At 28.1% G+C, this 57,671-nt stretch carries 58 protein-coding genes and 3 tRNA genes (2 of these 61 running past the window's edge); 42 read left to right on the top strand and 19 right to left on the bottom strand.

The genetic code is table 11. From position 1 onward, the window contains the following. Nucleotides 1-538, top strand: partial view of a methyl-accepting chemotaxis protein gene (locus QML81_RS00875; RefSeq protein ID WP_281951307.1) — the 3' portion only. The gene continues 557 nt to the left of window position 1, outside the view; 538 of the gene's 1,095 nt are visible here — the last part of the coding sequence; its start codon lies beyond the left edge, outside the window; it ends in the stop codon at nt 536-538. Between the two features lies 1 nt (nt 539). Continuing rightward, complete coding sequence (locus QML81_RS00870; protein ID WP_281951306.1) at nt 540-1,073, top strand: lipid-binding SYLF domain-containing protein; 534 nt, start codon at nt 540-542, stop codon at nt 1,071-1,073. 73 nt (nt 1,074-1,146) lie between these two features. Here QML81_RS00870 and QML81_RS00865 read toward each other — a convergent pair whose 3' ends face one another. Genes QML81_RS00865 through QML81_RS00855 form a run of 3 tightly spaced genes read right to left on the bottom strand, consistent with a single transcriptional unit; the run spans nt 1,147 to nt 2,840 of the window. After that, nucleotides 1,147-1,524, bottom strand: a complete 378-nt coding sequence (locus tag QML81_RS00865) for an HIT family protein (RefSeq protein WP_281951305.1) — start codon at nt 1,522-1,524, stop codon at nt 1,147-1,149. Then, complete coding sequence (locus QML81_RS00860; RefSeq protein WP_281951304.1) at nt 1,512-2,651, bottom strand: HNH endonuclease domain-containing protein; 1,140 nt, start codon at nt 2,649-2,651, stop codon at nt 1,512-1,514. The genes QML81_RS00865 and QML81_RS00860 overlap by 13 nt, the downstream gene beginning before the upstream one ends. A 27-nt stretch (nt 2,652-2,678) precedes the next feature. Next, nucleotides 2,679-2,840, bottom strand: coding sequence for a hypothetical protein (locus QML81_RS00855; RefSeq protein WP_281951303.1), 162 nt, complete (start codon nt 2,838-2,840; stop codon nt 2,679-2,681). 460 nt (nt 2,841-3,300) lie between these two features. On the opposite strand from QML81_RS00855, the gene QML81_RS00850 reads away from it, so the two are divergent. From QML81_RS00850 to QML81_RS00815, 8 genes are all read left to right on the top strand, one after another. Further along, nucleotides 3,301-5,166 carry a DNA/RNA helicase domain-containing protein gene (locus QML81_RS00850; protein ID WP_281951302.1) on the top strand — a complete coding sequence of 622 codons (1,866 nt, stop codon included), beginning with the start codon at nt 3,301-3,303 and terminating at the stop codon, nt 5,164-5,166. Then, nucleotides 5,163-6,743, top strand: coding sequence for a DNA/RNA helicase domain-containing protein (locus QML81_RS00845; RefSeq protein ID WP_281951301.1), 1,581 nt, complete (start codon nt 5,163-5,165; stop codon nt 6,741-6,743). The genes QML81_RS00850 and QML81_RS00845 overlap by 4 nt, the downstream gene beginning before the upstream one ends. Before the next feature lie 255 nt (nt 6,744-6,998). Continuing rightward, nucleotides 6,999-7,871 carry a hypothetical protein gene (locus QML81_RS00840; protein ID WP_281951300.1) on the top strand — a complete coding sequence of 291 codons (873 nt, stop codon included), beginning with the start codon at nt 6,999-7,001 and terminating at the stop codon, nt 7,869-7,871. After that, entirely contained in the window at nt 7,868-8,890 is a 1,023-nt protein-coding gene (locus QML81_RS00835; protein ID WP_281951299.1) for a hypothetical protein, read from the top strand. Before QML81_RS00840 ends, QML81_RS00835 begins: the two co-directional genes overlap by 4 nt. Nucleotides 8,891-8,982: 92 nt before the next feature. Further along, on the top strand, nt 8,983-9,240 hold the full coding sequence (locus tag QML81_RS00830; protein WP_281951298.1) for a hypothetical protein: 258 nt from the start codon (nt 8,983-8,985) through the stop codon (nt 9,238-9,240). A 196-nt stretch (nt 9,241-9,436) separates the two neighbouring features. After that, nucleotides 9,437-10,786 carry a hypothetical protein gene (locus tag QML81_RS00825; protein ID WP_281951297.1) on the top strand — a complete coding sequence of 450 codons (1,350 nt, stop codon included), beginning with the start codon at nt 9,437-9,439 and terminating at the stop codon, nt 10,784-10,786. A gap of 9 nt (nt 10,787-10,795) precedes the next feature. Beyond that, on the top strand, nt 10,796-11,122 hold the full coding sequence (locus tag QML81_RS00820; protein ID WP_281951296.1) for a helix-turn-helix domain-containing protein: 327 nt from the start codon (nt 10,796-10,798) through the stop codon (nt 11,120-11,122). Then, nucleotides 11,058-12,107: a tyrosine-type recombinase/integrase gene (locus tag QML81_RS00815; RefSeq protein ID WP_281951295.1), complete on the top strand. Its 1,050-nt coding sequence runs from the start codon at nt 11,058-11,060 to the stop codon at nt 12,105-12,107. The genes QML81_RS00820 and QML81_RS00815 overlap by 65 nt, the downstream gene beginning before the upstream one ends. Nucleotides 12,108-12,185: 78 nt before the next feature. Here QML81_RS00815 and QML81_RS00810 read toward each other — a convergent pair. The 6 genes from QML81_RS00810 to gyrA form a co-directional block, all read right to left on the bottom strand. Beyond that, nucleotides 12,186-12,260, bottom strand: a tRNA-Asn gene (locus QML81_RS00810). A 50-nt stretch (nt 12,261-12,310) separates the two neighbouring features. Then, nucleotides 12,311-13,231 (bottom strand): radical SAM protein, encoded by a 921-nt coding sequence (locus QML81_RS00805; protein ID WP_281951294.1) that lies wholly within the window; start codon nt 13,229-13,231, stop codon nt 12,311-12,313. Continuing rightward, on the bottom strand, nt 13,228-14,250 hold the full coding sequence (gene hemE, locus QML81_RS00800) for a uroporphyrinogen decarboxylase (RefSeq protein ID WP_281951293.1): 1,023 nt from the start codon (nt 14,248-14,250) through the stop codon (nt 13,228-13,230). The genes QML81_RS00805 and hemE overlap by 4 nt, the downstream gene beginning before the upstream one ends. Nucleotides 14,251-14,259: 9 nt before the next feature. Beyond that, nucleotides 14,260-14,778, bottom strand: coding sequence for a YqhA family protein (locus QML81_RS00795; protein WP_281951292.1), 519 nt, complete (start codon nt 14,776-14,778; stop codon nt 14,260-14,262). Further along, nucleotides 14,775-15,803 carry an aspartate-semialdehyde dehydrogenase gene (locus QML81_RS00790; protein WP_281951291.1) on the bottom strand — a complete coding sequence of 343 codons (1,029 nt, stop codon included), beginning with the start codon at nt 15,801-15,803 and terminating at the stop codon, nt 14,775-14,777. The genes QML81_RS00795 and QML81_RS00790 overlap by 4 nt, the downstream gene beginning before the upstream one ends. Then, nucleotides 15,790-18,261: a DNA gyrase subunit A gene (gyrA, locus tag QML81_RS00785; protein ID WP_281951290.1), complete on the bottom strand. Its 2,472-nt coding sequence runs from the start codon at nt 18,259-18,261 to the stop codon at nt 15,790-15,792. Before gyrA ends, QML81_RS00790 begins: the two co-directional genes overlap by 14 nt. Nucleotides 18,262-18,323: 62 nt before the next feature. On the opposite strand from gyrA, the gene QML81_RS00780 reads away from it, so the two are divergent. From QML81_RS00780 to QML81_RS00695, 18 genes are all read left to right on the top strand, one after another. Then, nucleotides 18,324-18,548, top strand: a complete 225-nt coding sequence (locus QML81_RS00780) for a hypothetical protein (RefSeq protein ID WP_281951289.1) — start codon at nt 18,324-18,326, stop codon at nt 18,546-18,548. Between the two features lie 218 nt (nt 18,549-18,766). Then, the gene (locus QML81_RS00775) at nt 18,767-20,014 is read left to right on the top strand and encodes an OprD family outer membrane porin (RefSeq protein ID WP_281951288.1); all 1,248 of its coding nucleotides are present in this window, start codon (nt 18,767-18,769) and stop codon (nt 20,012-20,014) included. Between the two features lie 9 nt (nt 20,015-20,023). Then, on the top strand, nt 20,024-21,307 hold the full coding sequence (locus tag QML81_RS00770) for an ammonium transporter (RefSeq protein ID WP_281951287.1): 1,284 nt from the start codon (nt 20,024-20,026) through the stop codon (nt 21,305-21,307). Between the two features lie 199 nt (nt 21,308-21,506). Beyond that, nucleotides 21,507-21,845, top strand: a complete 339-nt coding sequence (locus tag QML81_RS00765; RefSeq protein ID WP_281951286.1) for a P-II family nitrogen regulator — start codon at nt 21,507-21,509, stop codon at nt 21,843-21,845. Between the two features lie 79 nt (nt 21,846-21,924). Then, complete coding sequence (locus QML81_RS00760) at nt 21,925-23,151, top strand: ammonium transporter (protein ID WP_281951285.1); 1,227 nt, start codon at nt 21,925-21,927, stop codon at nt 23,149-23,151. A gap of 90 nt (nt 23,152-23,241) precedes the next feature. Beyond that, nucleotides 23,242-24,609 (top strand): phosphomannomutase/phosphoglucomutase, encoded by a 1,368-nt coding sequence (locus QML81_RS00755; protein WP_281951284.1) that lies wholly within the window; start codon nt 23,242-23,244, stop codon nt 24,607-24,609. Nucleotides 24,610-24,720: 111 nt separating this feature from the next. Continuing rightward, nucleotides 24,721-25,728 carry a dihydroorotase gene (pyrC, locus tag QML81_RS00750; protein WP_281951283.1) on the top strand — a complete coding sequence of 336 codons (1,008 nt, stop codon included), beginning with the start codon at nt 24,721-24,723 and terminating at the stop codon, nt 25,726-25,728. Continuing rightward, nucleotides 25,718-26,374, top strand: coding sequence for a response regulator transcription factor (locus tag QML81_RS00745; protein ID WP_281951282.1), 657 nt, complete (start codon nt 25,718-25,720; stop codon nt 26,372-26,374). Before pyrC ends, QML81_RS00745 begins: the two co-directional genes overlap by 11 nt. After that, nucleotides 26,364-27,209: a sensor histidine kinase gene (locus tag QML81_RS00740; protein WP_281951281.1), complete on the top strand. Its 846-nt coding sequence runs from the start codon at nt 26,364-26,366 to the stop codon at nt 27,207-27,209. Before QML81_RS00745 ends, QML81_RS00740 begins: the two co-directional genes overlap by 11 nt. Nucleotides 27,210-27,259: 50 nt before the next feature. After that, nucleotides 27,260-27,685 carry a TonB-system energizer ExbB gene (exbB, locus tag QML81_RS00735; RefSeq protein ID WP_281951280.1) on the top strand — a complete coding sequence of 142 codons (426 nt, stop codon included), beginning with the start codon at nt 27,260-27,262 and terminating at the stop codon, nt 27,683-27,685. Further along, entirely contained in the window at nt 27,675-28,049 is a 375-nt protein-coding gene (gene exbD / locus QML81_RS00730; RefSeq protein ID WP_281951279.1) for a TonB system transport protein ExbD, read from the top strand. Before exbB ends, exbD begins: the two co-directional genes overlap by 11 nt. After that, nucleotides 28,049-28,834, top strand: coding sequence for an energy transducer TonB (locus QML81_RS00725; protein ID WP_281951278.1), 786 nt, complete (start codon nt 28,049-28,051; stop codon nt 28,832-28,834). Before exbD ends, QML81_RS00725 begins: the two co-directional genes overlap by 1 nt. 45 nt (nt 28,835-28,879) lie before the next feature. After that, nucleotides 28,880-29,992 carry a nitrous oxide reductase accessory protein NosL gene (locus tag QML81_RS00720; RefSeq protein WP_281951277.1) on the top strand — a complete coding sequence of 371 codons (1,113 nt, stop codon included), beginning with the start codon at nt 28,880-28,882 and terminating at the stop codon, nt 29,990-29,992. After that, entirely contained in the window at nt 29,985-30,290 is a 306-nt protein-coding gene (locus QML81_RS00715; protein WP_281951276.1) for a hypothetical protein, read from the top strand. The genes QML81_RS00720 and QML81_RS00715 overlap by 8 nt, the downstream gene beginning before the upstream one ends. Beyond that, nucleotides 30,280-31,449, top strand: a complete 1,170-nt coding sequence (locus tag QML81_RS00710; protein WP_281951275.1) for an ABC transporter permease — start codon at nt 30,280-30,282, stop codon at nt 31,447-31,449. Before QML81_RS00715 ends, QML81_RS00710 begins: the two co-directional genes overlap by 11 nt. A gap of 72 nt (nt 31,450-31,521) precedes the next feature. After that, entirely contained in the window at nt 31,522-32,229 is a 708-nt protein-coding gene (locus QML81_RS00705) for an ABC transporter ATP-binding protein (protein ID WP_345741181.1), read from the top strand. Further along, nucleotides 32,229-33,191, top strand: a complete 963-nt coding sequence (locus tag QML81_RS00700) for a hypothetical protein (RefSeq protein ID WP_281951273.1) — start codon at nt 32,229-32,231, stop codon at nt 33,189-33,191. The genes QML81_RS00705 and QML81_RS00700 overlap by 1 nt, the downstream gene beginning before the upstream one ends. A 21-nt stretch (nt 33,192-33,212) precedes the next feature. Continuing rightward, on the top strand, nt 33,213-33,686 hold the full coding sequence (locus tag QML81_RS00695; protein ID WP_281951272.1) for a hypothetical protein: 474 nt from the start codon (nt 33,213-33,215) through the stop codon (nt 33,684-33,686). Nucleotides 33,687-33,688: 2 nt separating this feature from the next. On the opposite strand, the gene groL is transcribed toward QML81_RS00695, so the two are convergent. Both groL and groES read right to left on the bottom strand, forming a co-directional pair. After that, complete coding sequence (groL, locus tag QML81_RS00690; protein WP_281951271.1) at nt 33,689-35,329, bottom strand: chaperonin GroEL; 1,641 nt, start codon at nt 35,327-35,329, stop codon at nt 33,689-33,691. Nucleotides 35,330-35,342: 13 nt separating this feature from the next. Then, nucleotides 35,343-35,612, bottom strand: coding sequence for a co-chaperone GroES (gene groES / locus QML81_RS00685; protein ID WP_281951270.1), 270 nt, complete (start codon nt 35,610-35,612; stop codon nt 35,343-35,345). A 436-nt stretch (nt 35,613-36,048) separates the two neighbouring features. On the opposite strand from groES, the gene QML81_RS00680 reads away from it, so the two are divergent. From QML81_RS00680 to QML81_RS00670, 3 genes are all read left to right on the top strand, one after another. Further along, nucleotides 36,049-38,064 carry an AsmA family protein gene (locus QML81_RS00680; RefSeq protein WP_281951269.1) on the top strand — a complete coding sequence of 672 codons (2,016 nt, stop codon included), beginning with the start codon at nt 36,049-36,051 and terminating at the stop codon, nt 38,062-38,064. Between the two features lie 75 nt (nt 38,065-38,139). Then, a complete protein-coding gene (locus QML81_RS00675) occupies nt 38,140-38,799 on the top strand; it encodes a response regulator (protein WP_281951268.1) in 660 nt (219 codons plus the stop codon). A gap of 72 nt (nt 38,800-38,871) precedes the next feature. After that, nucleotides 38,872-39,579, top strand: a complete 708-nt coding sequence (locus QML81_RS00670) for a tetratricopeptide repeat protein (RefSeq protein ID WP_281951267.1) — start codon at nt 38,872-38,874, stop codon at nt 39,577-39,579. A gap of 15 nt (nt 39,580-39,594) precedes the next feature. Here QML81_RS00670 and QML81_RS00665 read toward each other — a convergent pair whose 3' ends face one another. Further along, nucleotides 39,595-41,430, bottom strand: a complete 1,836-nt coding sequence (locus QML81_RS00665; protein WP_281951266.1) for a 7TM diverse intracellular signaling domain-containing protein — start codon at nt 41,428-41,430, stop codon at nt 39,595-39,597. Nucleotides 41,431-41,524: 94 nt separating this feature from the next. Between QML81_RS00665 and QML81_RS00660 the strand changes: the two genes are divergently transcribed. Then, nucleotides 41,525-41,601: transfer RNA gene (locus tag QML81_RS00660), tRNA-Met, on the top strand. 387 nt (nt 41,602-41,988) lie between these two features. Then, nucleotides 41,989-42,486, top strand: coding sequence for a tetratricopeptide repeat protein (locus QML81_RS00655; RefSeq protein WP_281951265.1), 498 nt, complete (start codon nt 41,989-41,991; stop codon nt 42,484-42,486). 917 nt (nt 42,487-43,403) lie between these two features. Here the strand turns inward: QML81_RS00655 and QML81_RS00650 are convergent. Beyond that, a complete protein-coding gene (locus tag QML81_RS00650; RefSeq protein ID WP_281951264.1) occupies nt 43,404-43,616 on the bottom strand; it encodes a hypothetical protein in 213 nt (70 codons plus the stop codon). A gap of 136 nt (nt 43,617-43,752) precedes the next feature. On the opposite strand from QML81_RS00650, the gene QML81_RS00645 reads away from it, so the two are divergent. From QML81_RS00645 to QML81_RS00635, 3 genes are all read left to right on the top strand, one after another. Continuing rightward, nucleotides 43,753-44,007 (top strand): sigma factor-like helix-turn-helix DNA-binding protein, encoded by a 255-nt coding sequence (locus QML81_RS00645; RefSeq protein ID WP_281951263.1) that lies wholly within the window; start codon nt 43,753-43,755, stop codon nt 44,005-44,007. Nucleotides 44,008-44,176: 169 nt separating this feature from the next. Further along, complete coding sequence (locus tag QML81_RS00640) at nt 44,177-44,986, top strand: SIR2 family NAD-dependent protein deacylase (RefSeq protein WP_281951262.1); 810 nt, start codon at nt 44,177-44,179, stop codon at nt 44,984-44,986. Beyond that, nucleotides 44,983-46,566: a sensor domain-containing diguanylate cyclase gene (locus QML81_RS00635; RefSeq protein WP_281951261.1), complete on the top strand. Its 1,584-nt coding sequence runs from the start codon at nt 44,983-44,985 to the stop codon at nt 46,564-46,566. The genes QML81_RS00640 and QML81_RS00635 overlap by 4 nt, the downstream gene beginning before the upstream one ends. Here QML81_RS00635 and QML81_RS00630 read toward each other — a convergent pair. From QML81_RS00630 to pyrF, 3 genes are all read right to left on the bottom strand, one after another. Next, nucleotides 46,563-46,709 (bottom strand): hypothetical protein, encoded by a 147-nt coding sequence (locus QML81_RS00630; protein ID WP_281951260.1) that lies wholly within the window; start codon nt 46,707-46,709, stop codon nt 46,563-46,565. The genes QML81_RS00635 and QML81_RS00630 overlap by 4 nt on opposite strands. 21 nt (nt 46,710-46,730) lie before the next feature. Next, nucleotides 46,731-46,821 (bottom strand) — tRNA-Ser (locus tag QML81_RS00625). A gap of 28 nt (nt 46,822-46,849) precedes the next feature. Continuing rightward, a complete protein-coding gene (pyrF, locus tag QML81_RS00620) occupies nt 46,850-47,533 on the bottom strand; it encodes an orotidine-5'-phosphate decarboxylase (protein WP_281951259.1) in 684 nt (227 codons plus the stop codon). Between the two features lie 89 nt (nt 47,534-47,622). On the opposite strand from pyrF, the gene QML81_RS00615 reads away from it, so the two are divergent. The 3 genes from QML81_RS00615 to QML81_RS00605 all read left to right on the top strand — a co-directional run bounded on the left by QML81_RS00615 (nt 47,623) and on the right by QML81_RS00605 (nt 51,247). Continuing rightward, nucleotides 47,623-50,541 (top strand): MutS-related protein, encoded by a 2,919-nt coding sequence (locus tag QML81_RS00615; protein WP_345741180.1) that lies wholly within the window; start codon nt 47,623-47,625, stop codon nt 50,539-50,541. Beyond that, nucleotides 50,538-50,795, top strand: a complete 258-nt coding sequence (locus QML81_RS00610; RefSeq protein ID WP_281951257.1) for a tetratricopeptide repeat protein — start codon at nt 50,538-50,540, stop codon at nt 50,793-50,795. Before QML81_RS00615 ends, QML81_RS00610 begins: the two co-directional genes overlap by 4 nt. Before the next feature lie 185 nt (nt 50,796-50,980). Further along, a complete protein-coding gene (locus QML81_RS00605; RefSeq protein ID WP_281951256.1) occupies nt 50,981-51,247 on the top strand; it encodes a hypothetical protein in 267 nt (88 codons plus the stop codon). Here the strand turns inward: QML81_RS00605 and acs are convergent, their stop codons facing one another. After that, nucleotides 51,248-53,200 carry an acetate--CoA ligase gene (gene acs, locus QML81_RS00600; protein ID WP_281951255.1) on the bottom strand — a complete coding sequence of 651 codons (1,953 nt, stop codon included), beginning with the start codon at nt 53,198-53,200 and terminating at the stop codon, nt 51,248-51,250. A gap of 68 nt (nt 53,201-53,268) precedes the next feature. Next, nucleotides 53,269-53,673, bottom strand: a complete 405-nt coding sequence (locus QML81_RS00595; RefSeq protein WP_281951254.1) for a thioredoxin family protein — start codon at nt 53,671-53,673, stop codon at nt 53,269-53,271. A gap of 62 nt (nt 53,674-53,735) precedes the next feature. Between QML81_RS00595 and QML81_RS00590 the strand changes: the two genes are divergently transcribed. Genes QML81_RS00590 through QML81_RS00580 form a run of 3 tightly spaced genes read left to right on the top strand, consistent with a single transcriptional unit; the run spans nt 53,736 to nt 57,299 of the window. Beyond that, entirely contained in the window at nt 53,736-54,104 is a 369-nt protein-coding gene (locus QML81_RS00590; RefSeq protein WP_281951253.1) for an HIT family protein, read from the top strand. Continuing rightward, nucleotides 54,101-56,065: a M3 family metallopeptidase gene (locus QML81_RS00585; RefSeq protein ID WP_281951252.1), complete on the top strand. Its 1,965-nt coding sequence runs from the start codon at nt 54,101-54,103 to the stop codon at nt 56,063-56,065. The genes QML81_RS00590 and QML81_RS00585 overlap by 4 nt, the downstream gene beginning before the upstream one ends. Nucleotides 56,066-56,078: 13 nt before the next feature. Then, nucleotides 56,079-57,299 carry an EAL and HDOD domain-containing protein gene (locus tag QML81_RS00580; RefSeq protein ID WP_281951251.1) on the top strand — a complete coding sequence of 407 codons (1,221 nt, stop codon included), beginning with the start codon at nt 56,079-56,081 and terminating at the stop codon, nt 57,297-57,299. On the opposite strand, the gene QML81_RS00575 is transcribed toward QML81_RS00580, so the two are convergent. Next, on the bottom strand, nt 57,285-57,671 hold the 3' portion of the coding sequence (locus QML81_RS00575; protein ID WP_281951250.1) for a ketopantoate reductase family protein. The gene runs 453 nt beyond the window's last position; the window shows 387 of its 840 coding nt (coding positions 454-840); its start codon lies off the right edge, out of view — the gene reads right to left on this strand; the stop codon is at nt 57,285-57,287. The genes QML81_RS00580 and QML81_RS00575 overlap by 15 nt on opposite strands.

Raw genomic sequence — 57,671 nt, 5'->3', positions numbered from 1 at the left:
AGAGGTTGATAATATTTTAAAATCTATGAAAGAAGAGATTGACGATGTTGGGAAAAAAGCAACTGATGTTAGTGAAAAAATTGAAATAATTGATAAAAAGATAGATGGATTTAAAAATGAACTTTATATTATGAATCAAAAAGTAAGTGATACATTTGAAAAAATATTAAAAGTTGCAAATAGAGTATTTATGGGTCTTGCAAAATTAGACCATGTAATATGGAAAGTTAATACTTATTTGTCTATAGCAAAACATAAAGAGATGTTTAAATATGTAGATTATCATGATTGTAGACTTGGAAAATGGTATTATGAAGGAGAAGGGAAAAAATATTTTTCTAATACTCCAAGTTTTATCTCTTTAGAATCTCCACATGCAACTGTTCATGAAGGTACAAAAAAGATATTTAATCTATTAAAAGTTGAAAAAATAGATTTAGAAAATTTAATGAGTGCTGTAAAAGAAATGGAAGAAGGAAGTAAAAAAGTTTTTGAAATATTAGATAAGATACTTGTTGAAAAAGATGAAGAGAGTTAAAATGAAAAAGATTATATTTTTATTTTTTACTTTACTTTTTTTTCTCTCACCATTATATTCTGCATCAAAATATGAGTTAAATGTTGAAATCAAAGAGACTATAAAAGAGTTTAAAAAGCAAGTAAAAGGTTCCAATGAGCTTCTTAAAAAAGCAAAAGGAGTACTAGTTTTTCCAAATGTATATAAAGCTGGCTTTGGAATTGGTGGAGAGTATGGAGAAGGAGCTCTTCTTATAAATAAAAAAATTGTTGATTATTATAATATTGTAAGTGCATCTATAGGCTTTCAACTTGGTGTTCAGAAAAAAAGTATTGTTATTTTATTTATGAATAATAAAGTATTAAAAGATTTTAGAAACTCTGATGGATGGAAAGTAGGGGTAGATGGCTCAGTCGCTATTGTAAAATGGGGTGTTGGTGAAGATGTTAATACTTTAGATATAAAAGATCCAGTTATTGGATTTATATTTAACAATAAAGGTTTAATGTACAACTTAACTCTTGAAGGAAGCAAGATAAGTAAGATAAAAAAATGATTTTATATATTATTTCAATAAACAATATATCCAATAGATAATACTAAATGAATTTTACTCATACCATCAGCTTCTAATAAATTCTTTTTTCAGGAATAACTCCTCTAACTCCGCCTCTTGGATTCTCAATATCTCCTTTATATCTTGGAATTAAATGAATATGAACGTGCATTATGGTTTGTCCTGAAGTATATCCTACATTCACACCTATATTATAGCCATCTGGTTTATATTCATTATCTAAAAAATTTTTTGCATTGTCAATTAGATTTATAATTGCTATTTTTTCTTCTTTTGTTGCATCAAAATAATTATCAAAATGTCTAAAAGGGATTATTAAAAGATGTCCATTACTTACTGGATATTTGTCAAACCTTGCATAGCAAAGCTCATTTTTCATAACTATATCTTCTTTTGATGGATTGCAAAAAGGACAATCTATATGTTCCATTCTTCATACCCCCTAATTTCTATTAAATATTTTGCTTTTGATTTTAATTGTATTATCCCATTTTCTAAAATTTCTTTTATATTACTTTCATTTTTAACTTTTTCAAACCCTATTAAATCTGTTACTATTTCTTTTCTAAATTTATTTTTGTATTCCTTTTCCAATATTTCCCAGTAATATTTTATTATTTCCTCTCTTTTTGTAATTAACATTGGAGAAGGTATCTTATCCTTTTTCTTTTGGTTTATATCTTTATGAGTAGGAAGTAGGTTCCATAAATCATTATTTTTCCATATTGAAAAAGGTATTGCATGATCTACATTAAGTAAATGTTCATTTGCTATTGCCTTTCCGCTCCATACGCATTCTATCTTCCTATTTTTGTGTATTAGATTTTTATAAATATGTTGTGCAAATAAAACATCCCTTTCATCTTCTGGAGATATTAAAAGTTTATCTAATACTTTTTCAATTGTAAAATTTCCCTTCTGATCGGCTTTTACTGAAAACTCAGCCCATTTGTATAATATTGATTCTGTTCCATTTATAAATGAACCTAAATAAAGGAAAACTATATATATCTCTTTTGAGATTGAAAATGTTCCAAATTTTTCTATAAAAAATTGTTGGTCTATTTTATCTTGTGATGTGATTCTTTTGCTGTCTTGATTATATTGAAATATAGAGTATTCTTTTTCAAAATAGGATTTTCCTAGATATTTCATAGGCATGTTTATTATCGTTTCTTTTAACTTTTTTAAAAGATTTAAAAAATCCACCTTTATTTCTGTTGGAATAGTTCCTCTTTTAATATCTGAATAAAGTGCATTTATTCCACCTTTATCCTTGTAATAATCAATTACCCTTATGAAAAATTTTTGAAAAGCAAGATTTCTTTTTCCATGTTTTTGTGGTATTCCATTTTCTAATAAAGGATAATAATACAAAATCCATTTTTGAATAAGTATTCCAAGTGGAAATAAAACTTTATTATTTATTTCTTTTTTTAGATGTTCAAATTCTTGGACAGACTCTATTGCTGCTCTAAGTAAGGCAAATTTATATGTGGTATCTTTACTATCTCTTTCAATTATAAAGTTTACAGTTTTAAATTTTTCAAAATTCATTTACAAAACTTTTTTGTTAAATTTTTGTCAAACCTTTTGCATTTTATTTTGGGACAGCCATCCTGAAGTAAAATATCCAACTCTTCTTTTATAAAAAATAGAATTTGCAAATGCAGGAGTGAAAAATTCTTTAATGATATCTGATTCGGAAGTATTATATGGAGTTTTAAAATTAATTTTTTTTAACATAATTTTCCATATAAAACAAAATTTAATAAATCTATTATATCTTCAAAATTTAAAAAAAAAACTTATATATGTAGTTATAGTAAATTATAGATTAAAAATTTTTGATTAATATTAAAAGCAGATAATATGAAACAATGATATTAACCTTTGTAGATATTAAATGTGGTAAATTGATTGGAGTCTGTATAGTATTATGATCTTTTAACTAAAGGAATTAAAAAATGAAGTAAATTTTTTAATATTTTTAAAGAGTAATGGTTATGTAAGAAGTGGCTCCGGATGCAGGAGCTAATTTGAAACTTCATAAAAAACTAAAAAAGACCATAAAATCGAACTTTCGCAATTCTGTCAAATCCTTTAATTTAGCTTAATTGTGTCAATTTTGGGCACAATTTGGGCACAGTTTCATAAGTAATTAATAATAAAATAATAAAATAATAAAAAATAAATGGATTATAAAATGATTGTTTATTTAGCAAGTAAAAAAGAATTTTTAGAAGATTTATTTTCTGGCCAAATTGAAACAATTATTTTTGACATTTTTAAAAAAGTTTTAATGAAATCTGTATCTTCTTCAGAAAAATTATCTTGGAGAAATTCTTTAGAAAGAATGTATAAAATTTTATCTGACGAAAAAATTCCGGAAAATGCTTCAATTGCTGTAGAATATCAAATTCCTATGACATCTAAACGCATAGATTTAATAATTGCAGGTAAAAATGAAAAAAAAGAAAATATATTAATAATAGTGGAATTAAAGCAGTGGGAAAAAGTTGAGAAAACAGATAAAGATGCAATTGTTAAGACTTATATTGCAAATGCAATGAGAGAAGTAGTGCATCCATCATATCAAGCATGGTCATACAAGAGTTTATTAGAAGATTTTAATTTATCAATTCGAGTTAAAAATATTCAAGTAAAGCCATGTGTATATTTGCATAATTATTTGCCTGATAATCAAATAAATAATAATTTTTATAATGAATATATTAAAAAAGCTCCACTTTTTTTTAAAAGTGATGCAAAAAAATTAAAAAATTTTATTTTGGAAAATATTGTTTATCCTGATGATGAAAAAATATTAGAAATAATTGAAAATAGTAAGCTAGCTCCTTCAAAAAATTTAGCTGATACTTTAGTTTCATTAATACAAGGCAATCAAGAATTTATCATGATAGACGAACAAAAACTTGTGTATGAGAAAGTAATTAATATTACAAACAAAAATAAAATAGATAATAAAAAAAGCGTTATTATTGTAGAAGGAGGTCCAGGGACAGGGAAATCAGTTGTTGCAATAAATTTATTGGTTAGTACTATTCAAAAAGGATTATTATCCAGATATGTAACAAAAAATGCTGCTCCAAGGGCTGTATATGAAGCTAAACTTTCAGGTACTTTAAAAAAAAGTCAAATTTCAAATCTTTTTACAGGTTCAGGATCATTTGTAAATAATGAAGAAAATGATTATGATTTATTAATTGTTGATGAAGCTCATAGGCTTAATGAGAAGTCCGGTTTGTTTCAAAGCATTGGAGAAAATCAGATTAAAGAAATTATTCATGCTGCAAAAACTACTGTATTTTTTATAGATGAGGATCAAAGAGTAACATTAAAAGATATTGGGACAAAAGATGAAATAAAAAAATGGGCTAATGCATTGAATGCCCAAGTTATAGAAATGGAGCTTGAATCGCAGTTTAGGTGTAATGGTTCAGATGGCTATATAGCATGGTTAGATAATGTTTTACAAATTCGACCAACAGCCAATTATACGTTAGAAGGGATAGATTACGATTTTAAGGTATTTGATAATCCAAATGATTTAAAAGAAGCGATCATTGAAAAAAATACAAAAGGTACTAATGCAAGGATAGTGGCGGGTTATTGCTGGGATTGGATAAGTAAAAGAGCTGATTTAAAAAGTGAATGTGATATTAAAATAGGTGAATTTGAGATGAAATGGAATTTAGCAAAAGATGGAAGTCTTTGGATAATGAAACCCACATCAATAAATGAAGCAGGATGTATTCATACATGTCAAGGATTAGAAATAGAGTATATTGGTGTCATAATAGGGCCGGATTTAATTGTAAGAGATGGTAAAGTTATAACCAGACCGGAAAAAAGAGCCAAAACTGACGCATCACTGAAGGGCTATAAAACTTTATATAAAAAAAATCCTCAACTTGCAAAGGAAACAGCAGATAAAATTATAAAAAATACCTATAAAACTCTCATGAGCCGAGGCAGTAAAGGTTGCTATATTTTTTGTGTCGATGAAGAGACACTTGCATATTTTAAAGATAGAGTTGGTTTGAAATGAAAATAGAAGAGTTTCAAAAATTAAAAGATTTTTCCTTCTTGAAAACCAAAAATACTTCAGATTCAGAATTTCGATCATGGCAAAATTCTTTACCGCATCTTCAAAAAGCTTTAATAGATTTGGATGAGTATGAAATATATTTGGAATATTCTCTTCCAAATTCACCAGAAAGAGTAGATGCAGTTATAGTTGGAGAAAGTATTGTTTTTATTGAATTAAAGCAATGGAGTAGAGAAAAGTGCAGGAATTTAGATTCTCAACTTATAAATGTTCTTGGAGAGGATAAAATAAATCCATCTTTACAGGTTGAAAATTATAAAAAACATTTTCAACTCTTTACAGATTTGCAAAAGAAGATTTATACCGTTGTATTTATGCATAATTTTGAAGGGAAAATAAAAGAATATAATTCCAAAGTTTTTTACAAAGGAGAATATAAAAAGTTTAATAGTTTTTTAAAACAGGTATTAAAACAACCCAATAGCAGTTTTAAATTTGAAATAAAGCCGCAAAAAAAACTTATAGAGGTAATAAAGCAGATTCAAAAAGGAGAGAGTAATTTTATATTATCGACAACTCAAAGAGAAATAGCATATCAAATACTGAAATCCGATAGTAAATCTATTATGATAAAAGGAATGCCCGGAAGCGGCAAAAGCGTACTAGCACTAAATCTACATTTTTTTTGTCTGCAAAAAAATATGCTCTCTTCATATATAACAAAAAATTCGACTCCACGAATTGTTTATGAAAGTATTTTAAATGAAAATCAGTATAATCTTGGATTTAAATCACCAAGATATATAAATGATTGTGATATTGCTATAGTAGATGAAGCCCATAGACTGCAAAAAGATCAACTAGAAAATATATTGCAAAAATCTAAAAAAGTTCTCTTTTTTTATGATGACAAACAAGTTGTGTCATGTGAGGATATTGGTGATGAGATTTATAATTATATAGATCAAATTTTTGAGCTAAATGAACAGTTTCGATGTAATGGCTCTGTAAACTATCTAAATTGGATTGATCATATTCTTTACAATAAAAAATTTAATGGCGTGATTGATTATGATATCGTTATTTGCGAAGATATTGATGAGTTCGTTCAAAATTGTAAAGAAAAAAATGCAAGGATTACTGCCGGCTACTGTTGGGATTGGGTCAGTAAAAATAATAAAAAATTGTTTGATATTGAAATAGGAAAATATAAATGGCAGTGGAATCTTCATGAGCAAAATGATTGGAAAAAACAGTTTAAGTGGTCCATAGATACTCAGCAACAAAATAATGTTGGATGTATTCATACCGTTCAGGGAATGGAGATGGAGTATGTTGGAGTAATCATTGGGAAAGATCTTTATTTTAAGGAAAATATGATAAAAACAGATTCTAAGGCTAGAGCAAGTGATGATAGGACGATAAAAGGGTGTACAGATGATGAAAAAAAAGATCAAATAATAAGAAATACATATAGAGTATTATTATCAAGAGGTCTAAAGGGATGTTATGTTTATTGTATGGATAAAAACTTAACACATTATCTAAAAAAAATAGTAGAAATAACTAAAAAATAAAAATTTTTTTGATAAATAATATAAAAGCAAAAAAATATTTAATAAAGAGATTTATGAATATTTTGATGTAAAGTTTGAAATTATTGCAATTTGGTCGGAATTGCAAACCGATAATATTCAGTTAAAAGTCTATAATAAAATTGCTTGGATACCGATACACAAACTATTAGAAAATGATTTACTAGAAGCAGATATATTAATAGCTAAAAAATTGAAAGCTAATTGTTATAATAAATCATAGAATATAGGATTATTATGAAATTAATACCAATAAAATATCATAATTTAAAATATCCAGTATATATAAAACCTCGAATTATAGAAGTTGCAGCTCATTTTGATATTAATAAATTACCAAGTTATTTAGAAAATAATAATTTTTCTTTACATACTGAGTATTCTGCTAAAAAAAGAAATTTCAATAATCACGTAATCCAAAAATATAAATCTTTAGTAACTGCTCAACCAAATCCAGGAAAGCCAAAATTGTGGGTTTCAAAAAATTGGGCAAGAGAATTTGCATATTTTTTAATAGAACTTTTAGACGGCAAAATACCAAAAATTATTGAAATTCATCCTCCAAATAGTAGATCGACAAATTTGAATGAATTTATTGAATATTTTAAAGTTTTTGAAAACATTTTTTTAAATAAAGATATTCGATGTGAAATATTAATAGAAAATAGGAATGGTTTTAGAATAAGTGGAATAGATGACTTTATAGAGTTATTTAATATCATTGATAAAGAGAAAATTTCATTAAAATTAATAGTAGATTTTCCACAATTATTAAATTATGAAAAAGCAAAAAAAGACCCAAAAGTACTTAATGAGACAATGGAGAAAATCAAGTCAGTTAAGCACAATATTAATGCTATTCATTTATGGGGCCAAAATGGTAGAAATTCACATAGTGGCGATATGTTAGATTATTTTGATCAAAATATAGAATTAAAAAATATATTTTTTAGCAAACTAGGAGAAGTCTTCAATGATTTAGAAAGTGAAATGTATTTCATACCGGAAATAAATGCAGGAGCTAATGGTAAAACGAGAGAACAATGTTTAGAAAATATTGTTCATGATTTAGAACAAACTGGATTTATATTTTATACTAACAATTCATGATAGAACAAATTAATCAGTTACTCCAAGAATTGGATGAATATTACAAATTTGATCTTTTCGTCAAAAATTTTCAATATTGTTTGCAAAAAAACATTCCAAATTCTAAACTTAAAAATGTATATTCAAAAACATTAGAAAAATATATTGCTAATCATCCAGAAATTAATGGTCAAAAAATAAGAAATATTTTGTTACATTGGGAAGTAGATGAAAGTAATCAAACTTTTATTTTTTATGATAACAATATTATTTCACTTGAATTATATAAATCTTTATACTTCATAACTGAAACCATGAAAATCTTGAATATTATAGAAAATTCGAACCTTTATCCTAAAAAGTTCGCAGCTTTTCAATCAGATTTTAAAGAGATTAAAAGTTTTAGATTACATTATAAGAAAAATTTAGTTGGAAGATTTTCTTTGTCAAATAAAAAAGAAGCAAGAATAAAATATTTCCTATCTACAGTATACTACAAAAATAAAGAATTGACGAAATTTTTTTTACATAATTTATTAATAACTGATATATTTAAAATTAGTTTATTATCTAAGGAAACAGAAGAAAATATTGATACTATATTTAATGCATTGGATTTTTTCTTAACACAAAGGACCACGAAAAAAGCAGTGATAAAAAGTTTAGGAATACTTTTGTTTTACCAATTTAAATCTATTATGAAAATACCTGTTAGAAATTCAGAAATATTAACTCAAAATATTATTTATGATATATTTGAAGAAAATATTAATATGTATGAATTTAAAAGACATATTTACATCAAATCTTCTATTAATTGGTTTCCAATTTTTGCAGCTTCAAAGAAGACTTCATTAACTAAAATAGAACAAGAATATATTAAAAATAAATTATTAAATGAAATAAAATTATATGGAATTAAAATTAATGAAAATGTATTTAATAAATTATTTGAAATATATATGAAAAATCCTGTAATACAGTTTTTACAAAAATATCCAGGGGAACTTATTCGAATAAATCCAAAATATTCCTCCTGACAAAAATTCTCCATTTATCTAAACTTTCAATGTAACGTTACAAAAAACCAAAAAAGACTACCGGTAGTCTCCAAAAAATAAAAGGAGACAAAATGCTTATCTTAAAAGGTCATTTATTGCACATATTTACACAGGCAGATTATGTAAATAAAGAAACAGGTGAAGTTGTCAAAGGAAAAACAAAATTACAACTCTTAGTCAAAAAGCCTATGAGAAACGGTGGATATAAAAACGAACTACTGGATATATCTATCCCTAAAGAGAAAATTATCAAATACAAAGGCAAAGAAAACAGCGATGTTGAAGTAGAAGTAGCAACTATCGGTAAATGCCAATTTTATGGCATATAGGCCGTAGCTTTGCGGAGGTCTGACAACGAGCTTGAAATGTTGCTGCAAGATAGATTTGCATTGAGGCGTCAGCTCTGAGAAGTTGCGCAGCATTGGAGAAGAGATGCAGTTCTGCGATGAGACTCCAATGCGGTGCGAAATATAGGGGTATTAGTAACACCCCTATACAAAACACAAAAATAAAAAAGGAGAAAAAATGAATGTACAAAAAAATATCAAACTAATTAACAAACCAAAAACTATTTCTGGTATAGATACTCTATACTATTTCTTAGAAACTAACAAAAGATATGATGATCTATATTTAAATATATTAGATCAAATAGAAACTACAAAAGATAATTTTGAGAATAACTATATAAAAATTAAAAACAAAGATATAATAATAGCCTTAAAAGATTTGACACTTGAATTTCTTGGTAATGCTGAGGGTTTCATTTGGCTTCAAGATACAAATCGTTTTTTTAAAATCGGATTTAAAGATCCTTATACAAATAAAAATCTACACAATATAAGAGTACAGCTTCTGACTGATGGAATATATACTATTGGTATTAAATCTCTTCTTACTCTAATTGATAATATCTTGCAAGATTTTATAAATGGTTATAAAACTGTAACAAGAGCTGATCTAAATATATTCATACAATATGATATGAGTTTTGTAAATAAAGATATGTTTGTAACAAGAAAACAAAAATCAACACTAATCTATAAAGAGCTATATAACTCTAAAAGACTTGAAACAATATATATTGGCAAAAAACCTTTTATGCTTAGAATTTATGATAAAAAAATTGAAATGCTAAACAGTAATAAATCAATATTGATGCAGGAATTTTTTCTAAACAATGCTTTCTCTTTAGAAGAGTCGATATTCAATATTGAATTTGAGATGCATAGGCAGTATCTGAAAAACTATAATATAGACACAATAGAAGATCTTTTAAAAAATGCAGAATCACTTTTTAAAAAAGCAATGGATGAGATAAGGCTTGTTTTGCCTGAAACTATAAAAGAGAAAAATAGATACAGAGCTAAAACGGATCCTCTTTGGCTACATATCAAAAATTCATATGAAATCAAAGAGTTTATGCAGATACAAACACCTCTTGAAAGAATAAAATCAAAAAGTTATCTATTTAATGAAGAAATGTTTATACATGAGCACATAAGACTTGCAAGAAAGGCAAATGCTCACAATATTCTTATAACCAAAGAGCTTTATGAAGAACTTTTTGAGATAGTAGAGAAATCATTAAAGACAAACTGCTATTCAAAAGAGCATTTTTATACACCAATAACACTCCATAAACAAAATGGTGAAACAGAAAATCTAAGATGGTTGCCAAATGGAGAAATAATCAAGCCTTTGAAATTAAGATCTGTAAAAAGACTCAGTAATTATGAATTATTACAAGAGTATCAAAAGATAACAAAAGAGCTAAATGAAAATTCTAATAAAAATGATTTTATCAAGACAAGGTATCAACTGCTTTACAAGGAGATAGTAAAACGAAACCTTGAAGCTGAAATTAACATATAGGGGGAGAGAATGGACATAAAGTTTGAAAATCTTAACAAAATAGAAAAGATTGAAAAAGATATAGAAGCTATTAAAAAAGCATTGACAAACAGCAGTCAAAAAAGGTGGCTTAATGTAAAAGAGCTTAGCCAATATCTTGGATATTCCAAAGACAGGATCTATAAACTAAAAAATGAATATTTCATAGAAAATATTCACTATTTCAAAAAAGCTGGTAAAATTTTATTTGACAGAGTTGCGATTGACGATTGGGTGGTCGGAAAGGACAAAGATGACATTAACCAGTCGCAACGGCAAATTGTACATAACATTTTATCATCAATCAAAAAGATATAGAAAGTCTTTAGGATTAGATGACACCAAAGCCAATCGCAAACTTGCCCAACAAAAAATCATACCAGAATTGCTTTTTAAGCTAAATTCTGGAGAGTTCTTTGAAAACAAAGTGCCAACAGTTTCTGAATATGCAAAAGTAAGTTTTGAATTGCATAAGTTTGAAAGAAGAGAAAGTACGAAAATTGATTACAATATTTCTCTTAAAAAGCATATTGAGCCATATTTTGGAGATAAAAGACTTGATGAGATAAAGCCATCTGATATAGCTATTTGGCAAAATAAGCTTTTAGAGAAGTTAAAACCAAGAAGAGTAAGAAACATAAGGGCTGTATTGCACACTATATTTGAAGATGCTATTAAAGATGAAATAATAGAAAAAAATCCAATATCTAAAGTAAAAGTGCCCAAACTAAATAAAGTTGAGGTGAAATCATTCACTTTGGAAGAGGTTAAAAAAATTTTAAATAAGTCTGAAGGATGGCTTCAATCTTTTTGTGCTTTAGGTTTTTATACTGGTATGAGAAGCGGTGAATTAATTGGTTTGAAATGGGAAGATGTAGATTTTGATAAAAAAGAGATACATATAAGAAGAACAATAAAAATGGGTAGAATAGAGGAGCCTAAAACTGAAAGCAGTATCAGAACAATTGATATTATAGATCCTCTGCTTCCCTACCTAAAATACCAGTTTATTAGAACTGGAAAATATAATAGTTATGTATTTCTTAATAAAAATGGCGAGCACTTTTACGATATTAAGAGAGTAAGAAATACTCATTGGAAAAAGCTTCTTGAAAAGCTTGGTATGAAATATCGTCCAATATATCAGATGAGACATACTTTCGCAACAATAATGATTGAAAATGGCGAAGATATTCTATGGGTTTCAAATATGCTTGGACATACTGATCCATCAATGACTTTAACTAAATATGCAAAATATAGAAAAAGAGAAAAAGTTAAAAGAGCTCAATTTTTGCTATAATAAAAAAGTTGGCACAATTTGGGCACAATCTGATAGAAATGATTAGAAAAGTACCATAAAATGGGAGTTTAAAACAAGTGGCTCCGGATGCAGGATTCGAACCTGCGACCAACCGGTTAACAGCCGGTTGCTCTACCACTGAGCTAATCCGGAATCTCAAAGGCTCTCTTTGAAAGACGAGTAGAATTATAAAAGATTTTTTCTTATTTGTCAATAGTATAGTAAAAAGTTACATTGGAAATTTTTTTCTCACCTATCTTTTTTTCTTTTAAAAGCTTTTCAAATTTTTTAATACTACTTTTTGAAAAAACGGTTTTAATATCATCATGTGTGAAAGGTCTATGTTTAAGGGTGTTTAAAATCTCATCTTCATTTAACTCTTTTTCAAAATTTTTTGAATCTTTTCTTGAAACTATATTGATTGGAATGTTTTGTAAATAGTTTGACAATTCAAAAAGTTTTTCAAAAGACACTGGTTCAACTCTATATGCAGGAGGTCTGTCAATTGTACCTATATCTACTCTATCTGGTTTTATTTTTTGTAAAACATCATTTAATTTTTCAAATTCTTCTTTTTTATCATTTATACCTTTTACTACAAGAATTTCAATAATTAAAGTGCCTTTATAAATTTTTCTAAATTCAATCATTCCATTTATAATTTTTTCTAGATCAATTGATATTGATTTTAGTGGTCTATCAAGCTTTTTAAAGCAGCTTTTTGTTGCGCAATCTAGAGATAGTTTTACTATATCAATTTTTGATAATGTTTTTTGGATATTTTTTTTATATATTAGCGATCCATTTGATAAAATCAGAAGTTTTTTATTATCTTTGATTTTATTTAATTCATCAACCAATTTATCTAAATCTTTATAAAGTGTAGGTTCACCATTGGAAGTTATTGTTATAACATCTATATCTTTATATTTTTTGAGAGCCTCTTTTACCTCTTTTACAATTTCATCAACATTTGGAGGATTTAATATTTTATCTGTAGGTTTTGCAGGTTCTAATTCGCAATACAGACAATCAAAATTGCATATCTTTTGATCTGGGCTTAAATCTATTCCAAGAGAAAGCCCAAATCTTCTTGAGTTTACAGGACCAAAAATATATTTCATCTTCTTGTTAAATCGTGAACTAATTCAACTAAATATTTTGCATTTTCTACTGGCAGGTCTGGAAGCATTCCATGACCAAGATTGAAAATATGACCCTCTTTTGCGCCCATTACTTCTATTATCTTTTCTACTCCCTCTTTTGTTGCATCTTTGCTATAAAGTCTTGTAGGTTCCATATTTCCTTGAAGAACATACTTTTGGCCAAGATGTTTTTTTGCTAAATCCATAGGAGTTGACCAATCAACACCAAATACATCAAATTTTCCATAAATTGAGTCAAGATATCCAGCAATACCTTTTGGAAATAGTATAACAGGTATTCCAGGAAATTTATCTTTTAAAAATTCAGCAATATCAACCATATAATCCCAGCTAAATTCAAAAAATTTATCTTTTTCAAGAGCACTTGCCCAGCTATCAAAAATTTGTACTGCATTTACACCAGATTCAATCTGTTTAACAAGATATGCTTTTACAGCTTCTGTTATTTTGATCATCAGTGCATGCATAAATTCTGGATCAGTATATATAAGTTTTTTTATAGTTGCATATGTTTTAGAGCCGCTTCCCTCTACCATATATGTAGCAAGAGTCCAAGGAGCGCCGCTAAATCCAATAAGAGCTTTGTCTTTTGGAAGTTTTTCTCTAACTAATTTAATCGTATCATAAACATAAGTTAATTTCTCTTCTGGATAATCATAAAGTCTATTTAAATCTTTCATAGTTCTTACAGGATCACTAAAGATTGGGCCCTCACCCTTTTCAAATCTTAGATCCATTCCCATCTCAAGAGGAATAACAAGTATATCACTAAATAAAATAGCTGCATCTACATCTAAAATCTCAACTGGTTGAAGTGTTACTTCTGCTGCCATTTCTGGATTTTTGCAAAGAGTTAAAAAGTCTCCAGCTCTGTTTCTTACTTCCATATATTCAGGCAGATATCTGCCTGCTTGTCTCATCATCCAAATCGGTGTATATGGAGTTTTTTTTCTAAAACATGCATCAATAAAAACCATATTTATCCTTTAATGTTGTTGTGAACCTTTATGTAAAAAGTATAAACCAATTGCTAAAGCAAATATTGATATGGCAAAATATAGCATTTCAAGGGGAGTGTTATATTGCATATTTATAACTCTTTTAAAAAAGCTAACTATTAAAACCATTACGATAACTTTTGCCAGTTTGTCTTTTAATTGGTCTAAATCTTTTATTTTTAATATTCCAGAACTCTCACTCTTTTCTGCTATATCTATTTTTGATATAAAAAGCTCATATAGTCCAAAACTAAATAGAAGCATAACTACTGCAATCAGATACAGATCTACTGCACCTATGATTTCTCCAACTATTTTTTCATGAAAATTTTCTGGATGGGAATGAGAAGTTAAAACATTTATAGTATAAGTTGCAACATGATAAATATCTAAGCTTGCTACAACAAATAAAACAAGTGCTCCAACCATACCAAATATAACAGCTAAAAGGATAAGGAGCCTTCCTTGCCAAAGGGTACTTTCAAAAATTTTTTCTATAAAGTTCATTGTCCTTCCATTTCAAGCCATTTTTGAGCAATTCTTACAGCATTTGTTGCTGCACCAACTCTTAAATTATCTGCTACAACCCACATATGTAAAACATTATCTTTGTATATATCTTTTCTTATTCTTCCAACAAATGTTTCATCCCTATCTACAACAGTTATTGGCATAGGATAGATACTATTTTGAGGTTCATCCATAACTACAATATTTTTTCCATTATATAAAGCTTCTCTTGCAGCTTCAGCAGTTATATCTTTTTCAAGCCATATAGTTACTGATTCACTATGTCCTCTTAGAACTGGAACTCTAACGCAAGTAGCACTTACTTCAATATTTTTATGCATTATTTTTTTGGTTTCATTAACCATTTTCATCTCTTCTTTTGTATATCCGTTATCCATAAATTTATCAATTTGTGGGATAACATTTAGTGCAATCTGGTGAGGAAACTTTTTGTGTTTACTCTCATCAAGTTTAAAATTGAAAAAATCTTTCATCTGCATAACCATCTCTTCCATTGCACTTTTTCCAGCCCCACTTGTTGCTTGATAAGTTGAAACATCAACTCTTTTAATTCCAAAAATATCATCAATCGGCTTTAAAGCTTGTACCATCTGAATTGTTGAACAGTTTGGATTTGCAATGATTCCCTTGGTTTTCCATGCTGCAATATCTTGTGGATTTACTTCAGGAACAACCAATGGAACTTCTGGGTCCATTCTAAAGTGGCTTGTATTATCAATGACAACTGCACCAGCTTCAGCTGCATATGGTGCATAGTGTGCTGATACACTTCCTCCTGCACTAAATAGCGCAATTTCTACTTCTTGTTCTTCAAAAACTGATTCAGTTAATTCTAAAACTGTATACTCTTCATTTTTAAACTCTATTTTATTTCCAGCACTTCTGGCACTTGCAAGAGGTACTAGCTTGTTTATTGGAAAATCAACCTCTTCTAAAACTCTCAGCATCTCCTCACCGACGGCTCCGGTAACACCAACTACTGCTACATTAACTTTCCTCAACTTCTGCTCCTTCTTCTTTTTCTTCTTTTGGACATTTTGCAATACTTACTACTTTATCACCTTTATCAAGTCTTACTATCATTACTCCACTTGTGTTTCTTCCAGCTTTTCTTATTGATTGCATATCTACTCTTATCATTTTGCCAATGCTTGTTAATACCATCAAATCTTTATCTTCATCAACTGTAACAACGCCTACAACATCTCCAGTTTTAGGAGTGAGTTTCATAGCAATCACACCTTTTCCACCACGAGATTGCTCTCTATATTCATTTGCTTCAGTTCTTTTTCCTATTCCTTTTTCACTAACTGTTAATAGCTCTTGTTCTTCATTTTCAATAGTTTCTGCTCCAACAACCATATCTTGAGGATATTTAAATCTTATTCCTGTAACACCTCTAGCGCTTCTGCCCATCTCTCTAACATCTGTTACAGGAAATCTTATGCACATTCCTTTTTTTGTTATTATAAAGAGCCATTTTGTGCTTGGTTTTACTATTTTTGCAGTAATTAACTCATCATTTTCATCTAAAGAAATAGCTCTTATGCCTTTGCTTCTAATATTGCTAAATTCACTTAAATTTGTTCTTTTTACAATACCATTTTTTGTAAAGAATGCTAAAGATTTTTCTTCGCTAAAATCTGTTGTAGGAATAATTGCTTTAATTTTTTCATTTGGCTCAAGATTTAAAAGATTTACAACAGCTTTACCTTTAGCTGTTCTTGAACTCTCTGGAATTTTATAAACTTTTAGCCAATAAAGTTGGCCTTTGTCTGTTACAAACATTAAAGTATCATGAGTATTTGATATAAAGAAATCTTCAATAAAATCATCTTCATATGTTGTAATTGCGGTCTTTCCTTTTCCGCCTCTTTTTTGTTTTTCATATTGTTTTAGAGGAACTCTTTTTATATAGCCTCTATGAGTTATTGTTACAACAACGGGCTCATTTGGTATTAAATCCTCTATATCTATCTCTTCATAACTTTCTACAATTTCAGTTAATCTTGGAGTTGAAAATTTCTCTTTTATTTCAGTTAATTCTTCTTTTATAATCTCATTTAATTTCTCTTCGCTTTTTAAAATGGCTGATAGCCTTTCAATCTCAGCTAAAAGCTCTTTATACTCATTTTCAAGCTTTTCTCTCTCAAGTCCAGTTAAACGCTGCAATTTCATATCTAAAATTGCATTTGCTTGGATTTCACTTAAATCAAATTTTTCTATTAAAGCTGTTCTTGCGCTTGGTGTATCTTCACTTGCTTTAATAGTTTTAATAACCTCATCAATATTTTCAAGCGCTTTTAATAGACCCTCTAAAATATGAGCTCTTTTTTTAGCCTTTTCTAGTTCAAAAATTGTTCTTCTAATAATTATTGTTTTTCTATGATTTAAAAATAGATTTAACAGTTCTATCAGTGTAAAGACTTTTGGTTCTTTATTTACTATTGCTAAAAGGATTATTCCAAATGTTATTTCCATATTTGTTGATTTATATAAATTGTTTAAAACAATATCGCTAAATATATCTTTTTTTAATTCGATTACTACTCTTATTCCTTCTCTATCACTCTCATCTCTTATTTCACTAATTCCTTCAATCTGTTTTTCTTTTACAAGATTTGCAATCTGTTCAATAAGTCTTGCTTTATTTACTTGATAAGGAAGCTCATCTATAACAATAACCTCTCTATTTCCCTTTTTTTCTATATGGGTTTTTGCTCGAACCTTTATTCTTCCACGTCCACTTTTATAGGCATTTAAAATTCCCTGTTTTCCAAATATAATCCCACCAGTTGGAAAATCAGGCCCTTCTATATGTTCCATAACTTCATTAAGTGTTGCATCTGGATTATCAACCAAAAGAAGCAATGCGTCCACAAGTTCATCAAGCCTATGTGGTGGAATATTTGTTGCCATACCAACTGCAATTCCGTTAGAGCCATTGAGTAAAAGGTTTGGAACTCTACTTGGTAGAACATCAGGTTCAGTTAAAGTATCATCATAGTTTGGAACAAAATCAACAGTATCTTTATCAATATCTCTTAAAAGCTCTTCTGCAATAGAGGTCATCCTTGCTTCAGTATATCTCATTGCAGCAGGATTGTCTCCATCGATAGATCCAAAGTTTCCTTGTCCATCAACTAAAGGAATTCTCATTGAAAAAGGTTGAGCCATTCTAACAAGAGCATCATATACAGCAGTATCGCCATGAGGATGGTACTTACCTATAACATCCCCTACGATTCTTGCACTCTTTTTATATGCAGCTCTACTTGTAAGACCTAGCTCATTCATTGCATAAAGTATTCTTCTATGAACTGGTTTTAATCCATCTCTTGCATCTGGTAGAGCCCTACCGATAATAACACTCATAGAATAATCAAGATAACTTGTCTTTACTGACTCTTCTATATCTATCTCTTGAATATCTTGACTTTTTTCAAAAAGATCTGCCATCTCTTTACCTCTAAAAAAAATTTTAGATATTATATCTTTTTTAAAATAACAAAGGGTTTAATATGGATATAAATAAAAAAGTTTTACTTTTGGCTATATTTAAAAAAGAAGAAAACGAGAGTTATAAAGATATTATTTTAATGTTAGAAAACAGTAGAGTTTTTAGTTTAAAAGAGGGAAAGAGACTGCTTAAAGAGCTTAAAAATGAGCAGTTTTTAAATGATAACGGATTGACTATAAAAGGGATGGCAAAAGCAAAAGAGATAGAAGAGGAGTTTAAAATTTAAAAATTATTTTGTTTTGAAAAGTTTCTACATTATTTATAACAATAATAATTCTTCGAGTTGTATTTACTTTTCTATACTTCTTTAATTTAAAAAACCATAAATTTTCATAAATTACTATTAAATAATCGATAAATTGCTTAAAAAATAAGCAATAAAGTTGTTTAAATTGTTCTATTAAATGTTAGAATTTTTTTGATTGAAAATTTAAAGGAGAAAAAATGAAAAAAATAGGAATTAGCTTATCGGTTGTTGCATTATTAGGTAGTGCAACTTTTGCAGCAGATGATTTAACAAGTGCATTCAAAGATGCAAAGTATAGCGGTGAAATTAGAGCTATGTATATAAAAAATAGTGTTAAAGAGGGAGATGATACACGTGGTTTTGCTCTTGGTGGAAATCTTGGATTTGAGAGTGCTCCTCTTTATGGAATAAGTGTAGGAGCAAGATTTTATACAACTCAAGATATGGGCTTAAATGATGATAATCCAAATAAAGTTGACCAGACTCTTTTTGGAAACTCAACTGATGGATACAGTATTTTAGGTCAAGCATATATTAAAGCAACATTTAAAAATACTACATTGGTTTTAGGAAGACAGCAACTTGACACTCCACTTGCAGGAAGTGATGATATAAGAATCATTCCAAATCTATTTGAAGCATATACCTTAATAAATAAAGATTTGCCAGATACTACACTTATCTTATCTCATGTAACAAAAATGAGCGGATGGGATAGTTTAGATAATGCTAAAAAATTTAAACCAATGTCAGATGCCGCTGGAGTAGGTGAGATAGCTCCAGATGAGGCTGTTACTGTAGGAGCAATTATATATGAAGGATTTAAAAATATAACTTTACAAGCATGGGATTATTATGCTCATGAAGTATTAAATGCTGTATATTTACAAGCAGATTTTAACTGGAAATGTTTATTAAGCGAAGATATAGATATGAGTGCGGCACTACAATACTACTCAGAAAAAGATAAAGGAAAAGTAAATGACGCTGGAGTTACTATAGATTATTATGTATATGGAGCGATGATAAATGCTGCCCATAAATCAGGTCTTGGCTTGACTCTAGCTTTTAATAAAGTCAGTGATGATGACAGTGTTCATACATTTGGAGCTTGGGGAGGATATCCAGAGTTTGCTGTAGCAGATGAGACTTGGTACAACTCTCTTGGAAATATGCAAGATGCAAAAAGTTATAAAGTAGCACTAAGTTATGATTTTTCAAGCTCTAATATTGAGGGATTAAGTGCTACTTTAGCATATGTAAATTTTGATCTTGAAGATAAATATAATGCAAATGTAGATGAAGATACAGATGTCTTTGATGTGATTATTGGATATGAAGGAATTAAAAATTTAACTCTTGGTGCAGTATATGAAAATAGAGATTCAGATGATAAAGCTTTAGATAATAAAGTATTTAAAATTTCAGCAAGCTATAGCTTCTAAGGATCAGTTATGAGGAAGTTTATCTATACAATTTTGGTAATATCTTTGCCAAGTCTATTAATGGCTGAAGATAAATTAAATAGCGGTGATACTGCCTGGATGATAGTTGCCTCGTCTTTTGTAATGCTTATGACACCAGCAGGTTTGGCTCTATTTTATGGAGGAATGACAAGAGCAAAAAATGTTTTAAATACATATATGATGGTATTTATAGCCTATGTTATAGGCTCAATTGTTTGGGTACTTTGGGGTTATTCTCTAGCTTTCAATGGAGATGGAGCAGTTATTGGAGATTTGAGTAAAATATTTTTAAAAGGTGTAACTTCTGATAGTTTGAGTGGAAGTTATCCAGAATTTGTTTTTATAGCATTTCAAGGAACATTTGCAGCAATTACTTTGGCAATTGCAAGTGGTTCAGCAATTGAGAGGATGAAATTTTCAACATGGACTATATTTAGTATTCTTTGGGTAACTTTTGTATATGTTCCAATTACTCATATGGTATGGGGTGGAGGATTTTTATATAATGATGGAGCATTAGATTTTGCGGGAGGTACTGTTGTCCATATGAATGGTGGTTTGGCTGGACTTGTTTTAGCTCTATTTCTTGGTAAAAGAAAAGGTTTTCCAAAAGAGCCTATGAAACCATCAAGTATCATTTTAACGGCTCTTGGTGCTGCACTTTTATGGTTTGGATGGTTTGGATTTAATGCAGGAAGTGAATTTGCAGCAGATGGAGTTGCTGGAAGTGCGCTATTAATGACAAATTTTGCTGCTGCTATTGGTGCATTAACTTGGATATTTATCGAGTGGATTATCTATAAAAAGCCAACTTTACTTGGTGCTGCAACTGGAGCAGTTGCAGGTTTAGTTGCTATCACACCAGCAGCTGGTTTTGTTGATGTGTTAGGTGCTTTAATAATTGGAGCTGGCGGAAGTATAGTTGGATATTTTGGAATAATGATAATCAAAAGAAAATTGAAAATTGATGATAGTTTGGATGCTTTTGGTGTTCACTTTACAGCTGGACTTTGGGGAGCATTGGCAACAGGCCTTTTCGCATTGCAAAACCTTGCATGGGATGGAAGTCCACTTAAAGATCATGGAGATAGAATAGCTCAGATGTGGGTTCAACTTGAGTCAGTAATTGTAACAATGATATATACAGCTATAGTTACAGCAATTGTATATTTTATCTCAAGTTTAATAACTGGTGGGGCTAAAGTTGACGAAGAGACTGAAACAATTGGTCTTGATGAAGTGGTACATGGAGAAAGAGGTTTTAATCTATAATTTGGTATTATTCCAAAAATAGGGTGAAGTGAAGAAGGTGATAAGGTGGCAAGGGGAAAAGGGGATAAGGTTAAAGGTAAGTGGTTGAGTGGTTTTATTCTAATACTCAACCATTTTAACCACTAAACCAAATTCCCAATTCCTAATTCCAAATTACTAATTACCAATGTCCAATGTCTAATTTAAAAAAGGAGAAGAGATGAAAAAAATTGAAGCAATTATAAAGCCATTTAAGCTTGAAGATGTGAAAGAGGGACTTGCAGAGATTGGAATAACAGGTATGACTGTAACTGAAGTTAAAGGATATGGTAGACAGCAGGGGCATAGTGAACTTTATAGAGGTGCTGAATATGCAGTTGATTTTTTACCAAAAATAAAAATAGAAGTTGTTGTTAGTGCAGATGAAGTTGATAATGTAATTGAAAAGATTATCGAAAATGCAAGAACAGGAAAAATTGGTGATGGCAAAATATTTGTTACAGATATTGAAAAAGTAGTAAGAATAAGAACAGGTGAAACTGATGAAGAAGCTCTTTAATTTTAAAATTGATTAAATTTTAATCAGCCATATTCCTATCCTTTTGATAAAATAACAAAAAATTATCAAAAGGTGGAATATGGAGAAAATTGTTATTGCAGATAATGTATGGATTTTAGTATCTACTGCATTTGTTCTTCTTATGTCAATGCCAGCTTTGGCAATATTTTATGGTGGGCTTACAAGAAATAGAAGTATTTTAAATACAATTATGATGGTTTCAATTGCCTTTTGTACAGTTAGTTTTATATGGCTTTTATATGGATATTCATTAACTTTTGGTGAAGATATTGGCGGATTTATTGGTAATTTAAAATATATTTTTTTACATGATATTTCATTTAATGATCCTGCTCCATCTGCACAAAATCTTTATCACTATCTTTTTATATTTTTTCAGATGACATTTGCTGCAATTGCTACAGCTTTGATGGCTGGGGCTTTTATTGAAAGAATGAAATTTTCTGCATGGATTTTAATAACTATTTTATGGGCAACTTTTATATATTTTCCGGTAGCACACTGGATCTGGGGAGGAGGATGGCTATCTAATTTTGGAACGGTTGATTTTGCAGGGGGAATAGTTCTTCATGAAACAAGTGGTATTTCAGCATTAATTGGTGCTATACTTCTTGGAAAAAGAAAAGAAGCTATTATGCTTCCATCATCATTGCCACTTGTTGCGATAGGTACAGGACTTTTGTGGTTTGGATGGTTTGGATTTAATGGAGGAAGTGCTCTTGGAATGAATTCTCAAGCAATTAGTGCTGCTTTTGGAACAACAGCAGCTGCATTAGTTGCAGGTCCAATTTGGATGTTTTTAGAGTGGAAAAAGTTTAAAAAACCTACATCTTTGGGTCTATTTACAGGATTCATAGCTGGACTTGCAACAATTACTCCAGCAAGTGGCTATGTCGATATTTTTGGAGCAATGTTGATAGGAGCATTGGGTTCATTAATCTGTTTTTGGGCTGTTGTGTATCTTAAAAAAAGATTTAAATATGATGATAGCTTGGATGTATTTGGAGTTCATGGTGTTGGTGGAATAGTTGGTGCAATTATGATTGGATTTTTAGCAAAAGAAGAAATTGGAGGAGCTAAAAGTCTGTTTTTTGGTGGTGATTTGTCTCAGCTAATATCACAAATAGTAGGATTTATTACTGTAGGGATATATACAACTGTTTTGACAATTATTATTTTTAAAATGGTTGATAAAGTAGTAGGATTAAGAGTTAGCAAAGATGAGGAGATAGAAGGATTGGATGAAGTAATTCATGGCGAAAAAGCATACTTAAAAGAGTATTAAAACATATAGGCGATTTTTCGCCTATTAAATTTCTTTCTTATTCTAGATATAATTTAACTTCAGGTTTACTACTACATAAAAAGGCTAAATATGTTATCTATTTTTAGAGAGTATGATATAAGAGGTATTTTTGAAAAAGAGTTAAGTGAAAATGTGGTTAAAAAAATAGGGTTTTATTTAGGAGAGATTATAAAAAAATATGGAGATTATGTAGCTATTGGATATGATGCAAGAGTTCACTCTCCTATACTTTTTAAGTGGCTTACTTCTGGATTTAATGCTGCTGAAGTTAAAGTTTTAAATATGGGTATGGTCCCGACTCCGGTAAACTATTTTAGTAATTACAGTGAGTTTAATATTCAAGACAAAAAGATAACTCCAAATGCTTCAATAATGATAACAGGCTCACACAATCCTCCAGAGTATAATGGATTTAAAATAACAATAGATAAAAAACCTTTTTTTGGAAAAGATATATATCAATTGGGAGAAAAAGTAATAAGTTCTAATTTAGATATAAAAGATAATGAAAACTATTTTAATATTGATGCAAAAGAAAAATATATCTCTTATATGGTTGAAAATTTTTCTCATTTAAAGGGGTTTGATAAGAAAATAGTTGCAGATTGTGGAAATGGTGTAGCTGGAATAGTTGTTGAGCCAATTTTTAAAGAGTTAGGATTTGATTATAAAGGATTATATTGTAACCCTGATGGAACTTTTCCAAATCACCATCCAGATCCATCTGTAGAGAAAAATTTAAAAGATATAAAAGAGGCATTAAAAGAAGCTGATATAGGATTTGCTTATGATGGAGATGCAGATAGAATAGCAGTTTTAACAAAAAAATATAATATTAAAGGTGATATCCTTGCAATAATTTTTGCAAAATCTATGAAAAATCCTGTAGTTGTTGGAGAAGTTAAATGCTCGCAAGTTATGTATGATGAGATAAATAAAATTGGAAAAGCTATAATGTATAAAACCGGCCATAGTAATTTAAAAGTTAAGATGAAAGAGGTTGGTGCAGATTTAGCAGCTGAAGTTAGCGGACATATCTTTTTTGCAGATAGATATTTTGGCTATGATGATGCTATATATGCAACATTAAGAGTAATAGAACTTATTAAAAATGGAGTTGATTTAGATAAAGAGATAGATAGTCTTCCTAAAGTTTATAGTACTCCAGAAATTAAGATAAATACTACTGATGAAAAAAAATTTGAAATTATAAAAAAATTAAAAGAGGAGTTAAAAAATCCTCCAAATGATTTTCCAAAAATTAAAGATATAATAGATATAGATGGTGTTAGAGTTATTTTTGATGATGGGTGGGCTTTAGTTAGAGCTTCAAATACAACCCCTGTTTTGGTTACAAGATTTGAAGCCAAAGATAAAGAAAAAGCTGAGTTTTATCAGAAAAAGATTTTAGAAATTTTGGATAAAATTGGTTATTAGTATATTAGTAATTGGTATATTGGTTATTAGTTATTGGTTAAAAGTTATATCCAATTTACCAATACACCAATTACCAATGTCCAATGTCTAATTAACAAATAAAGGATTTTTATGGAAATTCGTCTATATTCTCCCCTTGATATGCATCTTCATTTAAGAGATGGTGAAATGTTAAAAACTGTAGCCCCACTAAGTGCAAAAAGTTTTAGTGGAGTATTAATTATGCCAAATTTGGTTCCTCCTGTAACTTCTAAAGAGGATGTGATATCTTATAAAAAGAGGATTTTAAGCGCTATTGGAGATGAAAAATTTACTCCTTATATGACTCTGTTTTTTAAAAGCGATTATAGTTATGAGTTTTTAAATGATATAAAAGATGAAATTTTAGCAATAAAATTATATCCAGCAGGAATTACAACAAATTCTCAAGATGGAGTTACAAATTTTAGTATAGACTCTTTAGCCCCAACACTTGAGGCTATGAGCGAATTAAACATACCTTTATGTGTACATGGTGAAACAAATGGTTTTGTGATGGATAGAGAGGCTGAATTTATACCTATTTATGAGAGCATTGCAAAAAGATTTCCAAAATTAAAAATTATTATGGAGCATATTACAACAAAAGAGGCAGTTCAAGCTCTTGATAGATATGAAAATCTTTATGCAACAATAACTTTGCACCATCTATATATTACTCTTGATGATGTTGCAGGTGATCTTCTTAAACCTCATCTTTTTTGTAAGCCAATTGCAAAAAGGCCAGAAGATAGAATGGCTTTAAGACAAGTTGCTTTTAATGCCCATCCAAAAGTAATGTTTGGAAGTGATAGTGCACCTCATCCAAAAGATAAAAAAGAAGCACCAGGTTGTGCTGCAGGTGTATTTACTGCTCCAATTGCCCTTCAAGCTTTAGCTGAGCTTTTTTATGAAGCAGGAGTAATAGAGAATTTAGAAAAATTTGTTAGTTTTAATGCAAAAAATATATATAATATTGATCCTCCTTTAAAAGAGGTGATTTTAGAAGATAGTGGGTTTGATGTACCATTGAAATACAGTAATGTTGTTCCAATGTTTGCTGGTGAGAGACTTTCTTGGAGAATTAAAGATGTCATATAAGGTTTTACTACTTGAAGATGATGAACTTTTTAGTGAAACTATAAAAGATTTTTTAGAAGAAGAAGAGTTTAAGGTAAGTGTTGTAGAAGATGCTAAAAAAGCTTTAAATAGATGTTATAAAGGAAAATATGACTTATATCTTTTTGATGTTAAAGTTCCATTTATGAGTGGATTTGATCTATTAAAAGAGTTAAGAAGTTCTGGAGATGATACACCTACTATTTTTATAACTTCATATAAAGAAAAAGAGAATTTAACAGAGGGTTTTTTAAGCGGTGCTGATGATTATATCAAAAAGCCTGTTGATTTAGATGAATTACTATTTAGAATAAAAGCTGTTTTAAAAAGAAGTATAGGAGAAGAATTAGTTGATTTTGATGGATTTAGATTTGATATGAAAAGAAAAATTTTATTAAGAGATAACATAGAAGTAGAGTTAAATAAAAAAGAGTCTGAGCTTTTGGCTTTGCTATTAAAAAATAGAAAAAAAATTGTAACAAAAGAGATGATTTATGATAAGCTTTGGGATAATGATGAGATAATAAGTGATGGTGCTTTGAGAGTTTATATAAACAATTTAAAAAAGATTTTTGGAAAAAATAGTATCACAAATATAAGAGGCGTTGGATATAGATTTGAGAAATAAAAGAGAGTATATTAATTTTATTCTTATTTTTATTGCTGTTATATCGGTTTTGCTTATTATTGAATATATACTTTTAAAACTTATCGGTTTTAATGAAAAAAATTTCTTTTTAGTATCTTTGATAATTATTTTAATCTCAATTTTTCTTGGTCTTTTTTTATCAAAATTTTCAATTTCAGTTCTTATTGAAACAAATAAAATGTTAGATAATCTTCTTAAAGAGACACTTCATGAACTAAATATTCCAGTAGCAACGATTTTGGCAAATATAAAGCTTTTAAAGAGAAAAGAGACAGATGAAAAAAGCCAAAAAAGATTAGATAGGATTGAAAAAGCGGCTGGGCAACTTTTAGAGCTTTATAAAGATATGGATTATTATATAAAAAAAGAGATTCAGAAGGTAAATTATGAGGTTTTTAATTTAAAAGAGTTAATAGAAGAGAGAATCTTACTTATAGAAGATATAAAAAATGATATAAAAATATATAAAGATTTAGAAGATATTTATGTAAAAAGTGATAAAAGTGGATTTGTAAAAGTTATAGATAATCTTTTATCTAATGCTATAAAATATAATAAACCAAATGGATATATAAAAATAGTTTTAAAAAATCAAAAATTGATTATTGAAGATAGTGGAAAAGGGATGGATGAGAGTGAGCTTGTTAAGATTTTTGAAAGATACTATAGAGCTGATGATTCTCAAATAGGACATGGAATAGGATTGAATATTGTAAAATCATTTTGTGATGAAGAAAAAATTTCAATATCAATAGAATCAAAAAAAGATATCGGAACAAAAATAATATTAAATTTAAAAAGCATATTAACATAAAATTAACACTTTATGGGTAAAGTAATAAAAATATTTTTATAAGGGAGAAAATGAATAGTTTAAAAATTATTGTTGATTATGGAATTATAGGAGTGTTACTACTTATGAGTTTTGTTGCAATATGGCTATCGATAGAGAGGCTGTTTTTTTATAGAAGTATAGATATAAAAAAATATAAAGATAAAAATGAGTTAGAAGTGGATTTGACAAACAATCTATCTTTAATAGCAACAATTGCTTCTAATGCTCCATATATTGGACTTCTTGGAACTGTTCTTGGAATAATGCTTACATTTTATACTATGGGTCAAAGTGGTATTGTTCATACTAAAGAGATAATGATTGGACTTGCTCTTGCTCTTAAAGCAACTGCTATGGGGCTTGTTGTGGCAATCCCAGCATCGATTTTTTATAACCTTTTAGTTAGAAAAGTTGAAGTAATAATAGCAAAATGGGAAAGTTTACATGAAAATTAAAAAATTTGACTCAATTAATGTAATTCCTTTCATCGATATTATGCTTGTTCTTTTAGTTATTGTGTTAACAACTGCAACATTTATAGCTAAAGGTTCGATTCCTCTTGACCTTCCTAAAGGTGAAAGCTCAAAAAGTTTACCAATAAAAAAAATTGAAATCTCTATAACTAAAGATGGAAAAATTTTTTATAACAACAAAGAGGTTAGTTTAGAAAAGTTAAAAAATCTTTTAAAGAATGTTAATAAAAAAGATAACATTTTAATTAGAACAGATAAAAACTCAAAATTTGAATATTTTGTGAGTGTAATTGATATATTAAAAGCTAAAGGGATTGATAATATTTCTATTGTAACGGTTAAATAATGAAAAAATCTTTTTTTATTTCTTTAATAATTCATACTATTTTATTTTCATCATTTATATTTTTAACTAATAATTTAACACCAAAAGAGAAAATAAGAACAATAAAAATCTCTTCAATAAAAGAAGAGAAAGTTTGTAGATGTAACAAAACTTGCCAATGCACTAAAAAAATAGAAAAAAAAGTTATTAAAAAGAAAAAACCAAAGCCTAAACCTAAACCAAAATCAAAACCAATTATTAAAAAAAAGAAAACCAAAAAGAAAATTTTAAAACTAAAGCCAAAGAAGTCGATTATTAAACCAAAAAAAATTAAAAAAATAGTGCAAAAACCGAAGCCAAAGCCAAAAAAAGTTGTAAAAGAAACAAAGCCATTAAAACCGATAAAAAAAGAAAATATTAATGAAAAAATAGAGTTGCCTAATAAAAAAATTGTAAAAAATGAGATAAAATCTTCTAAAAAAATAGACTCTCACGTGAAAAAAGCCAATTTAAATGAAAAAAAAGATGAACTTGAAAAAATAGTTATAAAAATAAAAAAGGCTATTGAAGAGAATAAAAAATATCCAAGAATTGCGAAAAGATTAAAAAAAGAGGGAATTGTAGAAGTTGAGTTTATATTGTGTACTGATGGCAAAATAAAAGATTTAAAGATTATAAAAAAAGCAAGTTCAATTTTAAATAAAAGTGCAATTAAAACTATAAAAAAAGCCTCTATCTATTTTCCAAAACCTTATAAAAATTTAAAAATAGTTGTTCCAATCGAGTATAAATTAACACAAATTTAACAAAATAGTTATATCATAAAGTAATTTATTTAATAAGGAGAATTTATGAAAAAGATATTAAAAGTTTTATTACCTATTTTATTAATATTTAGTTTTGCTATCTCTTTAAATGCAGCAAAATTTTCTAAAATGGGTCATAATCCGGAACTTATTCAAGAAGGTAAAGAGAAGCCTTGGTGTCATGTTTGCGGTATGAGTTTAAAAATGTTTTATAAAACAAGTCATGCAGTTATATTAAAAGATGGTACAAAAAGGCAGTACTGCTCTATTAGATGTTTAGTGGCTGATTGGCCAAATATAAAAGATAAAGTAAAAGAGATTTTAGTTGTTGATGCAAAAAGTGAGAAATTAATTCCTGCAAAAAAAGCTTATTATGTTGTAGGAAGCAAAGTTAAAGGAACAATGAGTAGAGTTAGTAAAATCGCTTTTGCAAAAAAAGAGGATGCTGAATCTTTTCAAAAAAAATATGGTGGAAAGATAGTAGATTTTGACACTGCATTTAAAATTGCAAAAGAGAATTTAAAAAAAGATATGGCTATGCTTCAAAAAAAGAAGCAAAAAATGATGTATCCAAAAGGAAAAATGATTTATAAAAAAATGTGTAAAAAGGATATTGATAAATCAAAATTTCATTCAATTGGCGAGCTTAAAACTTATATTGTAAAAAGTAAAGTTTGTGGAAATGTAAAAGGCAAAAAACTTCAAGCTTTGGCTCTTTATATTTGGGAAGTCAAAGGAAATGAATCAATGGAATCAAAACTGCATATTGATGTACCAAAAGATGCAAAATGTCCAGTATGTGGTATGTATGTGTATAAATATCCAAGATGGGCTGCTGAGATTATTTTAAAAGATGGGAAAAAGCTATATTTTGATGGTGCAAAAGATTTGTTTAAATTTTTGCTTCATCCATCAAAATATGGATATAAAAATATAAAAATTAAAAATATTTTAGTAAATGATTATTACCATCAAGTTGCAATACCTGCAAAAAAAGCTTATTATGTAATAGGAAGCGATGTTAAAGGGCCTATGGGAGAAGAGTTGATTCCATTTAGATATAAAAAAGATGCTAAAACTTTCAAAAAAGATCATAGGGGCAAAAATATATTAAAATTTGAAGATATAAATGATGAGGTTTTAAAAGAGCTTGAATAGACATTTAAAATATCTATATTTCTTAATTATATTTATTTTATTTAGTTTTATAGGGGAGGGGATATTTTTATATTCTAAAAAGATAGATATTAAAACAAAAAAAGAGAGTGTAAAAGTTATTACAATGCCAGATTTGGCAATTTCTACAGAGGCTCATTTTATAAGACATCGATCAATAACTGATCTATTTGAAGTTTTTGGGCTTGGCCCATCTCTTCTTCCATATTTTCCTTCAGAGTTTATATATCACCCTCCAAAATATCTTAATGCAAAAGAGGAGATAAAGCTTGAACCTTAAAATGCTTGATTTTGCGATTAATTCACTGAAAAGAAGATTTTGGAAAAATCTATCTATTTTTATAATTTTTACACTTCTTATTACACTGCTATTTAGTATTTTTTTAATATCTGGGTCTATAAAAAAGGAACTTCAATTAACTTATGAGTCTTTACCAGATATTATTGTTCAAAGAATTGTTGCTGGAAGAATGACCAATATGGATATTGATAGAATATATGAGATTGAAGATATTGCTGGAGTAAAAGAGGCTAATCCAAGAGTTTGGGGATATTACTATTTTCAAAGGGCTGGAGTTAATTTTAGCATTGTAGGAATTGACTTTGATTTAAAAGGTTATAAAAAAAGTTTAAATAAAGTTATCGAAAAATATAGCAACTTAGAAGATAAAAAAATTATGATTGTTGGCAAAGGTGTCAAAAGAGTTTTAAAAGAAAACTATTATAAAAACTCTTTTAATTTTATAAAACCAGATGGAGATATGTTAAATATTAAAATAGCTGGCGAATTTAGGGCAGATAGTGAGATTGAAAGTAGCGATACAATACTTCTTCCTATAAATTTAGCAAGGGAGATTTTTGGGATGGATGAAGATAAAATTACTGATATTGTGGTAAATGTTCCAAATCCTTTGGAGGTTCAAACTGTAGCTCAAAAGATAAGGAATCTATACCCTGATACAAGAGTAATAACAAAAGAGGATATAAAAGCTTCATATCAAAATATTTTTGATTATAAAAGAGGTTTTTTCTTGACTTTGTTAATCACTTCAATTTTTGCTTTTTTTATTTTGGTTTTTGAAAAAGCTAGTTCTGTTACAAAAGAGCAGATAAAAGAGATTGGTATATTAAAAGCTCTTGGGTGGGAGATTAATGATGTATTGAGATTAAAATTTTTTGAATCGATACTAATCTCTTTATTATCATTTTTATTTGCGCTTCTTTTGAGCTATTTTTGGGTTTATTTTTTAGATGCAGCTATTATAAAAAATATATTTATGGGATATTCTATATTAAAACCAGATTTCAATCTTATCCCAATATTTGATATCTCACTTTTTATGACAATATTTTTTGCTACAGTTCCAGTTTATATAGCTGCAACAATAATTCCAAGTTGGAGAGCTGCAGTAATAGATCCAGAAGAAGCGATAAGATAGTGGGGAGTAGGGGGGTAAGATGATAAGGAGCAAAAAGGTAAGAATGAAAAGGATGCAGGGGTGAAGGATGAAATTATTGCAATAAAAAATGTGACAAAAATTTATAACTATCAGACAAACAAAGAGGTAGTTGCTCTAAAAGATATAAATCTTAATATTAAAAGAAGTGAGTTTGTTATTTTAATGGGACCAAGTGGAAGTGGAAAAAGTACTCTTTTATCAATAATAGCAGCTTTAACAAAACCTACTTTTGGAACTGTTTTTGTAAAAGATGAAAATATTTCAAAACTTCCAGATAGATATGCAGCACTTTTTAGAAGAGAACATATTGGATTTATTTTTCAAAAATTCAATCTTATAGAAGATTTAAATGTTTTTGATAATGTTATTTTACCTATGATTCCTTCAAATATTGATTCAAAAGAGCTAGAAAAAAAAGCTATAAAAGTTATGAAAGATTTTTCAATTTATCATAAAAAAGATACTATTATTAGAAAATTATCAGGTGGCGAGCAGCAAAGATGTGCAATAGCAAGAGCAATGATAAACTCTCCTGAAATAATTTTAGCAGATGAGCCAACAGCCAATCTTGATGCAAAATTGACAAAAGATTTTATAAATATGATGGAAAAGTTAAAAGATGAGGGAAAAACAGTTGTTATTGCAACTCATGATCCAAGATTTGAAAAACTCTCATTTATAGATAAGATTATTCAAATTTCTGAAGGAAAAATAGATTCGATTTTCGAACTCGAACAAAGCAAGAATAAAGGTAGTTGATGTTTTTAACACCTGAAGTTTTTATAAATATTTTTGTTGATTTTTTGATTTTAATATTTTGTTTTTTTGCATTTATTATCGCTATAAGGATAGTTTTATATTTTGATTTTACAAAAGATACACCACTTCAATATTCGCTCCAGAGTCAAAGCTATCTTGCCCAAACTGTTGTTAAATTTGCTTTTTTTCTAAAAATTCCTCTAATTTTTTATTTTATATACACGCTTGATAAACTATCAAATATCATTCCAGGGGCTATGTGTGCTGCTGGTGTTGTTACTGCTAATGAATATGGAGTATATCTTTTAGCGCTAAAAATAATCAATATATATCTTTTTGGAATATGGCTTTTGATAAATAGTGAGGATTTGAAAACAAAAGATTATAAATTTACAAAACTAAAATTTAAAATGTTTATAATATTTTTTATTTTGCTTTTTGTTGAGTTTGTATTGGAGATTTTATATTTTAATGGGATTGATGTATCTAAGATAGTTAGTTGTTGTGGTGTTCTTTTTAATCCAGTAAAAACTTCTCCAATTAGTTTAATCTTAAAAATTCCACATCAATATATTGTTTTTTTATTTTATATAACTTTTATTCTAATACTTCTTTTTGGATATTTAAAAAGAGCTTTTGTTTTTTCTGTTTTAAATATATTTTTTCTATTTATTTCAATTTTAGCTATTATTGTTTTTTTTAGTCCATATATTTATGAGTTACCAACTCATAGATGTCCATTTTGCATATTGCAAAAAGAGTATTTTTATATCGGATATATAATTTATGCAAATCTGTTTCTTGGTACTTTTTTTGGAATTTCTCAAGGAGTTTTAAAATTTTTTCTAAAAAAAGAGAAAAATTTTTATAACAAATCACTTTTTTTTAATTTTTTATTTGTAATAATTGTAACAAGTTATGTTATTGTATATTTTATAAAAAATGGAGTTTGGTTATTTTAACCTCTATTTTAAGGAAGCGCTATGAAAAAATTGATATATATTTTGATTTTATCTCTTTTTTTTGTTGGATGTGAAAAAATAGGTGTGTACAAAGAGGGAAACAAAGAAGGAAAACCTCTTGAATTTAAAAAAGGTGAAGTTCAATGTGTAGAGTGTACAATGGCTCTTGAGACAAAAGAGCATTCAGCTCAAGCAGTTTTGCCAAATGGAAGAACATACTTTTTTGATGATCCAGGTTGTATGGCCTTATGGTTTAAAAAGCAAAAAGATAAGGATAAAATAAAGTTATGGATATACACTGATGATACTAAAAGATACATTGATGCTAGAAAAGCTTGGTATAAACTTGGAGACCAAACTCCTATGAATTATGGATTTGGCGCTTATGAAAAAAAGGTTAAAGGTGCAGTGGATTTTGATACTTTTTTGATTATGATGTATAGGGGAGAGAACTTAACTAACCCTGCTATTAGAAAAAAGGTGATGGGAGAATAGGCTTAGAAGCCCATTCCTCCTCCCATTCCACCCATGTCAGGCATTGCAGGAGCTGCTGGCTTTTCCTCTTTTATTTCACTAACTGTTGCTTCAGTAGTTAGAAGCAAGCTTGCAACAGATACAGCATTTTGAAGAGCTACTCTTTCAACTTTTGCAGGGTCAACAATTCCAGCTTCAAACATATCTACATATTCACCATTTGCAGCATTAAATCCAATATTTTCATTGTCAGCATTTTCTACATTATTTGCAACAACACCAGCATCATAACCAGCATTTTCAGCAATCTGTTTTAATGGAGCTTTAATAGCTCTTAAGATTATTTCAGCACCAATTTTTTCATCACCTTCAAGGTTTAAATCAACTTTTTTAGCTGCTCTAATAAGTGCTGTACCACCACCTATAACGATTCCTTCTTCAACTGCAGCTTTTGTTGCGCTAAGAGCGTCATCAACTCTATCTTTTTTCTCTTTCATCTCAGTTTCAGTTGCAGCACCTACTTTTATAACTGCAACACCGCCACTTAATTTTGCAAGTCTTTCTTGTAGTTTTTCTTTATCATATTCACTTGTTGTTACTTCAATTTGAGCTTTTATCTCTTTAATTCTTGCTTCAACTGCCTCTTTTGAGCCTTTACCACCTACAATTGTAGTATTTTCTTTATCAACTACAACTCTATCAGCTTGTCCAAGATCTTCTAAAGTTGCTCCTTCTAAAGTTCTACCAAGCTCTTCAGAGATTACTTGACCACCTGTTAAAATTGCTATATCTTGAAGCATTGCTTTTCTTCTATCACCAAATCCAGGAGCCTTAACAGCACATACATTTAGTGTTCCTCTTAGTTTGTTAACAACTAAAGTAGCAAGAGCTTCACCTTCAATATCTTCAGCAATGATTAAAAGTGGTTTATTTCCAGTTTGTACAACTTTTTCAAGTAATGGAAGCAAATCTTTCATTGCGCTGATTTTTTTGTCATATAATAAAATGTATGCATTTTCAAGTATAGCTTCCATACTTTCAGTATCAGTTACAAAGTATGGGCTTAAATAACCTCTATCAAATTGCATACCTTCTACAACATCAAGCTCATCATGTAAAGATTTACCTTCTTCAACAGTAATTACTCCATCTTTTCCAACTTTATCCATAGCTTCAGCTATTAAATCACCAATTTTTGGATCATTATTTGCAGATATTGTTGCAACTTGAGCTATCTCTTTTTTATCTTTTACCTCTTTAGAGATTTTTTTAAGCTCTTCTACAATAGCTTCAGTAGCTTTATCCATACCTCTTTTAACTTCGATAGGATTAGCTCCTGCAGTTATATTTCTAAGTCCCTCTTTAAAAATACTATAAGCTAAAACTGTTGCTGTAGTTGTACCATCACCAGCTTCATCTGCAGTTTTACTTGCTACCTCTTTTACAAGTTGTGCTCCCATATTTTCAACTGTACTTGGAAGTTCAATCTCTTTTGCAACAGATACACCATCTTTTGTTATGCTTGGTGCACCGAAGCTTTTTTGGATCAAAACATTTCTACCTCTTGGTCCCATTGTAACTTTAACTGCATCTGCAAGCTTTTTAACACCTTCAAATAGTTCGTTTCTTGCAATATCACTAAAATGAATCTCTTTCGCTGCCATCAGCCCCTCCTTATTATTTTAAAATTCCTAAAATATCATCTGTTTGTAAAATTAGATACTCTTTTCCATCTAAATTTATTTCAGTTCCGCTATATTTTGCAAATACTACAGTATCACCAACTTTTATTTGTCCCTCTTCTTCAACTTCTGGTCCAACTGCTAAAACTTTTCCTTCAAGTGGCTTTTCTTTAGCATTATCTGGGATAATGATTCCTGAAGGTGTTTTTGCTGGCTCTTCAACTCTTTCAACTAATACTCTGTTACCAAGTGGTTGAAAATTCATTTGATCCTCCTTTATAAAATTTATATCAATCTTTAGCACTCTAAGTTTTTGAGTGATAGAATTTTATTAGATTTTAGCTTAAATAAACTTTAAAATATATAAAAGTTTAGTCTATTAGACTAAAATAAAATGAATAAAGTAAATGAAGAGTTGAAGGTGAGAAGTTGTGGAGTGGGATAGTGGAATAGGTGGTAAGGTGATAAGGAGTGAAGTAGGGAAGCAGTGAAGTAGGATAGTGGAGTAGGGGTATTGCGGAATAGTGGAAAAGAGTTAAGATAGAAGGATTTAGTGATAGTGTTAAAAACTCAGCAATAAGCACTCAATACTTAGCACTAATTCCCAATTACCAATTACCAATGACTATTAACTAAAATCCCTTTTATAAAGTTTTATCTTTTTTACTGATATAATGGAAAAAAAATTGTGGGAGAATAAAATGAAAAAAGTTTTTATTTGGATAATTTCAATAATACTATTTTTGATAGTTGCAACTGGAGTAGTTTTATTTACACCACCTGGAAATGCCTTATTAAAACCTATAATTGAAAGTAAAATAAATCAAAATCTTCCTCAAAAAATTAAGCTTGATCAATTTTCATTGACTCCTTCCAATTTTTATATAAAGATTATTATTGAAAAAGACTCTTATATTGATGCTAAAGGAAAATATTCTCTATTTTCAAAAAGTTTTGATGCCAAGTATCAGGTAAAAATTAAAGATCTTTCAAAAATATCTCCATTAATTGGATATAAACTTAGAGGCAATTTTTTTACAAAAGGAGCTGCAAAAGGAGATATCTCTAAAATCTTGATAAATGGAATAACAGATTTAGCAAAAAGCAAGAGCGATTATAATGTTGAAATAAAAAATCTTAAGCCTGCTAAAGTATTAGCAAATATTAGCTCTTTACATATTGAAGATATTTTATATATGTTTTATAAACCACAATTTATTAAAGGTAAATTAAATGCAGATGTAAAACTATCTAGTCTTGAGCCTAATAATTTAAAGGGGTTTTTAAAAGCAAATATGAAAAGCTCAATCGATACGCAAATAATGAAAAAAGATTTTAATGTAACTCTTCCAAAAACTTCAATTACAGCTGATATAAATTCAAAACTTAAAAAAACTTCTTTAAAATATAGCGCCAAAGTTTTATCAAATCTTGCAAAAATAGCAAGTAGCGGAAAAGTTGATACTAAAAATATTGATATGGATATAAAATATTTTGTTTTAATTAAAGAGCTTGCAATGTTAAAACCTATTATAAATTTTGATTTAAGGGGTCCTTTAAAAACTGAAGGTGTAGTAAAAGGTGATAAAAATCTGCTTACGATAAATGGGAAAAGCAATATTGCTTTGAGTAAAACAGATTATAAAGTAATTTTAAAAGATTTTAAACCAAAAAGTGCAGATTCTAATATAAAAAATGCAAAATTATCAAAAATTTTATATATGTTAAATATGCCAGTTTATGCAGATGCAGATATAGATATGAAGGCAAATTTTAAAAATTTAGATATTAAAAATATTGATGGTGATATTTTAACGACTATAAAGAATGGTGTTACATATCCTAAAGTTTTATATAAAGAGTTTAATCTAACTAATGCATATATAAAATTTAAAGCTTTTGAAAAAACAGTTATTAAAAATTCAGTTGCAAAATCAAAAGCAAATATTAACTCTTCTGTTGCAAAAGCAGATATAAAAAATGCGATTTATGATATTAAAAATAGTAAATTAAATTTTGATTTTACTCTTTATATACCTAATTTAGATAAATTATATTTTGCAACAAAAAAACATCTAAGAGGTGATTTAAAAGTAGTTGGGGATATAAAAAAGGATAAAGATTTAATCATTAATGCACATAGTGATACACTAGGCGGCAGGGTTGATTTTAAACTTGTAAATGAAAATATAACTAAAACAATAAGAGGTATAAAAGTTACTTCATTAACAGATATGCTTATCTATCCAAGAGTTTTTGATTCTACGATGGATGCTGATATTAAATATAATCTTAAAACAAAAAAAGGACAAATGAATGCAAAATTATTAAAGGGAAGAATTTTGCCAAATCAGATGACCTTTTTGTTAAATCAAATGGCAAAATTTGATATAACTAAAGAGATTTATGAAGTAACAACAATAGATAGTAAAATTGATAATATGGTTATAATTTCAGATCTTGATATGGAAAGTAGACTAACTCATATCTCATCAAAAAAAGCCCTTTTAGATATGAATAAAAATAGAGTTGATGCAAAATTAAAAATAGATATTAAAAACAGACCTGTTTTTGTAAAAATAAGAGGAGATATAAATAAACCAAAAATTAGCATAGATGCAAGCTCAATTTTAAAAGAGAAAATTGAAAAAAAATTAGAAAAGAAAATTCCAAAACAGTTTCAAGAACCATTAAAACAGATTTTAAAAATGTTTTAATTTGTAATATTTTTATGACAAATTTAATAAACATTTGATATATTAAACCTAAATTAAATATTTAGGTTTATAAAAATGGACGGCAAAATATTAATAGTTGAAGATGAAAGTCTTGTTGCAATGGAGATAGAGAGTGCATTAAAAAAGTCAAATTTTGATACATGCGCAGTGGTTGATAGTGGAGAAGAAGCACTTGATATTGTTTCAAAATGTCAACCTGATTTAATTTTAATGGATATATATCTTGATGGTCAAATAAATGGAATAGAAGCTTGTAAAAAGATAAAAGATAAACATAATATACCCGTTATTTTTCTAACAGCATATTCAGATAAAAAAACTATGAAAGAGGCTCTTGATTGTATGCCAGACGGCTATCTAATAAAACCTTTTAGAAGAGCTGAATTATATGCATCTATTCAGATGATACTCCAAAAAAAGAGAAATGAAAATATAAAAATTCCAATTTGTTCAAAATCATTTTATGATAGAGAAAAGCATTTAATAATAAATGAAAAAGAGGAGATAAAGCTTACAAAAAAAGAGACTCAATTTCTTGAATTGCTTCTTAAAAATAGAGGGAAAATAGTCACATTTGAAACAATTGAATTTGAACTTTGGCCTAATAAATCTGTCTCCGAAACTACCAGAAGAACTCTTATCCATCGCTTGAGAAATAAAATCTCAAAAGATTGCTTCAAAACAATAATCGGTGTTGGATGTATTTTAGAATAATTTGAAACGCTATTGAAACTTTAATATTGTAGTATTTCAACTATACGCAATTAATAAAAATGAGGAGAAAAAATGAAATATTTATTAACTATATTTATAATTGGTTTAGTTTTTTTGTTTGGTGGAGATTTTGAAAAAGGTTTTTCATTATATAAAAAAAATAGACTTTTAGATGCTGAAAAAGTTTGGTTGAAATGTGCAGAAAAAGAGAAAAAAGATGATTTAAGATGTAGCTACTCTTTGGCTGTTTTATATGATGAAATATTGAGCAATAAAGAGAGAAGTTTTTTTGATAATGAAAAAGAAAATAGATATAAAGTATTTAATTATTCTTTACCCGAACTTTTTGAAAAAGCTACAAAATATTATAAAAAAGTTGCCAATGCAGGATATCCTATAGCATATGCACCATTAGGACTTTTATATTATAAAGGGGCTTATCTTTTGAATGTAAATGTTGTACAACCAGATTATAAAGAAGCAAAAAAATGGCTTGTTAAAGCATCTAATTCTAAAGATAAGAAATTTGTACTCTATGCTGATAATATATTAGGTTTAATGTATTTTAATGGTGATGGAGTATTGCAAGATTATAAAAAAGCAGAAGTATATTTTAAAAAAGCTATAAAAAACAAAATAACTGTTGCAAAATGTAATTTAGGGAATTTATATATAAAAGAGGGGAAAATAAAACTTGCAAAAAGATATTTAAGAGAGGGTTATCAAGATGGTGAAGAGTATTGTGCTGAGATTTGGAATAAAAATGGACTTGGAAGATAAAAAATAAATTTAATTTTATTTTTTATCAAAGTTAATAATATAAAAAGTTCCATCTTCAGATATCACTTCAATTGTTCCTTTAAGTTGTTTTTTTATTAATGTGTTTACCAATTTTATACCTAAAGAATTACCAAAATTAAGAGAATTTCCAATACCTTTTCCATTATCTCTAATAGTTAATTCATAATCTTTTGGCCTTTCTATTAAAGCAACTTCAATTTCTCCATGATTATCATCAAATGCATGTTTAAATGCATTTGTAATAAGTTCGTTAATAATAAGACCACAATAAATAGCTTTATCCATTGATAGCTTTGCATTAGATATAACAGTGACTTTTATATTTTCTTTATAACTAAATGATAGACTTATCTCTTTTACAAGATTTTCTAAATATTCTCTTGCATCTATTTCAGCTATATTATCACTTTTATATAACATCTCATGTACGCTGCTTAAAGCTCTTATTCGATTTTCTGATTCTAAAAGAATTTGAGATAATTTTTTATTTTCAATTTTGTCTGATTGCAGTCTTAATAATGAAATTATTATTTGTAAATTATTTTTTACTCTATGATGTAGCTCTTTTATTAATACATCTTTTTCATCAAGAGCATATCTAAGCTCTTTAGTTTTTTTCTCAGCATACTCTTCTAGTTTTAATTTTTCCTGATCTTTTATATTCAATAACATTTCTATTGCTTTTTCTTTTTCATCCCTAAATGTATTTATTCTTGCAGAAAGAGCCATTGAAAAGAGTAAAGCTTCTGTAAAAATACTAATTTTTCCAATGTATGGAAAATTGTCTATCCAGTCAATAATACCCGCTTGGTTTAATCCTAATAAAATTGCACTTACTAAAAGAAGAATCCACCCAAAAATATAATATTTTGCTTGTTTATTTCCTTTTACAAATGTATATATTCCTATTGCAATCAATAAAACAAAAAGGAAAAGATAAAAGAATCTTTGAATATATGTAGAAACTAAATCAGTTATGTTTAATGCAAATAATATAAATATAAATAGAGTTACATATATCAAAAAATTGTTTATCTTTGAAAATTTTTTTTCTAATTCTAAAAAATATGAAGCAAAAAATATCATAGAAAATGCCATAATTAAAAGAAGAACATAAAGATCAATTTTTGTTAAATAAAAATTTTGTATATAAAGAGGAAAAAAACCACTTACAAATAGTTCTAAAATAAGAAAAGTTGTAACCATAATAATGTAATAAAAATAGGTTATATCTTTTGTCAAAAATAAAAGGAAAATATTATATAAGATAAGTGCAAGCATTCCTCCTAAAAAAAGAATATTTATAAGCTTTTTATTTTCATTGTTTTTTTCAAATTCATCTATATTCCACAGGTTTAGTTTAGCAATTAAGCCAACATTTTCATCTTTTGCTTTAATGATAAACTCTTTTGTTTCATATGGAAAGAAAGTTAATTTTATAGGATGAGTTATATATTTTGGCGGGAATTTTTTAGAAAAGTAGCCGTTAAAATATATACTATTATTTTTAATATCATAAATAATAATTTTTTCTTGTATAGGATAGTCATATTCTAAAATTTTTACAATTTTTTTATTTGTTGGATTTTTAAGTTTTATCCATATCCAAAGGGAAGAGTTATATTTGTATCCAAAAAGCAGTTTATTTTTATTTGATTTATGAAAAAGATTTTTATGAGTTAGAATATAGTTAATGTCATATTGTGACTTTTCATCTAAAAAATAGTTTATATAAGGAGTAATATTTTCAAACTTTTTATTTGCATCAATCAAAATGGTATTTGCAAATATATATATAGGAATAAGTAAAATTAAATATCTTTTTAACATTTCACTCCTTATTAATGAGTGAAAAGTTTAACAAATAAAAAATTAAATATTATTGACATTAAAAATAATTTGAAGTATAATTTCGTCTGTTTTTGGCTGGGTAGCTCAGCTGGTGAGAGCGCTGGTCTCATAAGCCGGAGGTCGACGGTTCAAGTCCGTCCCCAGCTACCAGTATTTATGGGTCTTTCTTTTCTTTCAAGAAGTATTAAAACTGCAAGTACAAATAAATTCTTTTTAATTCCAATACTCTATATAGTAATCTTCAAAATAATCTATATTATTATTTACTTATTGTTGCTTAATATTGAATATTTGAATTGTCGAAATATATGTAAGTTAAATATTATATTTTCTTTAAAATAAATAAGACAGAAAGTAGATTGCAATTTAAAATAATTGCAAAATTTAATATCAAAAAAATTAAAAAATTTAAATAGCTTATTATATGTATGTGTTATAATCTTTATTGAGTTAAAATCAAAAATCTTATAAGTTTATACAGATAATAAATAATATTACATATTGTAAGAATTATTTTTATATAAAGAAGGTTAATTGATGCTAGTTATTAAATTGATACTTGTAAGTTTAGCTTGTTTATTTTTTAGTTTTATTTTGAAAGCCTCAGAAAAAGGAGAATATTACTTTAATAATTTACAAAAATGTGAAAAAGGTATTGGTAGTGCTTGTACTGAAATTGGATTTATGTACGATAAAGCTATTGGTGTTGCTAAAAATGACTATAAAGCAGTTGAATTTTATTCTCGTGGGTGTGATTTGGATGATCAAAGGGGATGTGTAAACCTAGGTGTTATGTGGGAAAAAGAGCAAGCTAATTTAAAAAGAGATGAAAAAAAAATAATGGAGTTATTTACTACCGCTTGCGAAGAAGATTATGGATATGGATGCTATTTTCTTGGTTTATCATATGAAGAGGGACAATTGATAAAGAAAGATACATCAAAAGCATATTTTTACTATAATAAAGCATGTAGTCTTGAAGTATCGGATGCTTGCACAAGAGTACAAGAGTTTGATGTTGAAAATATTAAATAAAAAATTGCAAATAGTGAATTAGCTTTTTTTAAAAGTAATTTTCATCTCATTTTGAAATTAAAATTGTTAAATTTTGTGTTATGTGTCAGATCTTAAATGAGCATAAAAATATAAGTAAATCTTTTAATGATATTGGTTTAGTATAGTAGCATATTTGGATATAGTTAATACTTTTTTAATAAGAAGATCTATTTGCTCTTTTTTCTCTAAATCCTCAGCAATTGACCCCATCCCAAGTCTAACTGACATTTCAATGGTGCTTTTGACAATGGCTTAATCTTTTTCATCTTAATATAAAATTATCGAAAACTTTTTTATTTAAATAGTGTCAATTGGAAACCTTTTAAGATATTTTAGTGATGATTTGCCAATTTTAAATTATCTAAAACCACTTTGAGTGGAGCTTTTAAATCTATGTATAATGATATTATAAAATCTTACATATAAAATAATGCTATTTTTATAAAATGAGTTAAAGAGATATATTATTTGCTTTAAGGATAGATATGGGCGATTATTTTGAAAAAAATGAAAAAAATTAAAGATATAAAAGATAGAGCCAAAATTATAAATGAGTTTTTAGATAAAATCCACGCTGCAATAATGAATATACTTTGAGAGAAATTGGATAGCTAGTTGGGTATTATAAGTAGATACTTAACGAGGTTTAAAAATTGCACTTAAAAATATAAAATTAGCGCAAATTACCCTTGATTGTAAATGACCAAAACCCTGAATTTATGATATTTTCAAATTTTATTTGTCTCATAAGCTGGGTAGGGCGAGAGTTCAAGTCCGTCCCCAGCTACCACAAAAAATTCTTTTTAATTTCTCTGAAGTTTAACATTAAAATAAAAGCCAAAAGATAATCCATGTTGGATTATCTTAACTTTTTTATATTAAATGTTTATTATTTTCTAATTAATTTGTTTTTTAATATTTTGTTTTTTATCTTTGTTTTCTTCCTGAAACCAGTATGGATCTATATAATTTTTGCTATTTTTATCTATTAAAATTTTTTCTATATTTTGCTTCTCACCTTCTTGAAACCAGTAAGAATTTAGAATTTTTTCTCCTGCAAAAGAGTAAATAGTTAAAATTAAAAAAGTAAGCATAAATTTTTTCATCATCTATCTCCTTTATATAATTTTTTCGGATGAAATTTTATAAAATTGATGTTTCAAAAGCGTTCCAATTTAAGTGAAATTATAGATTTTAAAAATTTTTATTATAAAATGTAAATAGAATATTTTTACAAGGATAACTATGAGTGATTGTTTTGAAAAAATGAAAGAAATTGTTAAAGATATAAAAGATAGTGAAGAAAGAGCCAAAATCATAAATGAATTTTTAGATAAAAATCCCCACTGCAATAATGAATATACTTTGAGTGAAATTGGACAGCTACTTGGTATCACAAGAGAAAGAGTTAGACAGATTGAAAACAAGATATTTCAAAAACTAAAACATCCAAAATATGGTAAAAAGTTACAAGAGATTGTAAAAGAGGTACTTAATTAAATAGCTATTTAAATATATGTATAGCTATAAATTTTCCTATCATAACCGCTAAACTTAATCCTAAAAATATTATAATTGCTGTAATTATCTGTTTTTTATCCATAAAAAGCCTTTTTCTTTTTTTATAAGTATAGTAAAATTTTTTAAATTTAAAAATTAGGTTTATAAAATGATAAAAAAAGCTGCAAAATTAATAAAAGAGGCAGAGTATTTACTTATAACTGCTGGTGCCGGCATGGGAGTTGATAGTGGTTTGCCAGATTTTAGAGGAAAAGAGGGTTTTTGGAGGGCTTATCCAATTGCTAAAAAATTAAATCTTTCATTTGAAGAACTTGCAAATCCAAGATGGTTTAAAGAAGATCCGCACCTTGCATGGGCTTTTTATGGTCATAGATTAAATCTATACCGAGATACTAAACCGCATGATGGATTTTATAAATTGCTTGAAATTGCTAAAAGTAAAAAAGATTATTTTGTTTTTACCTCAAATGTAGATGGACAGTTTCAAAAAGCCGGATTTAATGAAAATAAAATTTATGAAGTGCATGGATCTATACACTATCTTCAATGTTTGCTTCCTTGTGCCGATAATATATGGAGTGCAAAAAATTTAAAAATAGAAATTGATATGAAAAATTTCAAAGCGCTAAATCCTTTACCAAGATGTCCAAAATGTGGTGAGATAGCGAGACCTAATATTTTAATGTTTGGTGACTTTAGTTGGATAAGCAAAAGAGAAGATATACAAAGAGAATATTTTGAAAGTTTTTTAAATAGAGCCTATAATAATCTTGCCATAATAGAGTTTGGTGCAGGGACTGCTGTACCAACTGTTAGGATAACAGGTGAGCAAATTTCTAAAAATTTTAATGCACCACTTATTCGCGTTAATCCAAGAGAGCCTAATGGCGCAGATATAGAGCTTGCAATGGGGGCAAAAGAGGCTATTGAAAAAATTTATGAATTAGGTTTTCAATGAAAAGTTTAAAAGAAGAAATATTTAGAAGAACAGTTTTTATTACTGTTTTAATGATTTTACTTTTTGGCTTTTTTATTTCAACTATTTTTTATAGAACACAAACTGAAAATATCAATAATTTCATAAAAACAAAAAATAGTGAACTTGAATATTTTATAAAATCTTATTTTATTAAAATGTATAATGCTATAGAGTATTTAAGTCAAATTAGAGAGATTAGAAATGCTCCTTTTTTAAAAGAAAAAGAGCGACAAAAAGTTTTGGAACTTTTTAAAATATTTGAAAAAATTGATCAAGATATTAATTATATATATGCTGGATATAATAATGGATTACTTCTTATTAACAATTATACTCCTCCGCCTGGCTTTAATCCAGTAATAAGGCCTTGGTATAAAGCTGCTTTAAAATCTTTCCCAAATATTTCGCAAGGTATTCCATATCAAGAGATAAAAACAAAAGAGTGGCTTGTCTCTATTTCAAAAGCATTAGTAGATGACAAAGGAAAGATAAGTGGTGTTGTTTCTATAGATACTTCTATGGAAAAAGTGATCAAGAAACTTAATGAGAATAAAAATATTACTTCATTAAAAAATATTATTATGAAAGATGATGGAACAATTATTGTAGCAAATAATAAACTATATCTTGGAGAAAATTTTATAAAAAAATATAATATATCAAAAAATGTATTAAAAAAACAGGGCTTTTTTACATATGCTGAAAATAATCATAAAAAAATAGGATATATTAATAAAGTTGGAAAATTGAATTGGTATTTGATAACTTCTATAAATGAATATGATATATGGTATCCGACATTACTAAAAACATTTATTATTATTTTCATAATTTCTCTTTTATCAATATTTATTGGATTTTTTTATAGTGGTTTTTTTTCAAAAGAGATATTAAATGCATTACATAATCTTCAATATAATCTTTATGCAATCATCGAAGGAAAAACAAATAAATTAAAAAAGACAAATTATTCTTATATTGAATTTGCAGATATTGCACAAAATATAGAAAGTTTAACAAATAATGCTTTATATGAAAAAAATAAAGAGTTAACTAAATTAAACCAGATACTTTTAAAAATGGCAATAAAAGATAATCTAACGGAGCTATATAACAGAAATAAGCTTTTTGAAGAGATAAAAAAAGAAATATTAAATTTTAAAAGATATAAAGATCCATTTTGTCTCATAATGTTTGATATAGATCATTTTAAACATATAAATGATACATATGGTCATGATATTGGTGATAAAGTTTTAAAAGAGACTGGAAAAATTATAAAAAATATCATCAGATCTACCGATATAGCAGCAAGGTGGGGAGGAGAAGAATTTATGATCTTATGTCCTCATACTTCTTTAAAAAATGGTATAACTTTGGCAAAAAGATTAAAAGAGTCTTTTGAAAATCATGATTTTGGTATAGATAGTAAAGTAACTATAAGTATTGGTATTATTGAATATGAAAATGAAAAAGATACAATGAAAAATATTCTTAAAAAAGTGGATAAAAAATTATATCAAGCAAAAAAAGAAGGAAGAAATAGATATATTTATTAAAATGATTTAACAAATCTTTTTCTTTGAACTTGTAAAATCCTTTCTCTATTCCAATGAAAAGCTGCTTTTGATTGAAATATTTTTATAAGAAGATCGATATTGGAAAGAAAAGGATTAAAAACTATTTGGTTGTAACCTAGCAAAAGAAAAATCCTTAGAAGTTCTGGCGGACAGGGCGGGATTCGAACCCGCGGTGCCCTTACGGACACGCCTCCTTAGCAGGGAGGTGGTTTCAGCCAGCTCACCCACCTGTCCTTGAAGTGGATGAAATTATAGAAAAATTTCAAAGGTTTGTCAATATTTTCTCCACAATCTCTTTTGGATTGGAAGATTTATATATTGGTCTTCCAACAACTATAAAATCGCTTAAATTCTCTTTTGCAATTTTTAGATCAGCTACTCTTTTTTGATCACCTTTATCTTCACCAAAAGGTCTAATACCAGGAGTTAAAGTGATAAAATCTTTACTTGTTAACTCTTTAATTTTTTTGCTCTCAAATACAGAACATACAACACCATCAAGTCCAGCTTTATAAGCATCAATAGAAAATTGGTTTGCTTTATTCTCAATAGAGTCATTATAAATATATTTAAAACTTTTTTCATCAAAGGATGTTAAGACTGTAACTGCTAAAACAAGTGGTCTTTTTTCAAAAGTTTTAAGTCTTTGCATAACCATATTCATAGCTTCTTTGCCAGCACTGGCATGAATATTAAACATTTCAACACCAATTTTAGCAATCTCTTCAGCAGCATCTGCCATTGTATTAGGAATATCATAAAGTTTTAAATCAAGAAAAATATTAAAATTTGAATTTATCTCTTTTAACTCTTGTATAAACTCTTTTCCATCTCTTATATAGCTTCTAAGCCCCACTTTTAGCCAAATATCAAAATCTTTTATATTGCGAGCTAGTTTTATATTTTCATCTTTTGTTGGTAAATCTAAAGCAACACAAAGCTTCATTAAAATCCTTTTAATTTTATATTAATAATCAAAATTATATCAAACCTTCGATATAATAAGATAAATTTAAATAGGGGCAATTTTTGGAAATTGAGTTTAAAGATTTAAATGAGCTTTTAAATGATAAAAAGAAACTATTAACACAAATATATTTTGAACTGCAACAATTTTTTGAAAAAAAGTATGGACAAAATACAGTAGTTTTAATGGAGGTTGGCTCTTTTTTTGAAGTTTATGAGGTTAATAATGAAGAGTTAAAGATTGGAAAAGCAAAAGAGATAGCAGAGTTTTTGAATATTCAATTAACAAGAAAAAATAAATCCATTTTAGAAAATTCCATTGCAAATCCACTTATGGCAGGTGTGCCAAATTTTGCTCTTGAGAGATATCTTAACAGACTTATTCAAAGTAAAAAATATACAATAGTTTTAATTCGTCAAAAAGGCGAGCCTCCTAATGTAAAAAGATATCTTTCAAATATAATCTCTCCTGGAACAAATTTTGATTATCAAGTTGAACCTACAGAAAATTTTATAGTCTCTTTGTTAATTGGTGAAAATAGAGGCTCATATTATGCTGGATATAGTGCTATTGATGTAACTACTGGAAAATGCTATGTTAATGAAGTATTTTCAACAAGAGATGACAAAACATATGCTCTTGATGAGATATTTAATCTTTTGCAAACATACAATACTTCTGAAGTTGTTATAACTTTTGAAGGGGAGGTTGATAAAGAGTTTATTTATAACTATTTGGAGATTAAAAATCATTATACCTATAATGAAAATGCTCAAAGACTAAAAATCTCTTATCAAAATGAGCTTTTTTCAAAAGTTTTTTCAATCAAATCTATTTTAAGTCCAATTGAGTATCTTGATCTTGAAAAATATCCTTATGCAAGTGAATCTTTGGCATTTTTGCTGGATTTCATAATAGAGCATGACCCGGCAATTATAGAAAAACTAAATCGTCCGATATTTCTTGGAAATAATAAATTTGTATATCTTGGAAATAATGCTTTAGAGCAGTTAAATATAATCTCAAGAGATCCAAATGAGATGACGCTATTAAAGCTTCTTGATTTTACCTCCACTCCAATAGGAAAGAGAGTTTTAAAAGAAAGACTACTAAATCCTATACAAGATAAAAAAGAGCTTCAAAGAAGATATTTTTTGATTGAGTCATTGATTGAGGATTTTCCAAAGTTTGAAAGAATCTTAAAGCAGGTTTATGATATTGAAAGAATATTAAGAAGAATTAAATTAAAAAAGGCTCACCCTTTTGAGATGAACTATCTTCACTCCTCTTTATACTCAATAGAAAAAATATATAATGAAGCAAAAAAATATAATCTAAATATAGAAAATTTCTCAATAGAAGAGGTTTATAATTTTAGAAAAGAGCTTGAGAGAATATTTAATTTTGAAAATAGCGCAAAATATAGAAGAGACCAAATTGATAGTAATCTTTTTAATCCAGGTGTAAATATTTTTATAGATAAAATCGAAGAGGATATAAAAGATGTTTTATCAAAATTGGAAAAGATAAAAGAGCATGTATCATCATTCTTTGAAAAAGATGAAGGATATGTAAATATTGGATGGTTAGATAGTGAAGGGTTTTATATAAATCTTACTAAAAATAGATTTTCAATCATTGAAAAAGAGCTGTTAGAGAGCTTTATATTGATTGATGGGAAACATCTTTTTTTGAAAGAGTTTAATTTTAAAAAACTTAAAAATAGTGTAAAAATAAGCTCAAGTTATATAGAAGATTTATCAAAAGAGTATATCACTCTTCATTCAAGACTAATATCTTTAGTAAAAAAGACATATATTGAGGTTTTAGAAGATTTAGAAAAACTATATAGTGCTCTTTTGGAAAAACTGATAACTTTTATAGGTGAGCTTGATTTTGCAATAACTGGGGCTAAAAGTGCAAAATTATACAACTATTCAAAGCCAGAAATTGTAGATGAGAATATAATAGAGTTTATTGCGCTTAGACATCCAATAATTGAATCAAGAGAGGAAAATGGAATATATATACCAAATGATATTTTTTTGGGTAGAGTAGAAGATATTAAACATAACCATATTACAATTGAAGCAAGCGATTCAAAAGATATTAAAGGTATTTTGCTTTATGGTATAAATTCAAGTGGAAAAAGTTCATTAATGAAAAGTGTAGGTATTGCTACTATTATGGCGCAAGCCGGGCTTTTTGTGCCTGCGACTTATATGAGATACTCAATTGTTGATAAGATTTTTACAAGAATAGTTTCAAAAGATAATCTATATAAGGGTCTCTCAACATTTGCAATTGAGATGTTAGAGCTTAAAAATATATTCAATAGAGCCACATCTAACTCTTTAATTTTAGGTGATGAGATAAGTCATGGAACAGAGACATATTCAGCTCTATCCATAGTGAGTGCTGCAATTAAAAGGCTTAGTGAAATTGGAAGCTATTTTATATTTGCAACTCATCTTCATCAACTAACAGAATTAAAAGTAATAAAAGAGTTAAAAAATATTATTTTTTTACATTTAGGTGTAACTTATGATGAGGAAAATGATAAACTTATTTACAATAGAAAGCTTGAAATTGGCAGCGGAAGCACTTTATATGGTTTAGAGTTTGCAAAAGCTTTACATCTTGACAAAAAATTTTTAGATTATGCTTATGATATAAGAAAAGAGTTGACAAAAAGTTTTAATGAGATTGAGCTTTTAAAGAAAAAAAGAAGAAGCAGATACAATAAAAGTGTATATTTAACAAAATGTGCAATATGTAACGAAATAGTTGAAGAGGTACACCATATAAAGCCAAAATCTATGGCAAATTCTGGTTTTATAGAGCATTTTAAAGCAAATCATAAATACAATCTTATTCCTCTTTGTTCAAAACATCATAAAATGGTTCATGAAGGAAAAATTATCATAAATGGTTTTGTTATGACAGAAGAGGGTTTAAAACTACATTATACTGAGGTGGAAAAATGATAAAAGAGGCAATTGAGTATTTTGAAAATGATGAATATGAAAAAGCTTTGCCTTTATTTAAAAGTTTAGCTAAAGATGGAAATAGTGAAGCAATGTATTATATTGGAATGATGTATTATGAAGGGTGGGGAGTAGAAAAAGATTTAGATGAAGCTATAAATTGGTGGAAGAGAGCAAATAGAAAAGGAAATTTGGATGCTAAATATATGCTTCAAACAATTTCAACAGATTCAAGTGTGTTTGGAAGAGAGTAAATTAGTGGTGTAGGTGGTAAGGTGATAAGCGGAGAAGCAGTGAAGGAGTGAAGCGGGATAGTGGAGAAGAAATTAGTGATAGTGGATAGTGATAGTATTAGTGATAAGTTCAAAACTTTCCACCAATGCCAATACTAACGCTAATTCCCAATTCCTAATGTCTAATTTTTATGAAAAGGTTTTGAATGTATTTGTTTATAGTTACACTGATTTTATCTATTTTGGGTGTAGTAGCTTATTATCTTTATATAAAACAAAAAGGTGAAAAGCTTTCAAAAATTGAAAAAGGGATATGTCCGGAGTGTGAAAAGGAAAGTATTACTGTTAAAAGAAGTAAAAGTGGTGGATGTAGTGGTACGACAAATGTGATATATAGATGTGAAAATTGTGGATATGAAGAGGAGTTTAATGTTGGAGCCAGTGGATGTGGCTCCGGTAAATGTGGGATTTGATTATTTTTGAACGATTTGTATTATTTTCTCTACAACAGATGGGTCTTCAAGAGTTGAGGTGTCTTGTTTAATCTCTTCACCTTTAGCGATAGCTCTTAAAATTCTTCTCATAATCTTACCGCTTCTTGTTTTTGGAAGTCCTGGAACAAAAGCAACCTCATCAGCTTTAGCTAAAGGTCCTATATCTTTTGTTATAACTTCATTTATCTCTTTTGTTAGTTCAACCTCATCTGCAATACCTTCATCATCTTTTAAGACAACAAAAGCAAATACACTCTCTCCTTTTATTTCGTGGGGCTTTCCAACAACTGCGCACTCAGCTACTCTTGGATGGTGTCCAATTGCAGCTTCAATTTCAGCAGTTCCAAGTCTATGACCGCTTATATTAATAACATCATCCATTCTTCCTGTTATCCAAATATAGCCATCTTCGTCATATATAGCTCCATCACCACTAAAATATACAGGTTTTCCATCTTTTTTACATGTTCCAAAATAGCTTTTAACGAATCTATCTGGATCGTTCCAAATAGTTCTAATCATACTTGGCCAAGGTTTAGTTATACATAGATACCCTTTTTCATTTGGCTCTTTTTTGTTTCCTTCAGTATCAATTATTTCAGCAAAAATTCCTGGAAGTGGAAATGTTGCAGAACCTGGTTTTATCGGAGTAGCTCCAGGAAGAGGGCTTATCATATGACCGCCAGTTTCAGTTTGCCACCAAGTATCTACTATTGGACATTTCCCTCCACCAACTTTATTGAAATACCACATCCATGCATCTGGATTGATTGGCTCACCCACTGTTCCTAAAATTCTTAGACTTCTTAAATCATACTTTTCTGGCTCATCTTCTCCCATTTTGTGCAGAAGTCTTATTGCAGTTGGAGCTGTATAGAATTGATTAACTTTATACTCATCAATCATTCTCCACCATCTACCAGCATCTGGATATACAGGAACTCCCTCATACATCATAGTTGTAGCCCCTGCAGCAAGTGGTCCATAAACGATATATGTATGTCCTGTTATCCAGCCAACATCAGCTGTACACCAATATGTATCTTCCTCTTTTATATCAAATACCCACTCCATTGTAAGCTGCGCCCAAAGAATATATCCAGCTTGGCTATGCTGTACTCCTTTTGGCTTACCAGTACTTCCTGAAGTATAAAGTAAAAATAGAGGATCTTCACTATCCATAATTTCAGGCTCACAATGGCCGCTTTCATTTTTTATAAGCTCGTTATAATCGTAATCTCTTCCTTCATGCCAAGAGATATCTTCATTGTTTCTTCTAATAACCAAAACTGACTCTACACTTTCACAATCTTTTGATAGAGCAACATCAACTACAGGTTTTAAAAGATAAGGTTTTCCTCTTCTGTATGCTCCATCAGCAGTAATAACAAGTTTTGCCTGAGCATCAACTATTCTATCTCTAAGGGCTTCTGCACTAAAACCGCCAAAAACAACAGAATGTATTGCTCCAATTCTTGCGCATGCAAGCATTGCAAAAGCAGCTTCAGGAATCATTGGCATATAAATTACAACTCTATCGCCTTTTTTTATTCCAAACCTGTTTTTAAGTAGATTTGCAAATCTGTTTACTTCATAATATAGCTCTAAATATGTAATAACTCTTTTATCACCTGGCTCGCCTTCCCATATAATTGCAGCTTTATTTTTTCTTTTTTGAAGATGTCTATCGATACATTGCACAGTTACATTTAGTTTACCACCGATAAACCATTTGTAAAATGGCGCATTGCTATCATCTAAGACTTTACTATAAGGCTTTATCCAATCAATTTTTTCTTTAGCCAACCTATCCCAAAAACCTTCATAATCTTTTTTGGCCTCTTCAACTAAAGACCAATACTCATCCATACTTTTTATTCTTGCTACCTTTTTAATCTCTTCACTTGGGTCAAAAATAGGTATATTTTCCATATTTCCTCCTTTATTTTGTAGGATAAAGAATTGCACAATAATTATTATTTTCTTTTATATTACAAAAATTAATTTTTTGAATTCAATTTTTTCAAAATATATCTCAAATCACTCTCAAAATCATTTACATCCCAATACCCTACAATTTTTGTTATAGGTTTTTCATTGAAATCTAATATAAATATTGCAGGGACATATTTTGATTTTAAAAAATTTGGATAATTTTTCTTTTCTCTTACTATTTTTACTGGGATAAAATATTTATTTATAATATTTGCTATTTTTTCATCTTTGAGTGTTGTATTTTTCATTTTTTCACACCATCTGCATGGAGGATTTAATCTTTGCATAAAAACAAGAAGAGGCTTTTTTGTTTTTTTTGCTAAATTTAAAGCATTTTTGTAGCTATTTTGCCAATTTATTTGAGAAAAAAGTGAAGATATAAATAGTATTAACAATAAAATTTTTTTCATCAGCTCTCCTTGAGAAAAATTATTTTACTATAATAAATATTTATTATGAAACAGGATAGAAAATGATTTATGAAAATAGTTTAATTTTTATTGAAGAAGAAAGATCAGAGGTTCCATGGCTCAAAATTTTTGCTAAAAAAAAGTGTAAAGAGATGAGTGATTGCGATAAAGCAACAAAAGAGGCTATTTTTAAAGCTTTAGAATTTATAGAAAAAGAGATGATAAAATATTTTAAACCAGAAAAAATTAATATCGCCTCTTTTGGCAATTATGTTCCGCAGGTTCATTGGCATATAATGGCAAGATTTAAAAATGATAGTTTTTTCCCTGAGCCAATGTGGGGCAAAAAACAAAGAGAATCAAATTTGAAATTGCCAGATTTTGAGATTTTTTACAAAAATATTAAAAAAATATTGGAGGAGAATTTATGAGATTTCCAGAATTTTCAGTTAATGAAGAAAATATTGAAAATCAAAAAGAACAAGTCTTAAAAATTATAAATGATAATAGGAAAAAAATAGAAGAGCTTTTAAAACTTCCTTTAAAAACATATGAAAATTTTGTTCGTCCATTACAGTTAATGGAGGAAAAACTTGGATTTTATTTTAGTCCTATATCCCATCTAAATTATGTAAAAAATAGTGATAAAACAGAAAAAGTTTATAATGAATTATTGCCAGAAATTAGCAGATATCATACAGAATTTGGACAAAATGAAAATATTTATAAAGCATTAAAAGATATATATGAAAAAGAGTATGAAATTTTAGAGCAAGATAGAAGAAAAGTTTTAACAGATCTTTTAAAAGAGTTTGAATTAAGTGGTGTTGGACTTGATGAAGATAAAAAAAACAGGCTCAAAGATATAAATATAGCTTTGAGTGAGCTTAATTCTAAGTTTGCTCAAAATCTTTTAAAAGCTACCGATAATTATGAAATGATCATTGAAAATTTTGAAGATGTAAAAGAGCTTCCAAAAACTGACCTTGATGCAGCAAAAATTGAAAAAGATGGAAAAACTGTTTACAGATTTACTCTTAAACAGCCAAGCTTTATAACTTATATGACATATGGAAGCAACAGAGAAAAAAGAGAAAAGCTTTACAGAGCATATGTTACAAGAGCTCCAGAAAATGAGGATATTTTAAATGAGATATTAAAATTAAGAGATGAAAAGGCAAAAATTTTAGGTTTTAAAAATTATGCCCAGCTTAGTCTTGAGACTAAAATGGCAGCTGAACCTGAAAAAGTTGTTGATTTTTTAAAATATTTAGCAAAAAGAAGTAAAAAACAAGCGATAAAAGAGTTTGAAGAGCTAAAACAGTTTGCTAAAGAAAAAGGTTTAGAAGATGAGCTCCAAGCTTTTGATGTTGCATACTATAGTGAAAAGTTAAAAGAGGAAAAGTTTGGATTTGAAGAGGAGTATTATAGGCCATATTTTGAAAAAGAACAGACTGTAAATGGGCTTTTTAAATTTTTAAATAAACTTTTTAGACTTGAATTTAAGGAGGTTAAAACTCCTGTATGGGATGAGAGTGTAAAATGTTATGAATTGAGTTTGCCAAATAGATTGGTTGGTAGATTATATCTTGATCTTGAAGCAAGAGAGGGTAAAAGAGGTGGAGCATGGATGGATGAGTGGATAAGTCACCATATTGATGAAAAAGGCGAAACTATTTATCCAATAGCTTATATTGTTGCAAATTTTGCTCCATCAACGAAAGATAATCCAAGTCTGCTAAGACCAAGTGATGTTGTAACACTGTTTCATGAGATGGGACATGCCCTTCATCACTTATTAAGCGAAGTAAAAGAGCCTTTTGCTAGTGGAATAAGTGGAGTTGAATGGGATGCAGTAGAGTTTCCAAGCCAGTTTTTGGAAAATTTTGCATATGAGAAAAAGGTTTTAAAAGAGTTTGCAAAACATTATAAGAGTGGAGAAGTTTTAAGCGATGAGATGATTGATAAACTTGTGGCATCTAAAAATTTTCAAAGCGCAATGGCTATGGTTAGACAGCTTGAGTTTGGACTTTTTGATATGCTAATTCATATGCAATATCCTGTTAATGTTCAAAAAGTTTTAGATAGAGTAAGAGAAGAGGTTAGTGTGATAAAACCACCTAAATATAACAGATTTCAATGGAGTTTTTCACATATATTTGCAGGAGGTTATGCAGCAGGCTATTATAGTTATAAATGGGCTGAAGTATTAAGTGCTGATGCATTTTTTATCTTTGTAGATAATGGAATCTATAATCATGAAATAAGTGAAAGTTATCTTCAAGAGATATTATGCAAAGGGGGCAGCAGACCAGCATTAGATAGTTTCAAAGCATTTGCAAAAAGAGAGCCAGATAGTGAGGCGTTATTAAAACTCTGTTCAATTAGTTAAAAAGAGGTGAGAAGTGCTCAATGATGTTTTTTTAGGAAGGCAACCAATTTTAGATAGTGATAATAAGATATTTGGTTATGAGATTTTGTTTAGATCAAATGAAGAAAATGTATGTACAGAGTCTGATAATATAAGAGCAACTTCTCATATTTTAACTATTTTATTTAATAATATTGATTTTAAAAGTTTAACTGGAAATAAGCTTGGATTTATAAATGTTGATAATAATCTGTTAGAAAGTGATATATTATCTTTGATTCCACCACAAAAATTTATAATTGAAGTTTTAGAGACAGTTGTGCCTTCAAAAAAAGTTATAGAAAGGATTTGGTATTTAAAGGAAAAGGGTTATAAATTTGCACTTGATGATTATTTTTGTGACCCAAATAACTTTAAAATATATGAAGACTATTTTCCACTTTTTGATATTATCAAATTTGATATAGCTGATGTAAATCATCATGAAAAAGAGATGTTTAAAAAAATAGATTATTTTCAAAAATTAGATTCTTTATTATTAGCTGAAAAAGTTGAAAATGAAGAGGATTTTGAAAAATATAAATCTATGGGATTTGATCTTTTTCAGGGCTATTTTTTTTCAAAACCTGTAGTTTCAAAACAAAAAATGTTAAATCCAGATAGATTTACTATTATTTCCATATTAAATTTGATAGATAATAATGCAGAAATTAGCGAAATTGTTGAACTTATAAAACAAGAACCAAAATTAACAATTAATCTTTTAAAACTAATGAACTCAGCTTACTTTTCTTTTAGACAAGAGATCTCTTCAGTGAAACATGCAGTTGCCCTTTTGGGTATGAAAAATTTAAAAAGATGGCTTATTTTAATGTTATACTCAGGCTTAGAAGAGGATATTTCTTCAAACCCTATATTAATGCTAGCTAAAAATAGAGCTGATTTAATGTCACTTTTAGCTAAAAAAATAAAAATAGATGAAGAAATTGCATATCTTACTGGACTATTATCTTTAATTGACGTTATTTTTGAAGTTCCAATAGATGAAATTTTTAAAAGTATGAGAATTAGCAAGGAAATAAAAGATGCTATCATGTATAGATATAATATATATGGAAAACTTTTAAATTTTATTATTGCCCAAGAAGCCGGAGATAATAGTATGCTTTATAAATATTTAAATGAATTTAATATGAATGTTTCTGAATTTAATCAAATTATTATAAACAGCTATGCAAAATCAATTAGATTTTAATTTTTTATATATTCTATAGATTAGAGTGTCTTTATTAGTAGCTAAAAATCCTAAAATGTTATCAATTTCGCTTTTTTGATTTTTTTCAAAATCAAGCTGCATTGATGATTTTGCATCTTTAGGGGATTTTATTAATAATAAAATTGCTTTTTCTTTATCTTCTTTATCTAAATTTATACCATTTTGTTTTGCAATATCTATAATTTCATCAAGAATTTTTTCAAACTCATCTAAATGCTCTTTAGCAATCTCTCCAAAAGTTTTTTTATAATATGTTGTTAAAGCTGCAGTAGCCGCAATGAATAGATATTTTTGCCATATAGCTTTATCTATATCTTTTGGTGTTTTTACTTTGATTCCTGCTTTTTCAAA

It is taken from the genome of Nitrosophilus kaiyonis (assembly GCF_027943725.1).
In the GTDB taxonomy this organism is placed as follows: Bacteria; Campylobacterota; Campylobacteria; order Campylobacterales; family Nitratiruptoraceae; genus Nitrosophilus_A; species Nitrosophilus_A kaiyonis.
Note: the sequence above shows the minus strand (reverse complement) of the source record. Positions and strands in the feature narration are given on the sequence as shown.

Coding starts and splice junctions, on each gene's coding strand:
- QML81_RS00870 (WP_281951306.1), top strand. CDS start 540: ATGAAAAAGATTATATTTTTATTTTTTACTTTACTTTTTTTTCTCTCA.
- QML81_RS00865 (WP_281951305.1), bottom strand. CDS start 1,524: ATGGAACATATAGATTGTCCTTTTTGCAATCCATCAAAAGAAGATATA.
- QML81_RS00860 (WP_281951304.1), bottom strand. CDS start 2,651: ATGAATTTTGAAAAATTTAAAACTGTAAACTTTATAATTGAAAGAGAT.
- QML81_RS00855 (WP_281951303.1), bottom strand. CDS start 2,840: ATGTTAAAAAAAATTAATTTTAAAACTCCATATAATACTTCCGAATCA.
- QML81_RS00850 (WP_281951302.1), top strand. CDS start 3,301: ATGATTGTTTATTTAGCAAGTAAAAAAGAATTTTTAGAAGATTTATTT.
- QML81_RS00845 (WP_281951301.1), top strand. CDS start 5,163: ATGAAAATAGAAGAGTTTCAAAAATTAAAAGATTTTTCCTTCTTGAAA.
- QML81_RS00840 (WP_281951300.1), top strand. CDS start 6,999: ATGAAATTAATACCAATAAAATATCATAATTTAAAATATCCAGTATAT.
- QML81_RS00835 (WP_281951299.1), top strand. CDS start 7,868: ATGATAGAACAAATTAATCAGTTACTCCAAGAATTGGATGAATATTAC.
- QML81_RS00830 (WP_281951298.1), top strand. CDS start 8,983: ATGCTTATCTTAAAAGGTCATTTATTGCACATATTTACACAGGCAGAT.
- QML81_RS00825 (WP_281951297.1), top strand. CDS start 9,437: ATGAATGTACAAAAAAATATCAAACTAATTAACAAACCAAAAACTATT.
- QML81_RS00820 (WP_281951296.1), top strand. CDS start 10,796: ATGGACATAAAGTTTGAAAATCTTAACAAAATAGAAAAGATTGAAAAA.
- QML81_RS00815 (WP_281951295.1), top strand. CDS start 11,058: ATGACATTAACCAGTCGCAACGGCAAATTGTACATAACATTTTATCAT.
- QML81_RS00805 (WP_281951294.1), bottom strand. CDS start 13,231: ATGAAATATATTTTTGGTCCTGTAAACTCAAGAAGATTTGGGCTTTCT.
- hemE (WP_281951293.1), bottom strand. CDS start 14,250: ATGGTTTTTATTGATGCATGTTTTAGAAAAAAAACTCCATATACACCG.
- QML81_RS00795 (WP_281951292.1), bottom strand. CDS start 14,778: ATGAACTTTATAGAAAAAATTTTTGAAAGTACCCTTTGGCAAGGAAGG.
- gyrA (WP_281951290.1), bottom strand. CDS start 18,261: ATGGCAGATCTTTTTGAAAAAAGTCAAGATATTCAAGAGATAGATATA.
- QML81_RS00780 (WP_281951289.1), top strand. CDS start 18,324: ATGGATATAAATAAAAAAGTTTTACTTTTGGCTATATTTAAAAAAGAA.
- QML81_RS00775 (WP_281951288.1), top strand. CDS start 18,767: ATGAAAAAAATAGGAATTAGCTTATCGGTTGTTGCATTATTAGGTAGT.
- QML81_RS00770 (WP_281951287.1), top strand. CDS start 20,024: ATGAGGAAGTTTATCTATACAATTTTGGTAATATCTTTGCCAAGTCTA.
- QML81_RS00765 (WP_281951286.1), top strand. CDS start 21,507: ATGAAAAAAATTGAAGCAATTATAAAGCCATTTAAGCTTGAAGATGTG.
- QML81_RS00760 (WP_281951285.1), top strand. CDS start 21,925: ATGGAGAAAATTGTTATTGCAGATAATGTATGGATTTTAGTATCTACT.
- QML81_RS00755 (WP_281951284.1), top strand. CDS start 23,242: ATGTTATCTATTTTTAGAGAGTATGATATAAGAGGTATTTTTGAAAAA.
- pyrC (WP_281951283.1), top strand. CDS start 24,721: ATGGAAATTCGTCTATATTCTCCCCTTGATATGCATCTTCATTTAAGA.
- QML81_RS00745 (WP_281951282.1), top strand. CDS start 25,718: ATGTCATATAAGGTTTTACTACTTGAAGATGATGAACTTTTTAGTGAA.
- exbB (WP_281951280.1), top strand. CDS start 27,260: ATGAATAGTTTAAAAATTATTGTTGATTATGGAATTATAGGAGTGTTA.
- exbD (WP_281951279.1), top strand. CDS start 27,675: ATGAAAATTAAAAAATTTGACTCAATTAATGTAATTCCTTTCATCGAT.
- QML81_RS00725 (WP_281951278.1), top strand. CDS start 28,049: ATGAAAAAATCTTTTTTTATTTCTTTAATAATTCATACTATTTTATTT.
- QML81_RS00720 (WP_281951277.1), top strand. CDS start 28,880: ATGAAAAAGATATTAAAAGTTTTATTACCTATTTTATTAATATTTAGT.
- QML81_RS00700 (WP_281951273.1), top strand. CDS start 32,229: ATGTTTTTAACACCTGAAGTTTTTATAAATATTTTTGTTGATTTTTTG.
- QML81_RS00695 (WP_281951272.1), top strand. CDS start 33,213: ATGAAAAAATTGATATATATTTTGATTTTATCTCTTTTTTTTGTTGGA.
- groL (WP_281951271.1), bottom strand. CDS start 35,329: ATGGCAGCGAAAGAGATTCATTTTAGTGATATTGCAAGAAACGAACTA.
- groES (WP_281951270.1), bottom strand. CDS start 35,612: ATGAATTTTCAACCACTTGGTAACAGAGTATTAGTTGAAAGAGTTGAA.
- QML81_RS00680 (WP_281951269.1), top strand. CDS start 36,049: ATGAAAAAAGTTTTTATTTGGATAATTTCAATAATACTATTTTTGATA.
- QML81_RS00675 (WP_281951268.1), top strand. CDS start 38,140: ATGGACGGCAAAATATTAATAGTTGAAGATGAAAGTCTTGTTGCAATG.
- QML81_RS00670 (WP_281951267.1), top strand. CDS start 38,872: ATGAAATATTTATTAACTATATTTATAATTGGTTTAGTTTTTTTGTTT.
- QML81_RS00665 (WP_281951266.1), bottom strand. CDS start 41,430: ATGTTAAAAAGATATTTAATTTTACTTATTCCTATATATATATTTGCA.
- QML81_RS00655 (WP_281951265.1), top strand. CDS start 41,989: ATGCTAGTTATTAAATTGATACTTGTAAGTTTAGCTTGTTTATTTTTT.
- QML81_RS00650 (WP_281951264.1), bottom strand. CDS start 43,616: ATGATGAAAAAATTTATGCTTACTTTTTTAATTTTAACTATTTACTCT.
- QML81_RS00645 (WP_281951263.1), top strand. CDS start 43,753: ATGAGTGATTGTTTTGAAAAAATGAAAGAAATTGTTAAAGATATAAAA.
- QML81_RS00640 (WP_281951262.1), top strand. CDS start 44,177: ATGATAAAAAAAGCTGCAAAATTAATAAAAGAGGCAGAGTATTTACTT.
- QML81_RS00635 (WP_281951261.1), top strand. CDS start 44,983: ATGAAAAGTTTAAAAGAAGAAATATTTAGAAGAACAGTTTTTATTACT.
- pyrF (WP_281951259.1), bottom strand. CDS start 47,533: ATGAAGCTTTGTGTTGCTTTAGATTTACCAACAAAAGATGAAAATATA.
- QML81_RS00610 (WP_281951257.1), top strand. CDS start 50,538: ATGATAAAAGAGGCAATTGAGTATTTTGAAAATGATGAATATGAAAAA.
- QML81_RS00605 (WP_281951256.1), top strand. CDS start 50,981: ATGTATTTGTTTATAGTTACACTGATTTTATCTATTTTGGGTGTAGTA.
- acs (WP_281951255.1), bottom strand. CDS start 53,200: ATGGAAAATATACCTATTTTTGACCCAAGTGAAGAGATTAAAAAGGTA.
- QML81_RS00595 (WP_281951254.1), bottom strand. CDS start 53,673: ATGAAAAAAATTTTATTGTTAATACTATTTATATCTTCACTTTTTTCT.
- QML81_RS00590 (WP_281951253.1), top strand. CDS start 53,736: ATGATTTATGAAAATAGTTTAATTTTTATTGAAGAAGAAAGATCAGAG.
- QML81_RS00585 (WP_281951252.1), top strand. CDS start 54,101: ATGAGATTTCCAGAATTTTCAGTTAATGAAGAAAATATTGAAAATCAA.